Origin of the sequence: Streptomyces endocoffeicus (assembly GCF_016741935.1) — a bacterium.
GTDB lineage: Bacteria > Actinomycetota > Actinomycetes > Streptomycetales > Streptomycetaceae > Streptomyces > Streptomyces endocoffeicus.
In genome coordinates, this window is record NZ_JAERRG010000011.1 from 1 (window position 1) to 57,512 (window position 57,512).

Annotated in this window: 50 protein-coding genes, 1 rRNA gene and 1 pseudogene; 34 read left to right on the forward strand and 18 right to left on the reverse strand. The window is 72.6% G+C overall.

All coding sequences use genetic code 11. The features are described 5' to 3' along the window. The first annotated feature begins 89 nt into the window (after window positions 1-89). The 3 genes and pseudogenes from rrf (at window position 90) to JK364_RS25930 (ending at window position 2,479) form a co-directional block, all read left to right on the forward strand. Window positions 90-206: ribosomal RNA gene (gene rrf / locus JK364_RS25920) — 5S ribosomal RNA — on the forward strand. A gap of 107 nt (window positions 207-313) precedes the next feature. Beyond that, window positions 314-1,459, forward strand: a pseudogene (locus JK364_RS58120) (hypothetical protein); the annotation flags it as partial. Between the two features lie 54 nt (window positions 1,460-1,513). Further along, entirely contained in the window at window positions 1,514-2,479 is a 966-nt protein-coding gene (locus tag JK364_RS25930) for a tetratricopeptide repeat protein (protein ID WP_307841391.1), read from the forward strand. A gap of 70 nt (window positions 2,480-2,549) precedes the next feature. Here JK364_RS25930 and JK364_RS25935 read toward each other — a convergent pair whose 3' ends face one another. Further along, window positions 2,550-3,929, reverse strand: coding sequence for a DUF1015 family protein (locus JK364_RS25935; RefSeq protein ID WP_201853703.1), 1,380 nt, complete (start codon window positions 3,927-3,929; stop codon window positions 2,550-2,552). A 76-nt stretch (window positions 3,930-4,005) separates the two neighbouring features. Between JK364_RS25935 and JK364_RS25940 the strand changes: the two genes are divergently transcribed. The 4 genes from JK364_RS25940 (at window position 4,006) to JK364_RS25955 (ending at window position 8,372) form a co-directional block, all read left to right on the forward strand. Beyond that, a complete protein-coding gene (locus tag JK364_RS25940) occupies window positions 4,006-5,043 on the forward strand; it encodes an HAD hydrolase-like protein (protein ID WP_201853704.1) in 1,038 nt (345 codons plus the stop codon). Window positions 5,044-5,305: 262 nt separating this feature from the next. Continuing rightward, entirely contained in the window at window positions 5,306-6,355 is a 1,050-nt protein-coding gene (locus JK364_RS25945; protein ID WP_201853705.1) for a FecCD family ABC transporter permease, read from the forward strand. Next, window positions 6,352-7,416, forward strand: coding sequence for a FecCD family ABC transporter permease (locus JK364_RS25950; protein WP_201853706.1), 1,065 nt, complete (start codon window positions 6,352-6,354; stop codon window positions 7,414-7,416). The genes JK364_RS25945 and JK364_RS25950 overlap by 4 nt, the downstream gene beginning before the upstream one ends. A gap of 131 nt (window positions 7,417-7,547) precedes the next feature. Next, entirely contained in the window at window positions 7,548-8,372 is an 825-nt protein-coding gene (locus JK364_RS25955; protein ID WP_230992546.1) for an ABC transporter ATP-binding protein, read from the forward strand. A gap of 110 nt (window positions 8,373-8,482) precedes the next feature. On the opposite strand, the gene JK364_RS25960 is transcribed toward JK364_RS25955, so the two are convergent. Beyond that, window positions 8,483-8,830 (reverse strand): sterol-binding protein, encoded by a 348-nt coding sequence (locus JK364_RS25960; protein WP_201853708.1) that lies wholly within the window; start codon window positions 8,828-8,830, stop codon window positions 8,483-8,485. Window positions 8,831-9,081: 251 nt separating this feature from the next. On the opposite strand from JK364_RS25960, the gene JK364_RS25965 reads away from it, so the two are divergent. The 6 genes from JK364_RS25965 to JK364_RS25990 all read left to right on the forward strand — a co-directional run bounded on the left by JK364_RS25965 (window position 9,082) and on the right by JK364_RS25990 (window position 16,060). Next, window positions 9,082-9,363 (forward strand): hypothetical protein, encoded by a 282-nt coding sequence (locus JK364_RS25965; RefSeq protein WP_372461996.1) that lies wholly within the window; start codon window positions 9,082-9,084, stop codon window positions 9,361-9,363. 30 nt (window positions 9,364-9,393) lie between these two features. Further along, entirely contained in the window at window positions 9,394-10,272 is an 879-nt protein-coding gene (locus JK364_RS25970; protein ID WP_201853963.1) for a TlyA family RNA methyltransferase, read from the forward strand. Window positions 10,273-10,355: 83 nt separating this feature from the next. Further along, on the forward strand, window positions 10,356-11,270 hold the full coding sequence (locus JK364_RS25975) for an NAD kinase (protein WP_138913505.1): 915 nt from the start codon (window positions 10,356-10,358) through the stop codon (window positions 11,268-11,270). Window positions 11,271-11,617: 347 nt separating this feature from the next. Further along, the gene (recN, locus tag JK364_RS25980) at window positions 11,618-13,369 is read left to right on the forward strand and encodes a DNA repair protein RecN (protein ID WP_201853709.1); all 1,752 of its coding nucleotides are present in this window, start codon (window positions 11,618-11,620) and stop codon (window positions 13,367-13,369) included. 246 nt (window positions 13,370-13,615) lie between these two features. After that, on the forward strand, window positions 13,616-14,776 hold the full coding sequence (locus JK364_RS25985; protein ID WP_372461988.1) for a glycosyltransferase family 4 protein: 1,161 nt from the start codon (window positions 13,616-13,618) through the stop codon (window positions 14,774-14,776). Between the two features lie 111 nt (window positions 14,777-14,887). After that, window positions 14,888-16,060, forward strand: a complete 1,173-nt coding sequence (locus JK364_RS25990; RefSeq protein ID WP_201853710.1) for a glycoside hydrolase family 64 protein — start codon at window positions 14,888-14,890, stop codon at window positions 16,058-16,060. A gap of 767 nt (window positions 16,061-16,827) precedes the next feature. Here the strand turns inward: JK364_RS25990 and JK364_RS25995 are convergent. Then, window positions 16,828-18,480, reverse strand: coding sequence for a PucR family transcriptional regulator (locus JK364_RS25995; protein WP_201853711.1), 1,653 nt, complete (start codon window positions 18,478-18,480; stop codon window positions 16,828-16,830). A 180-nt stretch (window positions 18,481-18,660) separates the two neighbouring features. Next, window positions 18,661-20,469: a glycoside hydrolase family 15 protein gene (locus JK364_RS26000; protein ID WP_201853712.1), complete on the reverse strand. Its 1,809-nt coding sequence runs from the start codon at window positions 20,467-20,469 to the stop codon at window positions 18,661-18,663. A gap of 420 nt (window positions 20,470-20,889) precedes the next feature. On the opposite strand from JK364_RS26000, the gene pyrG reads away from it, so the two are divergent. The 14 genes from pyrG to der all read left to right on the forward strand — a co-directional run bounded on the left by pyrG (window position 20,890) and on the right by der (window position 37,413). Next, entirely contained in the window at window positions 20,890-22,545 is a 1,656-nt protein-coding gene (gene pyrG / locus JK364_RS26005; protein ID WP_201853713.1) for a CTP synthase, read from the forward strand. Between the two features lie 80 nt (window positions 22,546-22,625). Then, complete coding sequence (locus JK364_RS26010) at window positions 22,626-23,252, forward strand: NUDIX domain-containing protein (RefSeq protein ID WP_201853714.1); 627 nt, start codon at window positions 22,626-22,628, stop codon at window positions 23,250-23,252. Between the two features lie 176 nt (window positions 23,253-23,428). After that, the gene (locus tag JK364_RS26015; RefSeq protein ID WP_201853715.1) at window positions 23,429-25,717 is read left to right on the forward strand and encodes a tetratricopeptide repeat protein; all 2,289 of its coding nucleotides are present in this window, start codon (window positions 23,429-23,431) and stop codon (window positions 25,715-25,717) included. A gap of 226 nt (window positions 25,718-25,943) precedes the next feature. After that, a complete protein-coding gene (gene ald / locus JK364_RS26020; RefSeq protein ID WP_201853966.1) occupies window positions 25,944-27,059 on the forward strand; it encodes an alanine dehydrogenase in 1,116 nt (371 codons plus the stop codon). Window positions 27,060-27,618: 559 nt separating this feature from the next. Then, on the forward strand, window positions 27,619-28,635 hold the full coding sequence (locus JK364_RS26025; protein WP_020872375.1) for a ParA family protein: 1,017 nt from the start codon (window positions 27,619-27,621) through the stop codon (window positions 28,633-28,635). Continuing rightward, window positions 28,620-29,201 carry a hypothetical protein gene (locus JK364_RS26030; protein ID WP_201853716.1) on the forward strand — a complete coding sequence of 194 codons (582 nt, stop codon included), beginning with the start codon at window positions 28,620-28,622 and terminating at the stop codon, window positions 29,199-29,201. The genes JK364_RS26025 and JK364_RS26030 overlap by 16 nt, the downstream gene beginning before the upstream one ends. Window positions 29,202-29,271: 70 nt before the next feature. Then, the gene (locus tag JK364_RS26035) at window positions 29,272-30,858 is read left to right on the forward strand and encodes a segregation and condensation protein A (RefSeq protein ID WP_201853717.1); all 1,587 of its coding nucleotides are present in this window, start codon (window positions 29,272-29,274) and stop codon (window positions 30,856-30,858) included. Continuing rightward, window positions 30,855-31,511: an SMC-Scp complex subunit ScpB gene (gene scpB, locus JK364_RS26040; RefSeq protein ID WP_201853718.1), complete on the forward strand. Its 657-nt coding sequence runs from the start codon at window positions 30,855-30,857 to the stop codon at window positions 31,509-31,511. Before JK364_RS26035 ends, scpB begins: the two co-directional genes overlap by 4 nt. 41 nt (window positions 31,512-31,552) lie before the next feature. Then, entirely contained in the window at window positions 31,553-32,713 is a 1,161-nt protein-coding gene (locus tag JK364_RS26045; RefSeq protein WP_201853719.1) for a pseudouridine synthase, read from the forward strand. A gap of 200 nt (window positions 32,714-32,913) precedes the next feature. Then, entirely contained in the window at window positions 32,914-33,276 is a 363-nt protein-coding gene (aroH, locus tag JK364_RS26050) for a chorismate mutase (RefSeq protein WP_020872380.1), read from the forward strand. Next, entirely contained in the window at window positions 33,273-34,358 is a 1,086-nt protein-coding gene (locus JK364_RS26055) for a prephenate dehydrogenase (protein WP_201853720.1), read from the forward strand. Before aroH ends, JK364_RS26055 begins: the two co-directional genes overlap by 4 nt. A 160-nt stretch (window positions 34,359-34,518) precedes the next feature. After that, the gene (gene cmk, locus JK364_RS26060; RefSeq protein WP_201853721.1) at window positions 34,519-35,223 is read left to right on the forward strand and encodes a (d)CMP kinase; all 705 of its coding nucleotides are present in this window, start codon (window positions 34,519-34,521) and stop codon (window positions 35,221-35,223) included. Continuing rightward, window positions 35,220-35,894 (forward strand): lysophospholipid acyltransferase family protein, encoded by a 675-nt coding sequence (locus tag JK364_RS26065; RefSeq protein WP_307841384.1) that lies wholly within the window; start codon window positions 35,220-35,222, stop codon window positions 35,892-35,894. The genes cmk and JK364_RS26065 overlap by 4 nt, the downstream gene beginning before the upstream one ends. A gap of 55 nt (window positions 35,895-35,949) precedes the next feature. Then, window positions 35,950-37,413: a ribosome biogenesis GTPase Der gene (gene der, locus JK364_RS26070; protein WP_201853723.1), complete on the forward strand. Its 1,464-nt coding sequence runs from the start codon at window positions 35,950-35,952 to the stop codon at window positions 37,411-37,413. 126 nt (window positions 37,414-37,539) lie between these two features. Here der and JK364_RS26075 read toward each other — a convergent pair whose 3' ends face one another. Together JK364_RS26075 and JK364_RS26080 are read right to left on the reverse strand one after the other, a co-directional pair. Continuing rightward, window positions 37,540-37,836, reverse strand: a complete 297-nt coding sequence (locus JK364_RS26075; RefSeq protein WP_372461989.1) for a hypothetical protein — start codon at window positions 37,834-37,836, stop codon at window positions 37,540-37,542. A 179-nt stretch (window positions 37,837-38,015) separates the two neighbouring features. Further along, on the reverse strand, window positions 38,016-38,975 hold the full coding sequence (locus JK364_RS26080) for a DUF8842 C-terminal domain-containing protein (protein WP_201853967.1): 960 nt from the start codon (window positions 38,973-38,975) through the stop codon (window positions 38,016-38,018). A 269-nt stretch (window positions 38,976-39,244) separates the two neighbouring features. Between JK364_RS26080 and JK364_RS26085 the strand changes: the two genes are divergently transcribed. From JK364_RS26085 to JK364_RS26095, 3 genes are all read left to right on the forward strand, one after another. After that, window positions 39,245-40,483, forward strand: coding sequence for a glycosyltransferase family 4 protein (locus JK364_RS26085; RefSeq protein ID WP_201853724.1), 1,239 nt, complete (start codon window positions 39,245-39,247; stop codon window positions 40,481-40,483). A gap of 41 nt (window positions 40,484-40,524) precedes the next feature. Beyond that, window positions 40,525-41,385: a hypothetical protein gene (locus JK364_RS26090; protein WP_201853969.1), complete on the forward strand. Its 861-nt coding sequence runs from the start codon at window positions 40,525-40,527 to the stop codon at window positions 41,383-41,385. A gap of 146 nt (window positions 41,386-41,531) precedes the next feature. Beyond that, complete coding sequence (locus tag JK364_RS26095) at window positions 41,532-42,491, forward strand: helix-turn-helix transcriptional regulator (RefSeq protein WP_201853725.1); 960 nt, start codon at window positions 41,532-41,534, stop codon at window positions 42,489-42,491. Here JK364_RS26095 and ctaD read toward each other — a convergent pair. From ctaD to gvpO, 9 genes are all read right to left on the reverse strand, one after another. Beyond that, window positions 42,460-44,169 (reverse strand): aa3-type cytochrome oxidase subunit I, encoded by a 1,710-nt coding sequence (ctaD, locus tag JK364_RS26100; RefSeq protein ID WP_201853726.1) that lies wholly within the window; start codon window positions 44,167-44,169, stop codon window positions 42,460-42,462. The two genes, JK364_RS26095 and ctaD, sit on opposite strands and share 32 nt — an antisense overlap. Window positions 44,170-44,247: 78 nt before the next feature. Then, window positions 44,248-44,526, reverse strand: coding sequence for a gas vesicle protein K (locus JK364_RS26105; RefSeq protein WP_201853727.1), 279 nt, complete (start codon window positions 44,524-44,526; stop codon window positions 44,248-44,250). After that, window positions 44,523-44,723 carry a gas vesicle protein gene (locus JK364_RS26110; protein ID WP_014059691.1) on the reverse strand — a complete coding sequence of 67 codons (201 nt, stop codon included), beginning with the start codon at window positions 44,721-44,723 and terminating at the stop codon, window positions 44,523-44,525. The genes JK364_RS26105 and JK364_RS26110 overlap by 4 nt, the downstream gene beginning before the upstream one ends. Further along, a complete protein-coding gene (locus tag JK364_RS26115) occupies window positions 44,720-45,670 on the reverse strand; it encodes a GvpL/GvpF family gas vesicle protein (RefSeq protein ID WP_201853728.1) in 951 nt (316 codons plus the stop codon). The genes JK364_RS26110 and JK364_RS26115 overlap by 4 nt, the downstream gene beginning before the upstream one ends. Then, entirely contained in the window at window positions 45,667-45,981 is a 315-nt protein-coding gene (locus JK364_RS26120; protein ID WP_201853970.1) for a gas vesicle protein, read from the reverse strand. The genes JK364_RS26115 and JK364_RS26120 overlap by 4 nt, the downstream gene beginning before the upstream one ends. A gap of 80 nt (window positions 45,982-46,061) precedes the next feature. Next, on the reverse strand, window positions 46,062-46,250 hold the full coding sequence (locus JK364_RS26125; RefSeq protein WP_372461990.1) for a gas vesicle protein GvpG: 189 nt from the start codon (window positions 46,248-46,250) through the stop codon (window positions 46,062-46,064). Window positions 46,251-46,267: 17 nt separating this feature from the next. Next, window positions 46,268-46,987, reverse strand: coding sequence for a GvpL/GvpF family gas vesicle protein (locus JK364_RS26130; RefSeq protein ID WP_201853730.1), 720 nt, complete (start codon window positions 46,985-46,987; stop codon window positions 46,268-46,270). Further along, window positions 46,984-47,436, reverse strand: coding sequence for a gas vesicle structural protein GvpA (locus JK364_RS26135; protein ID WP_201853731.1), 453 nt, complete (start codon window positions 47,434-47,436; stop codon window positions 46,984-46,986). Before JK364_RS26135 ends, JK364_RS26130 begins: the two co-directional genes overlap by 4 nt. 76 nt (window positions 47,437-47,512) lie before the next feature. Then, a complete protein-coding gene (gvpO, locus tag JK364_RS26140; protein WP_201853732.1) occupies window positions 47,513-47,815 on the reverse strand; it encodes a gas vesicle protein GvpO in 303 nt (100 codons plus the stop codon). A gap of 394 nt (window positions 47,816-48,209) precedes the next feature. On the opposite strand from gvpO, the gene JK364_RS26145 reads away from it, so the two are divergent. Further along, the gene (locus tag JK364_RS26145; protein WP_201853733.1) at window positions 48,210-48,425 is read left to right on the forward strand and encodes an I78 family peptidase inhibitor; all 216 of its coding nucleotides are present in this window, start codon (window positions 48,210-48,212) and stop codon (window positions 48,423-48,425) included. A gap of 247 nt (window positions 48,426-48,672) precedes the next feature. Here the strand turns inward: JK364_RS26145 and JK364_RS26150 are convergent, their stop codons facing one another. Both JK364_RS26150 and JK364_RS26155 read right to left on the reverse strand, forming a co-directional pair. Next, a complete protein-coding gene (locus JK364_RS26150) occupies window positions 48,673-49,707 on the reverse strand; it encodes a phosphatase PAP2 family protein (RefSeq protein ID WP_201853734.1) in 1,035 nt (344 codons plus the stop codon). A gap of 321 nt (window positions 49,708-50,028) precedes the next feature. Next, window positions 50,029-51,216, reverse strand: a complete 1,188-nt coding sequence (locus JK364_RS26155; RefSeq protein ID WP_201853735.1) for a putative hexosyltransferase — start codon at window positions 51,214-51,216, stop codon at window positions 50,029-50,031. 471 nt (window positions 51,217-51,687) lie between these two features. Here JK364_RS26155 and JK364_RS26160 point away from each other — a divergent pair, with 471 nt between their 5' ends. Both JK364_RS26160 and JK364_RS26165 read left to right on the forward strand, forming a co-directional pair. Then, window positions 51,688-53,394, forward strand: a complete 1,707-nt coding sequence (locus JK364_RS26160; RefSeq protein ID WP_201853736.1) for an MFS transporter — start codon at window positions 51,688-51,690, stop codon at window positions 53,392-53,394. Window positions 53,395-53,783: 389 nt separating this feature from the next. Further along, window positions 53,784-54,971 (forward strand): acyl-CoA dehydrogenase family protein, encoded by a 1,188-nt coding sequence (locus JK364_RS26165; RefSeq protein ID WP_201853737.1) that lies wholly within the window; start codon window positions 53,784-53,786, stop codon window positions 54,969-54,971. A 12-nt stretch (window positions 54,972-54,983) separates the two neighbouring features. Here the strand turns inward: JK364_RS26165 and JK364_RS26170 are convergent, their stop codons facing one another. Then, entirely contained in the window at window positions 54,984-55,415 is a 432-nt protein-coding gene (locus JK364_RS26170; protein WP_201853738.1) for a cell division protein SepF, read from the reverse strand. A 233-nt stretch (window positions 55,416-55,648) separates the two neighbouring features. Here JK364_RS26170 and JK364_RS26175 point away from each other — a divergent pair, with 233 nt between their 5' ends. Continuing rightward, a complete protein-coding gene (locus JK364_RS26175; RefSeq protein WP_201853971.1) occupies window positions 55,649-56,917 on the forward strand; it encodes a DUF5685 family protein in 1,269 nt (422 codons plus the stop codon). The last annotated feature ends 595 nt before the right edge of the window (window positions 56,918-57,512 follow it).

Here is a 57,512-nt window from a genome sequence, read left to right on the forward strand (position 1 = left end):
GGTTCCCGGGTTGCGAACAGTCGCACCGGTGAATCAGTTCTACTTTACTTAATTGAAGAGTGTGCTTGTTCGCTAGAACCCGATAGGGTTTCGGTGGTCATTGCGTTAGGGAAACGCCCGGTTACATTCCGAACCCGGAAGCTAAGCCTTTCAGCGCCGATGGTACTGCAGGGGGGACCCTGTGGGAGAGTAGGACGCCGCCGAACAATCTTTGAAGGACCCTTGGTCCCAGCGTTCATGCTGGGACCAAGGGTCCTTTTGTTTTTTCTGGGCCCGCATCGGTTTGACTGGTGCGGGAGAATGGCTGCAGTACATGAAGACAGGAGTCATGCCGATGTCCACCAACTCTCCCGACGACCGGTCGGGCCGCGAGCCGCGGGGCCGGGAAGCCGGCGATCGGCGGGAGGCCCGCGGCTCCGGGCCGCGCCGCGACGGTGGTCGTGGTGGTTTCCGGCGTGACGACCGCCGCGATGAGCGGCCGCGCGGGCCGCGTCGCGATGATGACCGTGGTGGGTTCCGCCGCGATGACGACCGCGGTGGCATCCGCCGCGATGACCGGCGGGACGAGCGCCGGGATGATCGCCGGGACGACCGGTCGCGTGGCCCGCGTCGGGACGATGAGCGCGGAGGCCGCCCCGGCGGTTATGTGCGCCGCGATGACCGGGGTGGCCGCCCCGCCGGGCGATACGAGCGCCGGGACGACCGTCGTGATGACCGCCGGGACGACCGTCGTGACGAGCGGCCGCGCGGGCCTCGCCGTGATGACCGCGACGGTGGCTCCCGCCAGGGCGGCTTCCGCCGGGACCGTGACGATCGGCCGGGCTTCCGCCGGGACGATGACCGTGGCGGTTTCCGGCGCGATGACCGCCGGGACGAGCGGCCGCGTGGGCCGCGTCGAGATGATGACCGTGGTGGGTTCCGCCGCGATGACCGCGATCGTGACCGTGGCGGCCGGGGCGGCGGCTACGAGCGCCGGGATGAGCGGCCTTCGTACCGCCGTGACGATGACCGTGGTGGGTTCCGGCGAGATGACCGCCGGGATGAGCGGCCTTCGCACCGTCGTGATGACGACCGGGGTGGATTCCGTAGGGACGAGCGGCCTTCGCACCGTCGTGACGATGACCGTGGTGGTTTCCGGCGGGACGACCGTCGGGATGAGCGGCCTTCGTACCGTCGTGATGACGACCGTGGTGGGTTCCGGCGAGATGACCGCCGGGACGAGCGGCCCTCGTACCGCCGTGACGACGACCGCAGCGGGTTCCGGCGGGATGAGCGGCGTGACGATCGTCGGGATGACCGTCGTGACGAGCGGCCGCGTGGGCCTCGCCGTGATGACCGGGACGGTGGTTTCCGGGGTGGTCGGGACGACCGCGGGCCGCGTCGTCCGTATGGTCAGGGACAGGGCCGTGACGACCGGCGCTCCGGCGGCGGCGGTGGGTTCAAGCGCCGTGACGACCGCACCGGCGGCTACGGGCGTCGCGAAGAGCGCGGCAGGGACCGCGACCGCGAGCCGATCAAGCGGCTGCCGATCGCCGAGGACGTCACCGGCGAGGAGATCGACAAGGGCGTGCGGCAGGAGCTGATGAGCCTGCCGAAGACCCTTGCCGAGGACGTCGCGAAGAACCTCGTCATGGTGGCCAAGCTGCTGGACGACGAGCCCGAGCGGGCGTACCAGTACTCGCGCGTCGCCCTGCGGCTCGCCTCCCGGGTGGCCGCTGTGCGCGAGGCCGCGGGCTTCGCCTCGTACGCCGTCGGGAAGTACGCCGAGGCGCTCGCGGAGTTCCGCGCCGCGCGCCGGATGACCGGCAACTCCGAGCTGTGGCCGGTGATGGCCGACTGCGAGCGTGGCATGGGCCGTCCCGAGCGGGCGCTGGCCATGGCCGGTGAGCCGGAGGTGCAGAAGCTGGACCGGGCCGGTCAGGTCGAGATGCGGATGGTGGCCGCCGGTGCCCGGCGTGACATGGGCCAGGCCGATGCCGCCGTGGTCACCCTGCAGAGCCCGGAGTTGGCCTCGAACTCCATCCAGCCCTGGACTGCCCGGCTGCGCTACGCCTACGCCGACGCGCTCCTGGCGGTCGACCGCGAGGACGAGGCCCGCGAGTGGTTCGCCAAGGCGCTCGAGGCGGATCAGAGCGGGAGCACGGACGCGTCGGACCGGCTCGCCGAGCTGGACGGGGTCGAGTTCGTGGACGCCCTCGACCCCGAGGAGGCGGTGGACGGCGACGCTCGTCAGCCGGTCGAGGAGTCGAAGGTCGAGGAGTCGGAGGTCGACCAGCCGGTCGAGGAGTCGGAGGCCCAGGAGCCGGAGGTCGACGAGGTCCCGTCCGACGAGGACATGGTCGAGACCGAGGCCGAGACCGAGACCGAGGCCGAGGCCGAGGCCGAGGCCGACGATGTCGACGACGCCGCCGAGCCGGTGGCCGAGGCGACGTCCGAGGTCCAGGCGGCCCGGTCCGACGAGGACGGCGACGACCGCTGACGCCATGACATGAGGGGGCGGGATCCCGGACCGGGATCCCGCCCCCTTCGCATGTCCGCCCCCGAAGGGCTCAGCCCAGCGTCAGGCTCCGCAGTACCAGACCCGTCGCCGGCTTCGGCCCGAAGGACGTCGACTTGTGGGGCATCGCGATGCCCTGCCGCGCCAGCTCGTGCACCACGTCCTCGCGTACCGGATGCATCAGCACCACCGTGCCGCCCAGCCGTTCCGCCTGCTCGACGGCCGCCGTCGGATCGTGGAGGTAGCCGATGTGCTCGGGCGTGTCCGGGACGTGCCACAGATGGTCCAGCAGGGTGTGGTGGAGCACCGTGGCGTCCAGCGTCCGCCATGCCTCGGGTCGTCCGTCGGGGACCGTACGGGCCAGCAGCTCCGGGTCCGGCCGGTCCAGGAGGTGGAAGCGGCCGCCCCCGGCCAGCAGGAAGGCGTTCGGAGCGCCGGGCTCGGCACGCGCCGCCTCGGCGGCCTCGGCGAGGGTTTCCAGGGCGCGCGGAAGCGGGCCGTCGACCGTCCGCACCCGGAAGGCGCGCCGCACCGCCGGAAGCGCCTCCTCCGGGGACAGCCGGCGGAGCAGCCGGTGGATGGCCCGGACCCGGAGCGGATAGCGGGCGGTGTCGACGAGCAGGACGAGCCCGAAGTCCCAGGGGCCGGGCTCCCGTCGCTCCTCGCGCAGCCGCAGATAGGTGGCCCAGCGGTGGTGGCCGTCGGCGATGAGGGCCTGGTGGTGGCGGAGGTCGGTGGAGACCGCCACGAGGTCGGCGGGGTTCGTGACCCGCCACAGATGGTGGTCGACGCCGTCCTCGGTGGTCGTGGAGAGCAACGGCTCGCGCAGGATGGTGCGTTCGATGACCCGCGCCGCCCCGCCGGTGCCGGGCCCGGCGGCTCCGCTCCCTGAGGGCTCGTCGGGCTCGTTTCCCGAAGTCCCGTTCCCGTTCCCGTTCCCGTTGCCGTTTCCGTTGCCGCGGTAGGCGAGCAGCAGCGGCTCCAGATGGGCGGCGGTGGCGCGCATCAGATCGGCTCGGTCTTCGACGACATGCGGCATGACCTCCTCGTGGGGGAGGACGATGCCCTCCTCTCGGGGGCTCAGCCGCAGCGCGCCGATCAGCCCGCGCTGGAGGGCCGGGCCGTCGCGCTGCTCATAGACGTAGAGCGCGGGTTCGGGGTCCGGGGCGAGCACTCCGTCCGCCTGCCAGCGGCGCAGCGTCTCGGCGGCCTGGCGGTGGCGGGCCTCCGGGGTCCCGGCCTGCGGCAGGATCAGCCGGACGATGTTGTACGGGTCCGCCGTCTCGAGCTCGCGCAGGCCCTCGGGCCTGACCACCACGTCGTAGGGCGGTGAGGTGACGGCGGCGAGACTGCCGACCCGCTCCGCGACATAGCGCAACCCCCGGAAGGGGGTGAGCTGCAGACCTTGTCCGCCAGGCCCTGGAATGCTCATCAGTGAATGTTATGCCCCGCGCGGCGATACGCGATGATCGGGGGAGAAGCGCACAGATCTGCGAGGAGTGGCCCCCATGAACCAGCCCGTCCGCACCCGGCCCGAGGCGAGCCGGCAGTCGCTGAACGAGGCGTACGACACGGCCCTGCTGGACCTCGACGGGGTGGTGTACGCGGGCGGCGAGGCCATTGACCATGCCGTGGAGTCGCTGGTCACCGCGCGGGACGGCGGGATGCGGCTGGCGTATGTGACCAACAACGCGCTGCGGACGCCGGAGGCGGTGGCGGAGCATCTCACCCGGCTCGGGATGCCCGCCACCCCCGACGATGTGATCACCTCCGCGCAGGCGGTCGCCCGGCTGATCTCCGAGCAGCTGCCGAAGGGGGCCCGGGTGCTGGTGATCGGCGGGGAGGGGCTGCGGGTGGCGCTGCGCGAGCGCGGGCTGACGCCGGTGGACTCGGCGGACGACGACCCGGCGGCGGTGGCACAGGGGTACGGCGGGCCGGACATGCCTTGGGCGCGGCTGATGGAGGCGGGGTACGCGGTGGCGCGCGGGGTGCCGTGGTTCGCCTCCAACCTGGACCTGACGATCCCCAGCGGACGGGGCATCGCCCCGGGCAACGGCGCGGCGGTGGAGGTCGTGCGCATCGTGGCGGGCACGTCCCCGCAGGCCGCGGGGAAGCCGCTGCCGCCGATGCACCGGGAGACGATCCTGCGGACCGGTGCCCGGCGGCCGCTGGTGGTCGGGGACCGGCTGGACACCGATATCGAGGGCGCGTACGCGGGCGGGGTGGACTCGCTGCTGGTGCTGACCGGGGTGACCACGGCCGCACAGCTGCTGGCCGCCGAGCCCGGGCACCGGCCGTCGTTTGTGGACCGCGACTTGCGGGGGCTGCTCACCCCGCAGCCGGAGGTGGCGCACGACGGGGAGTCGGGCGGCTTCCGGTGCGGGGGCTGGGCGGCGTGGGTCGAGAACGGCGCGCTGGTGCTGGAGGGCGGGGGCGAGGAGCCGCTGGACGGGCTGCGGGCGCTGTGCGCGGCGGCGTGGTCCGGGGCGGGGGACGGTGTGAGCGGCGCGGACGCCGGGAAGGCTCTGGCCCGGCTGGGGTTGTGAGCCGCCGCGGCTGGGACTCCGCGCCGACGGAGGCTGGGGCTCCGCGCTGACGGAGGCTGGGACTTCGAGCCGACGGGGGATGGGGCTCCGCGCCGACGGGGGATGGGACTTCGAGCGCCGCCGCGGCCGAGGTTCTGAGCCGACGAGGGCTGTGCGGCCGAACTCGCGCTCCGGGGAGCCCGCATGGATGCGACCAGCAGGACTTAGGGTAACCTAACTTAACCTGAGTCCTGATCGGCCGTGCTGTGAGGTGGAGTTCCGCGTGACCCTGGTCAGTCCGGCGAAAGCCGGGACCGAGACAGCGAGCGCGCCGCCCCGGTGGCGCACCGCGCGCCGTGTGACCGGATTGGCCGTCTCGCTGGGCGTGCTGCTGGCGATCGCCGCGGCGTCCATCGCGATCGGCGCCAAACCGATTCCGCTGGACCAGGTGTGGCACGGGCTGTTCCACTACAGCGGCAGCGACACCGATGTGGTGATCCGGGACGTACGGCTGCCGCGCACCATCCTCGGGCTGCTCGTCGGCGTCGGCCTCGGCCTCGCGGGCGCGGTCATCCAGGCCCTCACCCGCAACCCGCTGGCCGACCCGGGGCTGCTGGGGCTGAACGCGGGCGCGTCCGCCGCCGTCGTCTCGGCCATCAGCTTCCTCGGCGTCACCTCCCTCACCGGCTATGTGTGGTTCGCGTTCCTCGGCACCGCCGTCGTGTCCGTGCTGGTCTACGCGCTCGGCGGCAGCCGGAGCGCCACCCCGGTGCGGCTCGCGCTCGCCGGGACGGCGGTGTACGCGGCGCTCTACGGATACGTCAACGCCGTGGAGCTGCTGGACACCGCCGCGCTCGACAAGATGCGCTTCTGGACGGTGGGTTCACTCGCCTCCGCCAATATGACGGTGCTCCGGCAGGTGGCCCCGTTCCTCCTGGTCGGCGCCGTGCTGGCGGTTCTGCTGGGCCGTTCGCTGAACGCCGTGGCGCTCGGCGACGACACCGCCCGCGCGCTCGGCAGCAACCTCAACCGCACCCGGGCGCTCTCGATGATCGCGGTCACCCTGCTGTGCGGGGCCGCGACCGCCGCCTGCGGCCCGATCGCGTTCGTCGGGCTGATCGTGCCGCATCTGGTCCGCGCGCTCACCGGGCCCGATATGCGCTGGATCCTGCCGTATGCCGCGGTGCTCTCGCCCGTTCTGCTGCTGGGCGCCGATGTGGTCGGGCGGTTGGTCACCCGGCCCGCGGAGCTCCAGGTCGGCGTCGTCACCACCTTCATCGGCGGGCCCCTCTTCATCTACCTCGTACGCCGCCGAAGGATGGCCCAACTGTGAACGCGAGCAAGCGCACCGCCAAGTCCGGGACGCGCGGGGTCACGCTGCGCACCGCCGGTCTCTCGCTGCGCCTGGACGTCCGCGGCGCGGTCGTGGGGCTGCTGCTGATCGCCGTGGCGCTCGTGATGAGCGTCGTGCTGATCGGCACCGGCGACTTCCCCATCGCTCCCGCCGATGTGGTGCGGACACTGCTCGGCAACGGCACCGTGGCCCAGGACTTCATCGTCAACGAACTGCGGCTGCCGCGGGTGCTGGTGGGGCTGCTCGTCGGGGCGGCCCTGGGGATGGGCGGGGCGATCTTCCAGTCCATCTCCCGCAATCCGCTGGGCAGTCCGGATGTGATCGGCCTCGGCCAGGGGGCGGCGGCCGGGGCGCTCACGGCCATCGTGCTGGTCAAGGGCGATTCGAACGCGGTCGCCACCGGGGCCGTCCTCGGCGGGGTGCTGACCGGACTGGCCGTCTACGCGCTGGCCTGGCGGCAGGGCGTCCACGGCTATCGGCTGGTCCTCGTGGGCATCGGCACCTCCGCGACGTTCACCGCCGTCAACGGCTATCTGCTCACCCAGGCCCGCCATGAGGACGCGGCACGCGCGGTGATGTGGCTGACCGGCTCGCTGAACGGCCGCGACTGGGACCAGGTCTGGCCGCTGCTGGCCGTCTGCGCGGTGCTCATGCCCGTGGTCCTCGGGCAGGCGCCGAATCTGCGGATGCTGGAGATGGGCGACGACAGCGCCTACGCCCTCGGGGTGCGGGTGGAGCGGACCCGGATGGTGCTGATGGGCGCGGCCGTGCTGCTGGTCGCGTCCGCCACGGCCGCCGCCGGGCCCGTCGCCTTCGTGGCGCTCGTCGCCCCGCAGCTGGCCCGCAGGCTCACCCGCTCGCCCGGTCCGAACCTGCTCCCCGCGGCCTGGATGGGCGCCGCGCTGCTCGTCACCGCCGACTGGGCCGCCCAGCGCGCCTTCGGGGCCGATCAGCTGCCGGTGGGGGTGCTCACCGGGATGCTGGGCGGCGCCTATCTGCTGTGGCTGCTGGTGACCGAACGCAGGGCGGGGCGGATATGACGACGGTGGACACGACCCGGACGGAAACTGTGGACACGACCCGGACGGAAGACGACATGGACAAGGACACCCGGCAGACCGTGGCTTCCAGCACGAGTGGCACCCAGGACCAGCGGCAGCGGCAGCGGCTCATGGCGGAGGGGCTGACCCTCGCCTACGACCGGCGCACGGTCGCCGAGAAGCTGTCCGTGACCATCCCCGACCACTCCTTCACGGTCATCGTCGGGCCGAACGCCTGCGGGAAGTCGACCCTGCTGCGCGCCCTGTCCCGGATGCTCAAGCCGGCGGCCGGATCGGTGCTGCTGGACGGGCAGTCGATCGGCTCGCTGCCCGCCAAGAAGGTGGCCCGCACCCTCGGGCTGCTGCCCCAGTCCTCGATCGCCCCGGACGGGATCACCGTCGCCGACCTGGTCGCCCGAGGCCGCTATCCGCACCAGGGGCTGCTGCGGCAGTGGTCGGAGACGGACGAGCGGATCGTCGACGAATCGATGGCGGCGACCGGGGTGGCGGAGCTCGCGGATCGCTATGTCGACGAATTGTCCGGCGGTCAGCGCCAGCGGGTGTGGATCGCGATGGCCATCGCCCAGCAGACCCCGCTGCTGCTCCTCGACGAGCCCACGACCTATCTGGACATCCAGCACCAGATCGATGTGCTGGACCTGTGTGCCCAGCTCCATGAGGAGCAGGGCCGCACCCTCGTCGCCGTGCTGCACGATCTGAACCACGCCGCCCGCTACGCCACCCATCTGATCGCGATGCGGGGCGGGGAGGTCGTCGCGGAGGGGGTGCCGGGGGACGTGGTCACGGCGGGGCTGGTGGAGCGGGTCTTCGGGCTGCGCTGCCAGGTGATCGACGACCCGGAGACGGGGACACCGCTGGTCATCCCGGCCGCCCGCCGGTCCCGTACGGCAGGGGCGGAGGCGCCTCTGGCGACCGCCGCGGTGAGCGAGTCCTGAGGGGCGGCGCGGAGTGGGGGCGCCTGGAGTGGGGCAATGCTCGGGCCGGAGCAGGGCTCGGGGCGGGGCGGGGCCCCGGGGTGGGGCAGGGCCCGGGGTGGGGCGCTTGTCTAGATCAGCTTCCGCAGCCGCAGCAGGTCGCGCAGCCCGGCCTCGAGCTTGATCCGCCCGGTGCCCCACGCGCGTGCGAAGTGCAGCTCGCCGTCGACCAGGGCCACCAGGTCGTCGCCGGTCATCGCCAGCCGGATCTGCGCACGCTCGGCCGGGGGGCCCGACGCGGTCGTCACATCCTCGATCCGGCTGTCCTCGAGACGGCCGACGAAAGTGGTGTCCAGGTCGGTGATCCAGCAGCTGACCGAGCGATCGAGCGCGGCAGCGCTGCGAAGGTCCCCGTTCGCGGTCGCGAGGTTCTCCGCCAGTTTGTCGAGTGCGCTGCGGCACTGTTCCAAGGTCGCCATCGCGGACGACGTTACCCCAGGTCTCGTACGTCGGAGAACGAGGGATTCGCGGTAGCGTCGGGGCCATGAGTGAGCCGATGTCGGCCGGGTGGCCCGGCCCGCAGCCCGGTCCGGCGGCCGAGGAGGCCCGGGAGGCCGCGCCGGAGCCGGTGCCCGAAGGGGCCGAGGGGGCCGTGGACGTCGCGCCGGAGCCGGTGCCCGAAGGGATCGAAGGGGCCGTGGACGTCGCGCCGGAGCTGGTGCCCGAAGGGATCGAGGGAGCCGAGGACGTCCCGCCGGAGCCGGTGCCCGAGGCCGTGCCCGAGCCGTCCGGGCCCGCCGATCCGGCCCCGCTCGGCGTGGACCGTACGCCCACCGGCGTCGCCGAGGTGGACGCCCGGCTGGCCCGGCTGGCCGACGCCGACCACCTCGGGACGAGCGGACATCTGGAGGTGTACGAGGATGTCCACCAGGGCCTGCGCGACACGCTGACTGCACTCGACCGGCGGCCCGGACCCCCGCCGCCTGGCCCGCGGCCCCCGTCCGCTGCGTAAACGACCTCAGGAGCTGAACCACCCGTGGCAGTGACCCGTCCACGACGCGTACGACTCGACGCGGAGCTGGTGCGCCGCAAGCTGGCGCGTTCGCGTGAGCATGCCAGCCAGCTGATCGCCGCGGGCCGGGTCACCGTCGGCGGGACGATGGCGACCAAACCGGCCACCCAGGTGGAGACCAGCGCGGCAGTCGTCGTGATCGAGGACGACAGCGATCCGGACTATGTCTCGCGCGGCGGCCACAAGCTGGCGGGCGCGCTGTACGCCTTCAGCGAGGAGTACCGGAAGGGCGCGGGCGCGGGGCAGGACCCCGGGGTCCGCCCGGCCGCGGGAGCGGGGACGGGGCTGCAGGTCGCCGGGCGGCGGGCGCTGGACGCGGGCGCGTCCACCGGAGGCTTCACGGACGTCCTGCTGCGCGCGGGCGCCGCGGAGGTGCTCGCCGTCGACGTCGGCTACGGGCAGCTCGCCTGGTCGCTGCAGAGCGATGAACGCGTCAGTGTTTACGACCGTACAAACGTACGCGAGCTGACACTTGAGCGGATTGGTGGGAAACCGGTGGACCTGGTGGTCGGTGATCTCTCCTTCATTCCGCTCGGGCTCGTCCTGCCCGCCCTCGTGCGGTGCGCGGCGCCCGACGCCGATCTGGTGCTGATGGTCAAACCACAGTTCGAGGTCGGCAAGGAGCGGCTGGGCAGCGGGGGAGTGGTCCGCAGCGCCGAACTGCGCGCCGAGGCGGTGCGCACGGTGGCCGGGCGGGCGGCGGACCTGGGACTGGGGGTGCTGGGCGTAACGGCCAGCCCGCTCCCGGGGCCATCGGGTAACGTCGAGTACTTTTTGTGGATGCGCGCCGGGGCGCCGGCACTGGACCCGGCGGATGTTGACCGTGCAGTGGCGGAGGGGCCCAGTTGACCACTTCAGAAGCAGCGCAGCAGAAGGACGCAGTGTCCGAGCCCGGAGCCGGGGACGTGGCGGTGGCACCGGCGGTCGAGCCGATGACGCCGGCGGCCGAGGCGACGGCGGACCGCACTGTCTTCCTCCTCGCGCACACCGGCCGCCCTGCGGCCATCCGCAGCGCCGAACTGGTCGTTCAGGGGCTGCTGCGCAGCGGAATCGGGGTGCGGGTGCTCGCCGCCGAGGCGGCGGACCTGCCGCTGCCCCCCGCTGTCGAGCGCGTCGACGCGGAGCGTGACGTGCTGAACGGCTGTGAGCTGCTGGTCGTCCTCGGCGGGGACGGGACGCTGCTGCGCGGCGCGGAGTTCGCCCGGGTCTCAGGCGTGCCGATGCTCGGGGTGAACCTCGGCCGGGTGGGCTTCCTGGCCGAGGCCGAGCGGGACGACCTCGACAAGGTCGTGGACCGGGTGGTGACCCGGCAGTACGAGGTCGAGGAGCGGATGACGATCGATGTGCTGGTCCGCAACGACGGGCACATCGTGCACACGGACTGGGCGCTGAACGAGGCGTCGGTGGAGAAGGCCGCGCGTGAGCGGCTGCTCGAGGTGGTCACGGAGGTCGACAACCGTCCGGTCTCCCGGTTCGGTGGCGACGGCGTGGTCTGTGCGACCCCGACCGGCTCGACGGCGTACGCCTTCTCGGCGGGCGGGCCGGTGGTGTGGCCCGAGGTGGAGGCGCTGCTGATGGTGCCGATCAGCGCCCACGCGCTGTTCGCCAAGCCGCTGGTGACGTCGCCGAAGTCGGTGCTCGCGGTCGAGGTGCAGCCGCAGACCCCGCACGGGGTGCTGTGGTGCGACGGGCGCCGCACGGTGGAGCTTCCGGCGGGGGCGCGGGTCGAGGTGCGGCGGGGGGCGGTGCCGGTGCGGCTGGCCCGACTCCACCATGCGTCGTTCACGGACCGCTTGGTCGCCAAGTTCGCCCTGCCGGTGGCGGGGTGGCGGGGCGCTCCGCACTAGGGGGTGTCCGACGGCTCGTGCCGCCTGCGGCGAGCTGTTCCCCTACCCGCCCCTTCCCGAACGATGGGGCCGCGCCCCCTCGCACCCCCACCGGGGCCCCGCCCCGGACCCCGGGATCCAGGGGCGAGACCCCTGCCCCGCGGCGGAGTTCCGCTACCTCAGCGTCTCTGGCGAACCCCAGCCCCTCCGGCGCTTGAGGAGCGGGGTCCGGGGCGGAGCCCCGGTTTCGGGAAGGGGCGGGGTGGGGGCTCTCCGCCGGAGGCGTCCGCCCACCCCGTACCGGGCAGATGTGCGGGTGGACCCCATAAGTGGCGCCCCTTCGTCGCATCGCACCGACCAAACCTCGTATGGTCGTGCACGTGCTGGAGGAGATGCGGATACGTGCCCTGGGCGTCATCGACGACGCGGTCGTCGAGTTGTCGCCCGGCTTCACCGCGGTGACCGGTGAGACCGGTGCGGGCAAGACCATGGTCGTCACCAGCCTCGGGCTGCTGCTGGGCGGCCGCGCCGACGCCGCCCTGGTGCGGATCGGGGCCAAGGCGGCGGTCGTCGAGGGCCGCCTTACGGTCGACGCCCGCTCGGCGGCGGCCGTAAGGGCCGAGGAAGCGGGGGCCGAGCTCGACGACGGTGTGCTGTTGATCAGCCGTACGCTCTCCGCCGAGGGGCGGTCACGCGCGCATCTGGGCGGCCGCTCGGTCCCCGTGGGGCTGCTGGGCGAGCTGGCCGACGATCTCGTGGCCGTGCACGGCCAGACCGATCAGCAGGGCCTGCTGCGGCCCGCCCGGCAGCGGCAGGCGCTGGACCGGTACGCGGGCGCCGCGGTGGCCGGGCCCCTGGAGAAGTATGCGGGGGCCTATCGCCGGCTGCGCGCCGTCTCGGCCGAGCTGGAGGAGCTGACCACGCGGGCCCGCGAGCGGGCGCAGGAGGCGGATCTGCTGCGCTTCGGCCTCGAGGAGGTCGCGGCGACCGAGCCCCGCCCCGGCGAGGACGAGGAGCTGGCGGCCGAGGCCGAACGGCTGGGGCACGCCGAGGCCCTGGCGTCCGCCGCCGCCGTCGCGCACGCCGCCCTCGCAGGGAACCCGGAGGACCCGGAGGGCGTGGACGCGGCCACCCTGGTCGCGGGCGCCCATCGCGCCGTGGAGGCCGTGCGCTCCCATGATCAGGCACTCGCCGGGCTCGCCGACCGGATCGGCGAGGTCGGCATCCTGCTGTCCGATGTGGCGGGGGATCTGGCGGGGTACGCCGACAACCTGGACGCCGACCCGATCCGTCTGGCGGCCGTCGAGGAGCGCCGCGCCGCGCTGACTCAGCTGACCCGTAAGTACGGGGAGACCATCGCGGACGTGCTGGCCTGGGGCGAGCAGGGCGCCGCGCGGCTGGCCGAACTCGACGGCGACGACGACCGCATCGGCGAGCTGACCGCCGAGCACGACGCGCTCCGCGCCGAGCTGGGTGAGTTGGCGCAGTCGCTCACCGACGCCCGTACGGAGGCGGCGGGGCGCTTCGCGGAGGCGGTCACCGCCGAACTGGCCTCCCTGGCGATGCCGCACGCCCGGGTCACGTTCGCGATCCGTCAGACCGAGACGGAGACGGAGGCGGACGGCATCGAGGTGGGCGGCCGCCCGGTGGTCTTCGGGCCGCATGGCGCCGATGAGGTCGAGCTGCTGCTCGCGCCCCATCCGGGCGCCCCGCCCCGGCCGATCGCCAAGGGCGCCTCCGGGGGTGAGCTGTCCCGGGTGATGCTCGCGGTCGAGGTCGTCTTCGCGGGCTCCGACCCCGTACCGACGTATCTCTTCGACGAGGTGGACGCGGGTGTCGGCGGTAAGGCTGCGGTCGAGGTGGGCCGCCGGCTGGCCAAGCTCGCCCGCTCCGCGCAGGTCGTGGTGGTCACCCATCTGCCGCAGGTCGCGGCCTTCGCCGACCGGCATCTGGTGGTCGAGAAGACCAACGACGGGTCGGTGACCCGAAGTGGCGTGAAGGCCATGGAGGGCGAGGACCGCGTACGGGAGCTGTCGCGGATGCTCGCGGGCCAGGAGGACTCCGAACTCGCGCGGGCGCACGCGGAAGAGCTCCTGGAGGCGGCCCGCGCGGGACGCTGACCCTTCACACGACGCTTCACGCGACGCTTCACGCGATCCCTTGCGCGACGCTCCTCCCGAACCTTCACGCGACGCTTCCCCAATCCTTCACCCGAACGGGTGGTACCGCGGACGAGCGGGCGAGTTCGGGGCAGGCGTCACCTGGGAGCGTTGCGACGAGGGTTCGGCGAGTGCTGGCATTCTTGGGCGGAGCGCGTCCGCACCGTCCCCCCATCGCCCCGACACCGTCTCAGGAGCTCCGCCCGCGTGAGCAGTACCGTGAGCAACACCCCGGTCCAGCCGCACGGGCGGTCGTCGCTGCACGCGGTCCAGGTGCTGGGCGCCGGGAGTTCGGGCAGCGGGGTGCATGTGAGGTCGCTGTCGGCCGGGCTGGTGGCGCGCGGACTGCGGGTGACCGTGTGCGGGCCCTGGAGCGCCGAGCGCGGCTACGGCTTCACTCAGACGGGAGCGCGATTCACCGGGCTCGACGCGCTGACGGACGCCGGAAGCATGGCGTCGCTGCGCAGGGCCACCCAGGGCGCGGCCCTGGTGCACGCCCACGGGCTGCGGTCGGGGCTGCTGGCGGCGGTGGCGCTGCGTGGCCGGAACGTACCCCTGATCGTCACCTGGCACACCCGCGTGGACGCCGAGGGCGCGCGGGCCCGACTGATCCGGCTGATGGAGCGTCGGGTGGCGCGGGCCGCCGCGATCGTGCTCGGGGCCTCCTCGGATCTGGTGGCCCGGGCCCGGGTCCGCGGTGCGCGCGACGCCCGGCTGGCCCCGGTCGCGGTGCCCGCCCCGCGCCGGCCGCCGGAGACCGCCGACGGGCGCCGCCAGAAGGCGCGGGCCGAACTGGGCGTGGTGGAGCGGCCGTTGCTGGTCACGGCCGGGCGGCTGGAGGCGATGGCCGGACACGGCCCGCTGCTGGACGCGGCGCGGCGCTGGCGGGTGCTGGATCCGCGGCCGCTGCTGGTGGTGGCGGGGGAGGGGCCGGACCGTGCGGTGCTCCAGCGCCGGATCGACACCGAGGGGCTGCCGGTGCGGCTGCTCGGCCGCCGCGAGGATGTGCCGCAGCTGCTCTCCGCGGCCGATGTCGCGGTGCTCTCCAGCCGCTGGGAGGCCCGGTCGCTGCTGGCCCAGGAGGCGCTGCACGCGGGGGTGCCCCTGGTGGCCACGGCGGTCGGCGGGGTGCCGGAGCTGGTGGGGGAGGCGGCCGAACTCGTCCCGTACGGCGACCCCGAGGCCCTGGCCGAGGCAGTGACCGGGCTGCTCGCCGATCCGGTGCGCAGGGTGGAGCTCGCGGCGGCGGGGCGGGCGCGGACGGCGGGTTGGCCGACGGAGGACGACACCGTCGCCCATGTCCTGAGCGTCTACGATGAGTTGGTGCAGACCTTTCTGCGTGAAGGGGTTGACGGGCCCGGTCGTTGATCGGCAGGGTGCTGGGCAGAGGAACGAGAGAGCGCTCTCAACTTTGTGCCTCCCGTCACCCCCCACGCCATTTTCCCGGCAACCCCCACTACGCCGAGGAGCACCATCATCATGATCAGTCGCAGGAAGCTGCTGGGTGGAATCGCCGCCTCCGCCGCCGCCGCGGGAACCGGCCTCGCGTTCGCCGGCGGCCGCGCCAGCGGAGCACCGGGCGCTAAGGCCGCCGCCTCCCTGCCCCTGACCGTCGTGAACAAGACGGGGCAGTACGACAACGCGTCGGTATGGCTCTACATCGTCGGCAACGAGGGCGACCGGCAGGTCCACGTCACCCCGGACGGCAACGTCGCCCCCGTCGCGCTCTCCGACAACGGCTCGGACGGCTTCACCGACTACGCGATCCCGCTGGCCGGAAGCGGCGAGACCAAGCTGAACCTGCCTCAGATGTCCGGCCGGATCTATGTGGCGCTGGGCTCCAAGCTCAAGCTCAAGGTGGTCGAGGACGGGGCGGGCAAGGCCGCGCTGCAGTACCCGGCGGGCTGGGTGTCCGGCGACCCGAACTACGACATCATGCACGACTGCGCGGAGTTCACGTACAACTCCTCGGGGATGTTCTGCAACACCACCATGGTGGACATGTTCAGCGTCCCGCTGTCGATCCACCTCACCGGCGCCCAGGACCAGACGACCGGCACCCTCAAGGACGGCGCCCGCGCCAAGGTCTTCTCCGACCTCGCCGGTGTCGACGCCTTCAAGAAGCTGATCGTCGGTGACAATCTGCGGGTGATCGCTCCGGGCCACGGCATGGGCGCGGGGGTGTTCGCGGAGGACTACTTCGCGTCGTACATCGACCAGGTCTGGGACGCCTACGGCTCGAAGGACCTCAAGGTCACCACGAACGCGGGCACCTTCACCGGCCGGGTGAGCGGCGGGAAGTTCGCCTTCACCGGCCCGGCCTCGGTCTCCTTCGACAAGCCCTCCACCAAGGACGTGCTGTTCTGCGACGGCGCCCTGGCCGCGCCCAACGACGGGACCACGGGCCCGGTCGCGGCGATCCTCGGCGCGGGCTTCAACCGCTCCACGCTGCACAACGCCGATGCCCAGCCGACCACCGACCCGGCCGCCTTCTACGGCGAGGACGTCACCAACCACTACGCCAAGGCCATGCACGCGGCGACCGTGGACGGCAAGGCGTACGGCTTCGCCTTCGACGACGTGGCCGAGTTCGCGTCCTACATCCAGGACACCGCGCCGAAGGGGATCACGCTGACCCTGACCCCGTTCTAGGGGGTGTGGGGGGGCTTGGCGCCCGCGGCGGGCTGTTTCCCCTCCCCGCCCCTTCCCGACACCTGACGATATGCGGCTCCGCCGCGTGGGGGCTCCGCCCCAGACCCCGGGGTACAGGGGCGGAGCCCCGCCACGCGGCGGACACCCGGTAGGCCCGTCCGGTGGAGCGGTCTTCGCGCCCGCGATATCAGCGGCCGCCGCCACGAGGCCCGCGGCGTCTGGTACGGGGGGTGCCTCCCGGCGGTGGCCGGGGGCGCCGTACCAGGCGTCGCGGGCCGCGAAGATCCGCCGGGCTGGGCCGGGCCAGAGGCGGGGGCACCGGGCGGCCGGGCGGGGAGGTGTTCGCGGCACACGGCGAGGGCGGCGCCGCGGACAGCGAGGGAGCCACTCCCCGCCCGGCGACACGGGGGGACGCCGGGCGGGGTCCCGGGCATACGGGACGGGCCGCATCCGCGTCGGGGTGGGTCGTGCCTGTGTCGGGGTGGGCTGTTCCCGTGTCGGGGTGGGCCGCATGCGTGTCAGGTGGGTCGCGCCTGTGTCGGGGTGGGTCGTGCCTGTGTCGGGGTGGGCCGCATCCGTGTCAGGCGGGCCGCACCTGTGTCGGGTGGGCCGCACGCGTGTCAGGCGGGCCACACGTGCGTTGGGGTGGGCTGTTCCCGTGTCGGGTGGGTCGTGCCCGTGTCGGGGTGGGCCGCATCCGCGTCAGGCGGGCCGTGCCTGCGTCGGGGCGGGCCCAACCGCGTCAGGCGGGGTGGCCCGTTGCCGTGTCACCGGACATGGCGGCGGGCCTGGAGGGCCACCCCCAGGGCGAGCACCGTCCGGGGGTCCTCCAGATCGCTGCCCAGCAGCGACGCGATCCGGGCCAGCCGGTCGTACAGCGTCTGGCGGTTGAGGTGCAGTGCGCGGGCCGTCTCCGCCTTGCGCCCCGCATGCCGCAGATACGTCTCCAGCGTCGGCACCAGCGGCGGGCGGGCGGTGCGGTCATGGGCCAGTAGTGGACCGATCACCCGGTCCACGAAGGCGGCCAGATCGCCGTGCTCGCGCAGTCGCCACAGCAATAGGTCGACATCCAGGCTGCGTACGTCGTACCAGCCCCGGTCGGGCGGCGATCCGCACGCCGCGTTCGCCGCCTCCGCCGCATGCCGCAGCTCGGCTCCGGCCGCGTCCCAGCCGACCGCGAGCCCGGCGACCACCACCGGCGGCCGGGCGCCGGCCCGGTCCGGCCAGGCCCGCTCCACCCCGGCCCGCAGCGCCGCCGCGATCCGCTCGGCCACCGCGCTCCGCTCGGTCGCGTCGCGCAGCCCCGCCAGCAGCGGAACCCGACCCTCCGGAAGCCGTACGCCGAGCAGCACCGGCACCCCGACCCCAGCCAGCTCCTCCTGCACGGCGTGGACCAGCGCGGCCCAGCTCTCCCCGCCCCCGGCCAGCGGCCGCGGATCCTCCACCAGCCGCATCACCACCGGCAGCAGCGGCCCGCCCGAGCCCGGCCGGAAGCCCAGCACCCGGGCCTGCGCGGGGGCGTCCAACGCCTCGATCCGGCCCTCGGCGAGATCGGTGAGGAAGTCCCCGCGCCCGCGCGCCGCCAGCTCCTCCTCCTGACGCGCCCGCAGCAGCACCACCGCCAGCAGATCCGCCGTCCGCTCGGCGGCGATCCGGTGCACCGGGCCCAGCGGCCCGGCCACCGGAAGGACGGTCAGCCGCGCCCGTACGGCACCGGGGCCGGGCCCGCCGCCCGGGATGTCCGCGATCACGCTGCCCGCCGGCGGCTCGGGCCGCTCGGCCGCGCGCGGCGCCCGCAGCCCCTCCCACACCTGCAGCGGATCGGCCGCGCCCGCCGGGGGCGTACCGCCCGGCCCGGCCGCGTACAGCAGCTGTCCTTCGGGGGTCTCCAGGAAGACCGGATTGGCCGCGAAGGCGGCGAAGTGGCGCAGGATCTCCGGCACCCCGCCGCCGCGCAGCAGCACCTCGGTGGCCTGCCGGTGCACCACATCGGCCTGGCGCAGCAGGGCGTAGTGCTCATTGACGATCTCGGTGTGGATCTCCTCGGTGACCGTCACGAACGGCACCTCGCGATGGAGCTGCACCAGCGGCAGCCCGCACGAGCGCGCGGTGTCCACGACCGGCCCCGGCAGGGTGCGGAACCGGGCGCCCAGCTCCACCACCAGCGCCGCGATGCCCCGCTCGGCGAGCCGGCGGACGAAGGCGCGCTGCTCGGCGGGGCGCGGACCGACCCCGAGACCGGTGGTCAGCAGCAGCTCACCGCCCTTGAGCAGCGCGGCGATGTTCGGCGCCTCGCCCGCGTGCACCCAGCGCACCGGGCGGTCCAGCAGCTCCTGCCCGGACACCACCTCGGGGAGCCCGCGGCGCAGGGCGGGCAGGCCGAGGGCCCGTGCCACGGTGATCGTTCCCTGTGGTTCCATGCCGCCACGCTAAGCGCTCCGCGGGAAGTGCCGCGAGGTGCGGTCGTTCGTCCGCGGCGCCGTCGTGGCTGGTCGCCCACGCGGCGGAGCCGCATATCGACACCGCCGCGGCGGAGCCGCATATCGACACCGCCCCGCGCCCCTTGGGGGTGCCCGGGCCCCCAGGGCCCGGGCCGGGGGTCAGCCTCCGTACGCGCCGGACGCGGTCAGCCGCAGCGCGGTGTCGATCAGCGGCACATGGCTGAACGCCTGCGGGAAGTTGCCCACCAGACGCTGGTTGTGCGAGTCCCACTCCTCGGACAGCAGCCCGAGGTCGTTGCGGAGCGCCAGCAGCTTCTCGAAGAGCTTCCGGGCCTCGTCCACCCGGCCGATCATCGCCAGGTCGTCGGCGAGCCAGAACGAGCAGGCCAGGAAGGCCCCTTCGTCACCCTCGAGACCGTCCACCCCGGCGTCCTCGCCCGCGGTGGGGTAGCGCATCACGAAGCCGTCCTCGGTCGACAGCTCCCGCTGGATCGCCTCGATGGTGCCGATGACGCGCTTGTCGTCCGGCGGCAGGAAGCCCATCTGCGGGATGAGCAGCAGCGAGGCGTCCAGCTCCTTGGAGCCGTAGGACTGGGTGAAGGTGTTCCGCTCGGCGTCGTAGCCCCGCTCGCAGACGTCCCGGTGGATCTCGTCGCGCAGCTCCCGCCAGCGGTCCAACGGCCCGTCCACATCGCCGGATTCGATCAGCTTGACGGTGCGGTCGACCGCGACCCAGGCCATCACCTTGGAGTGCACGAAGTGGCGGCGCGGCCCGCGCACCTCCCAGATGCCCTCGTCCGGCTCGTCCCAGTGCTCCTCGAGGTAGCGGATCAGCTTCAGCTGGAGCACGCTCGCGTAGTCGTTGCGCGCCAGGCCCGTCATATGGGCCAGGTGCAGCGCCTCGGTGACCTCGCCGTAGACGTCGAGCTGGACCTGGCCCGCCGCGCCGTTGCCGATCCGGACCGGCTGGGAGTTCTCGAAGCCGGGCAGCCAGGTCAGCTCGGCCTCGGACAACTCCCGCTCGCCCGCGATGCCGTACATGATCTGGAGGTTCTCCGGGTCGCCCGCGACCGCGCGGAGCAGCCATTCGCGCCAGGCGCGGGCCTCCTCGCGGTAGCCGGTGCGCAGCAGCGAGGAGAGGGTGATCGCCGCGTCCCGCAGCCAGGTGAAGCGGTAGTCCCAGTTCCGGACGCCGCCGATCTCCTCGGGCAGCGAGGTGGTGGGCGCCGCGACGATACCGCCGGTGGGGGCGTAGGTCAGCGCCTTGAGCGTGATCAGCGAGCGGACCACCGCGTCCCGGTAGGGGCCGTGGTACGTGCAGTGCTCGACCCACTCCTTCCAGAACGCCTCGGTGGCCTCCAGCGCGCCCTCCGGCTCGGGCAGGGCGGGCGGCTCGCGGTGCGAGGGCTGCCAGCTGATGGTGAAGGCGATCCGGTCGCCGGGGCCCACCGTGAAGTCCGAGTAGGTGGTGAGGTCCTTGCCGTAGGTGTCGGCCTCGGTGTCCAGCCACACCGAGTCCGGACCCGCGACGGCGACGGTACGGCCGTCCACCCGGTGCACCCAGGGCACGACCCAGCCGTAGGAGAACCGCATCCGCAGCGCGGAGCGCATCGGCACCCGGCCGCTGACCCCCTCGACGATCCGCACCAGTTGCGGGGCGCCGTCACGGGGCGGCATGAAGTCGATCACACGGACGGTGCCGCGCGGGGTGTCCCACTCCGACTCCAGGACCAGGGAGTCGCCGCGGTAGCGGCGGCGGTCCGCGGCGGGCGGCGGGCTCCCCGCGGGGGCGGCGGGCCCCAACCGCCAGAAACCGTGTTCCTCGGTGCCCAGCAGACCGGCGAAGACGGCATGGGAGTCGAACCTCGGCAGGCACAGCCAGTCGACGGTCCCGTCTCTGCAGACGAGGGCGGCCGTCTGCATATCACCAATCAGTGCGTAATCCTCGATACGCCCGGCCACGTGCATTCCCCATTCGAACGGCCGTATCACCCCGGAGGGCGTTTTCTACGGTCTCGGAAAATTTTGACGAGCTCTTGTTCCGGGGGCGTGCTGGTGGTGCCGTGCCGGGGTGGCTCGCATGCGTGCGTCCGATGAGGATACGACGGACAACGGTGATCCGCTTGAGCCCGTCCACATCGTGGCTCGCATCTCACGGCCGATCGGGTGGCCAGGTCACGCATGGTGTTCGGGCGATTGCGCAGACCGAACGCGGGAACCAGGTCAGCAACGACCGCTCCGGGGCGCTGATACCCTGGTAGCCCGTGGAGCGGCGGGCACAAAACCCCCGAACCTCAGCGGCGGCGCCCCCGGACCTCGGAGCGGCTGCCGTACGCACCCTCACGACGCGACCACGGGAGCCCCCTCTTGGCCATTGCCGCTAAGCCCATGACGACCAAGCACCTCTTCGTCACCGGGGGTGTCGCCTCCTCACTCGGCAAGGGTCTTACCGCCTCCAGTCTGGGGGCGCTGCTGAAGGCGCGCGGTCTGCGCGTCACCATGCAGAAGCTCGATCCGTATCTGAATGTCGACCCGGGCACGATGAACCCCTTCCAGCACGGCGAGGTGTTCGTCACCAACGACGGCGCCGAGACCGATCTGGACATCGGCCACTACGAGCGTTTCCTCGACGTCGACCTCGACGGCTCGGCCAATGTGACCACCGGACAGGTCTACTCCACCGTAATCGCCAAGGAGCGGCGCGGTGAGTACCTCGGGGACACGGTGCAGGTCATCCCGCACATCACCAACGAGATCAAGCATCGCATCCGGCGCATGGCCACCGATGACGTGGACGTCGTCATCACCGAGGTCGGCGGCACCGTCGGCGACATCGAGTCGCTGCCCTTCCTGGAGGCCGTCCGGCAGGTCCGGCACGAGGTCGGCCGGGACAACGTGTTCGTGGTGCACATCTCCCTGCTGCCCTACATCGGCCCGTCCGGCGAGCTGAAGACCAAGCCCACCCAGCACTCGGTGGCCGCGCTGCGCAATATCGGTATCCAGCCGGACGCGATCGTGCTGCGAGCCGACCGCGAGGTCCCCACCTCCATCAAGCGCAAGGTCTCGCTGATGTGTGACGTGGACGACGCCGCCGTGGTCGCCGCCATCGACGCCAAGTCGATCTACGACATCCCCAAGGTGCTGCACTCCGAGGGCCTGGACGCCTATGTCGTCCGCAAGCTGGACCTGCCCTTCCGCGACGTGGACTGGACCCAGTGGGACGACCTGCTGAAGCGGGTCCACGAGCCCGACCACGAGGTCACCGTGGCGCTCGTCGGCAAGTACATCGACCTGCCCGACGCCTATCTCTCCGTCACCGAGGCGCTGCGGGCCGGCGGCTTCGCCAACAACGCCCGCGTGAAGATCAAGTGGGTCACCTCCGACGACTGCAAGACGGCGGCCGGCGCCCGGGAGCAGCTCGACGGCGTGGACGCGGTCTGCATCCCCGGCGGCTTCGGCGACCGCGGTGTCATCGGTAAGGTCGGCGCGATCACCTACGCCCGGGAGAACAAGATCCCGGTACTGGGCCTCTGCCTGGGACTCCAGTGCATCGTCATCGAGGCCGCGCGCAACCTCGCGGGCATCGAGGGCGCCAACTCCACCGAGTTCGAGCCCGCCACCACCGACCCGGTGATCTCCACCATGGCCGAGCAGCTCGACATCGTCGCGGGCGAGGGCGACATGGGCGGCACCATGCGGCTGGGCATGTACCCGGCCAAGCTGGCCGAGGGCTCGATCGTCCGCGAGGTCTACGACAACCAGCCGTATGTCGAGGAGCGCCACCGCCACCGCTACGAGGTCAACAACTCCTACCGCGGTGAGCTGGAGAAGAAGGCCGGGATCGTCTTCTCCGGCACCTCCCCGGACAACAAGCTCGTGGAGTACGTGGAGTACCCGCGCGAGGTCCACCCCTATCTGGTCGGCACCCAGGCCCACCCCGAGCTGCGCTCCCGCCCGACCCGTCCGCATCCGCTCTTCGCGGGCCTGGTGAAGGCGGCGGTCGGGCGACAGGTGGCAGCTCAGACGCGGGGTGCGAGCGTCTGACCGTTACGGTTGGCAGGGGCGGGCGGCCGGCGCGGCCCACCGCCCCGGCAACCGCACGCGGAAAGGACGCTGAGGCAAGCATGCGCATCCAGGACACCCCCGAGGAATGGCCGGTCACCGCCACCGCCACGCCGTTCACCGGCAACAAGACGAGCGTGCGCACGGACGAGGTGGAGATGCCCGACGGGAGCCGGGTGAAGCGCGACTACCAGGTCCACCCCGGCTCCGTCGCCGTCCTCGCCCTGGACGGGGACGACCGCGTGATCGTGCTGCGGCAGTACCGGCACCCGGTCCGGCAGCGGCTGTGGGAGATCCCGGCCGGTCTCCTGGACATCCCCGGTGAGAACCCGCTGCACGCCGCCCAGCGGGAGCTGTACGAGGAGGCGCACGTCAAGGCCGAGGACTGGCGGGTCCTCATCGACCTCTACACCTCGCCCGGCGGCTGTGACGAGGCCGTGCGGATCTTCCTGGCCAGGGAGGTCTCCGTGGCCGAGGGCGAGCGGTTCGAGGTCTCCGAGGAGGAGGCCGACATGGAGCTCGCCCGGGTGTCCCTGGAGGAGCTGGTGCGCGGCGCGCTCGCGGGCGAGCTGCACAACAACTGCCTCGCGACGGGCGTGCTGGCGCTGCGGGCCGCGCTCTCCGGCGACGGCATCGACGCCCTCCGGCCCGCCGACGCCTCCTGGCCGGCCCGGCCCTTCGACGCCTGAGCCACTGCCTGAGCCACTGATGGGGCGCATGGGCCCCGCTCGGCCTCGGTGAAGATCCGATGGAGTGATTTTCGGTCCGTGCTGTGGGCGGCGAGTACCGGGTACCTGACGCGGAGTGAACTACGCTCATAGTGAGCCGAAGGGGCTCGTACGCGCAGGTGGACGGGAGTGGGCCCGTGGCGGAGCAGGCGGTCGACACCGATGGGGAGCCGGGCGCCCCAGGGAAGCGGCAGCCGCCGCCCGCCGCGTCCGCTTCATCCGCTTCGTCCGTCCCCGGCCGCCCGCCGGAATCCGCTACCGGCCGTCCGCCGGAGTCCGTCCCCGGCCGTCCGCCCGAATCCGCCCCCGGTAGTCCGCCGGAAGATGAGACCTCCTCCTCCGACACCCCGCCGCGGCAACGGCGCTCCACCGCGGGCGCCCAGGACGGCGGGGTGTGGAGCGGGGCGACCCGGGCCGTGCTGTTCGCGGCGGCCGCCTCCGTGGGGCGGGGGTTCGCCGGGCGGCGGCGCGAGCTGCTCTCGCTGCGGGCCGATATCGAGCGCGCGGGCCTGGACACCATCGCCGGCCGCAAGGCCGCCCGCAGCCGGGTGCTGCTGATCGCGGGCCGTCCCGGCTGGGGCCGTACGGCGCTGGCCGAGGAACTCGCCCGGCGGCTCGCCGACGACTACCCCGACGGAGTGCTGAGCGCCCGGCTGACGACCTCCGCCGGCGATCCCGTGCCCACCGAGCGCACCGCCCGTGAGCTGCTGGGACGGCTCGGGGTCAGCGCCCCGCCGGGGGCGGACGAGGACGATCTGGGCGAGGCGCTGCGCGCGGCCCTCGATGGCAAGCGGGTGCTGCTGCTGCTCGACGACGTGGCCGGGGCCGAGCAGGTGGACGCGCTGCTGCCCGACGAGCCCGACTGCCTGGTGGTCGCCGTCTCGCGGGGCCCGCTGACCGGGGTGCCGGATGTGCGGCCGTGCACGGTGGGCGGGCTGGATGTGAGCGCGGCGGTCGGGCTGCTGGCGCAGTACACCGGCCCCACCCGGATCACCTGCGATCCGGTGGCCGCGCAGTCCCTGGTCGAGGAGTGCGCGGGCCAGCCCGCGGCGCTCGTCCTGGTCGGCGGCTGGCTCGCCGCCCGCCCCCAGGCTTCGGTGGACGACGCCCTGGCCCGGCTGCGCGAACTGCCGCCGGACGAGGGTGACCTCGACCACGGCGCCCGCCCGCTGACCCGCGCCTTCCGGCTGGCCTACGCCGCGCTGCCGTCGGCCGCCGCCCGGATGCTGCGGCTGCTGGTGCTGGCGCCCGGCGGATCGGCCGACGCCCAGATCGCCTCCGCGCTGGCCGGCTGCTCGGTGGCGGACGGCGAGGCGGCGCTGGAGGGCTTCGCCGCGTACGGGATGCTGCGCCCGCGCGGCACCGGCCGCTACCTGGTGCCCGGCTGCCTCGATCCGCTGCTGCGGGAGCGGCTGGCGGCCGAGGAGCGCCCGGCGGAGGTGGAGCTGGCGCGGGCGCGGATGCTGGAGCGCGCCGTACGGCAGCTGCACACCTGCCGGCTGGCGGCCGAGCCCCCTGGTTCGCCGGGCCGGAAGAAGCTGGCCGGAATGCCGAAGCCGCTGCGGTTTTCGTCGTCGGCGGAGGCGGCCGGCTGGCTGGAGGAGCGGCTGCCCACCCTGATCGAGGCCGCCCGGATGGCCGTCGAGACCGGTCAACTCGACACCCTGGCACGGCGGTTGGTCGCCGCGCTGACCCACGCGCTGACCGCCCACCGGGGCTTCGAGGGCGCGGCGGTGGAGCTGTACGGGCTGCATCAGCTGGTGCTGGACGTGGCCCGGCGCCGCGATCTCCCGGTGGAGCGGGCGGCCGCGCTGCTGAACCTCGGCGATCTGGACGGCGGGGCGGGCCGGGTGGACAAGGCCCTCGCCCGCTACAAGAGCGCCCTGGAGGCCGCCCGCGCCTCGGGCGATCCGTATACGACCGGGCGTGCGCTGGAGTCGATCGGCGGCACGTACCAGGCGCTGGAGGACTGGCACCGGGCGGCCGACTGGTACGGACGCGCCCTGGAGCTGCGGCTGAGCCGCCGCGACACGCCCGCCGCGGCCCGGCTGTACGCACGGCTCGGCACCGTCCACGGCTACGCCGGGCGGTGGGGCGAGGCGCTGCGCGACTGGCGTGCCGCCGCGGCCGCCTGCCGCCGGGCGGGCGACCAGCCGGGGTACGCCCGGGCGCTCGGCGGCACCGCGGACGCCCAGGAGCGCTCGGGGCGGCCGAGGGAGGCGCTGCGCACCTGGGCGGAGACCGCCGCGGCCGCCCGGACCTGCGGTGACACCGGGCTGCACGCCGAGCTGGCGCGCCATGCGGCGGACGCGATGGACCGGCTCGGCGGGGATCCCGCGGTGGCGCGGTCGCTGCGGCGCACCGCCCGGAGGATCGAGGCGGGCGAGGCGGAAGACACCGGTCCGTCACCTCAGAGTGGGGCCTGAAACGCTGCCGACCTACGAAATCAGTAGTGGTCTTCCAAAAGATTGATGCATTGCAAGGCTAGACAGCGCGACGTCCTTCATTAGACTGGCTGTACCGCGATTGTTGCGGTCGTCTCCGGCATGCGGACGCGCGTGCCGGTTTGCCTGTCTATGGTCGATGGTGTATCGGCCCGTGGCTGGCTATGGCGATATGTTCCATTTCCCCCATTCAAGGACCGTGATCGACGTGAAGGTCGGCATCCCCCGCGAGGTCAAGAACAACGAGTTCCGTGTGGCCATCACCCCTGCCGGTGTGCACGAGCTGGTCCGAGGCGGCCATGAGGTCGTCATCGAGCGGAGTGCGGGCCTCGGCTCGTCCATCACGGACGAGGAGTACACCGCCGCCGGTGCCCACGTCCTCGGCACCGCCGACGAGGTCTGGGCCACGGCCGACCTGCTGCTGAAGGTCAAGGAGCCCATCGCGGAGGAATACCACCGGCTGCGCAAGGGCCAGACGCTCTTCACCTATCTGCACCTGGCCGCCTCCCGGGCCTGCACCGACGCGCTGCTGGAGTCCGGCACCACCGCCATCGCCTACGAGACCGTCGAGACCGCGAACCGCGCCCTGCCGCTGCTCGCGCCGATGTCCGAGGTCGCGGGCCGGATCGCGCCGCAGGTCGGCGCGTACCACCTGATGCGCTCGGCCGGCGGCCGCGGTGTGCTGCCCGGCGGGGTGCCGGGTGTGGCCGCCGGGCGGGCCGTCGTCATCGGCGGTGGCGTCTCCGGGTGGAACGCCGCCCAGATCGCCATCGGCATGGGCTTCCACGTCACCCTGCTCGACAAGGACATCAACAAGCTGCGCGAGGCCGACCGGATCTTCGGCAACCGGGTGCAGACCATCGCCTCCAACGCCTATGAGCTGGAGAAGGCCGTCCTCGAGGCCGACCTGGTCATCGGCGCGGTGCTCATCCCGGGCGCCAAGGCGCCCAAGCTGGTCACCAACGAGCTGGTGTCCCGGATGAAGCCGGGAAGTGTCCTTGTCGACATCGCGATCGACCAGGGCGGCTGCTTCGAGGACTCCCGTCCCACCACCCACGCCGAGCCGACCTTCGAGGTCCACAACTCGGTCTTCTACTGCGTGGCGAACATGCCCGGCGCGGTGCCGAACACCTCCACCCACGCGCTCACCAACGCCACGCTCCCGTACATCGTGGAGCTGGCCAACCGCGGCTGGCGGGACGCGCTGCGCCGGGACGCCGCGCTGGCCAAGGGGCTCAACACCCATGAGGGTCAGGTCGTCTACGGCCCGGTCGCCGAGGCCCATGACCTGCCCGTCGTCGAACTGGGCTCGCTGATCGGCTGAATGGCGCCCGGAGTTCACCGGACCCGGCCGCCGGGCCCGTTAACCCCGGTTGCCGGACGGTCAACCCGGACCGTCAACCACATGTCAACATCGGGCATCCGGCCGGGTCTTGTCGAAGGACGAGGCCCGGCCGAAGGTGTGTCCGCTGTGCCCCGTATCGCGCGCCGACCACCGCTCGGCCAACTCGCCCTAAATGCAACTATTAAGACGCTTTATGCGGTGGTGAAATCTCCGTGGCACCGTTCACACGCCCTTGACATCGGGGTGTTCGATTGCCGACACATCGTGCCGTGTCCGGTGGATTGTGTTGCTGCGGACCGGTGACACGCCATAGAGTCGCCAACCGTCGGCATGGTGTCACGCTGACCTATAGAGAAATTTCCTGGTCACCAAGGAGGTAGGACGACTTGTGAATGAGTCGACATTTTCTCCCGGGGGTGGTCAACCAGGACCGGCTGCGCGGGGCCAGGGCCCCTCGGGGCTCGAGGCTGTCGGCTCCGTCGCTGTCCGTACCTTCGCAACCCGCCAGAGCCCGACGACAGCCCACCAGAGCCACAGCATGGACGGCCATCACGTGAACGCCATGGCCGGCGACCAGGGGGGCACGGATCCCGCCCGCTTCGCCGACTACGACGACCTCCCCGACGGGCACTTCTACGACCCGGACGCGGAGTACGAGCCAGACCCCGAATACGCGGCCACGCTCGCGCCCGACGCTGCCCGCCAGCGCCGCGAGCGGATCGGCCCCACCGGGCGCCCGTTGCCGTACTTCCCGATCCCCGGGCCGCTGACCGACCACGGTCCCGCGAAGATCATCGCGATGTGCAACCAGAAGGGCGGGGTCGGCAAGACCACCTCCACCATCAACCTGGGCGCGGCCCTGGCCGAGTACGGCCGCCGGGTCCTGCTCGTCGACTTCGACCCGCAGGGCGCCCTGTCGGTCGGCCTCGGGGTCAACCCGATGGAGCTCGACCTCACGGTCTACAACCTGCTCATGGAGCGGGGCATGTCCGCCGACGAGGTGCTGCTGAAGACGGCCGTGCCCAACATGGACCTGCTGCCCAGCAATATCGACTTGTCGGCCGCCGAGGTGCAGCTGGTGAGCGAGGTCGCCCGGGAGTCGACCCTCCAGCGCGCGCTCAAGCCGCTGATGGCCGACTACGACTACATCGTCATCGACTGCCAGCCCTCGCTCGGTCTGCTCACCGTCAACGCGCTGACCGCCGCGCACAAGGTGATCGTGCCGCTGGAGTGCGAGTTCTTCGCGCTGCGCGGTGTGGCGTTGCTCACGGAGACGATCGAGAAGGTCCAGGAGCGGCTCAACCCCGACCTGGAGCTGGACGGCATCCTCGCCACGATGTACGACTCGCGCACCGTGCACAGCCGTGAGGTCCTCGCCCGCGTGGTCGAGGCGTTCGACGATCACGTCTACCACACGGTCATCGGCCGTACGGTCCGCTTCCCCGAGACCACGGTCGCGGGTGAGCCGATCACCACGTACGCGTCCAACTCCGTCGGTGCCGCCGCCTATCGCCAGCTCGCCAGGGAGGTGCTCGCCCGGTGTCACGCCGAGTGAGTCTGCCGGGAGCCGACGAACTGTTCCGCACCACGGGAGGGATGGGCCTCCAGTCCTCCGCTCCCGCCGCCGGGCGCCGCCAGGCGAACGGCGAGGGCCCCCGGGTGCCCCCGCCCGCCGCCGAACCCGACACGGGCGCCGAGCCGCGCGAAGGGCAGGAGCAGCGCGCGGACGGTGAGCAGTCCGGCTCGGGCGAACACACGGGACGGGAGACGGCCTCCCCGGACGCGGTCGGTGAGCGGCGCCCCGCCGCCGGGGACCGGCCCAAGGGCCGCCAGGCCCAGGGCGGTTCGGCCGCGGCCGAGCAGAACGGCCCGGCCCGCCGCCGCGCCCGTACGCCGAACCGCAGGCCCAGCGGGCGCGAGCGCCACGACGAGAAGATCACGGTCTATGTCTCCGCCGAGGAGCTGATGGACCTCGAGCACGCGCGTCTGGTGCTCCGTGGCGAGCACGGGCTCGCCGTCGACCGCGGCCGGATCGTCCGCGAGGCGGTCGCGGTCGTCCTCGCCGACCTCGAGTCGCGCGGCGACGCGAGCATCCTGGTGCGCCGCCTCCGCGGCCGTTGACCGGGCCGGGCGAGATAGCCTGCCCGGTCGTACGGGCTGCCCCGCCCGGCCCTGAGCACCCTGGACCGCGATGCCGACGAACGACACCCCCGCCCCGCCGCCCCGCCCCTCCCGCCGCTCCCTCGGCCGGGGGCCCGGCACGGCGCCGGCCACGACGGGTCCGGACCGGTCCACCGAGCCCACGCCTCCGCAGGAGGCCGCTCAGCGCCCTGCTCCGCCCCTGGCGGCGGAAGCGGTGGAAGCAGCGGCGGAAGAGCCGCAGAACGGCGCACAGGCGGCCCCCGAGGCCCCTGCTGAGCCATCCGAGGCGCCCGCCGCGTCCGGGGCGCCCGCCGCGTCCGGGGCGCCCGCCGCGCCCGAGGTGCCCGCCGCGTCCGAGGCGTCCGTCGCGTCCGCTGCGTCCGCTGCGTCCGCTGCGTCCGAGGCGTCCGCCGCGCCCGAGGCGCGTGAGGCCGTCGTGGAGCCAGAGGCGCCCGAAGCCGCCGCGGAGGAACGCACCGCGCCGGATGCCGAGCCCGAGCCGTCCCCGGCGGCGGCCGAGGCCGTCGCCACGGCCGAGCGGCGGGGCGCGGGCGGTGGGCGCGGCCGTAAGGGGGCCTCGGCGGACGAGCCGGAGCCGGTGCACGCACGGGCCGACCTCGATGCGGCGCCCCCGGCGGGCGGGCACGGCGGTGAGGCGGCCGGGGCGGCGAGCAGCGGGGCTGACGTCAGCGGCGGGACCGAGGCGAGCGGTGGGGGCGAGGGGAGCGGTGGGGGCGGTCAGGGCGAGGCGCGAGCCGAGGACGGCGGCAATCGGTTCACCGTGCGGCTGGCCAACTTCGAGGGGCCCTTCGACCTCCTCCTCCAGCTGATCTCCAAGCACAAGCTGGATGTCACCGAGGTCGCCCTCTCCAAGGTCACCGACGAGTTCATGGCCCATATCCGCGCCATGGGGCCGGACTGGGACCTCGACCAGACCACCGAGTTCCTCGTCGTCGCGGCGACCCTGCTGGACCTCAAGGCGGCCCGGCTGCTGCCCGCCGCCGAGGTCGAGGACGAGGCGGACCTGGCGCTGCTGGAGGCGCGCGATCTGCTCTTCGCCCGGCTGCTCCAGTACCGCGCGTACAAACAGATCGCGGACATCTTCAACGACCGGCTGACCGCCGAGGCCGCCCGTCACCCCCGTACCGTCGGTCTGGAGCCGCACCACGCCGAGCTGCTCCCCGACGTCGTCATCAGCATCGGCCCCGAGGGCTTCGCCAAGCTGGCCGTCAAGGCGATGCAGCCCAAGCCCAAGCCGCAGGTGTACGTCGACCACATCCACGCCCCGCTGGTCAGCGTCCGGGAGCAGGCCGAGGTGGTGGTCGCGCGGCTGCGGGAGCTGGGGGAGGCGAGCTTCGCCGCGCTCGCCGAGGACGCTCCCGACGTCCTTACGGTCGTCGCGCGCTTCCTGGCGCTCCTGGAGCTCTACCGCGAGCGCGCGGTCCTCCTGGACCAGCCGGAGGCGCTCGGGTCGCTCATGGTCCGCTGGACGGGCGAGGCGGGTGAGCGGCCACTGGTCACCGACGAGTTCGACCAGGAGGCCAAGCCCCGTAAGGAGTCCGAGAAGGAGCCCGAGAAGGAGCCCGAGAAGGGGACGGCCACGCCCGAGAAGGAGAAGGAAGAGGTAGCGAGTTGAGCGAGCAGCGGACACCCGCCGGGCTCTCCGAGGTCGCCGAGCTGGATCTCAAGCCCGCCCTGGAGGCCGTCCTCATGGTCGTCGACGAGCCCGCCACCGAGGAGAACCTCGCCAAGGTCCTCCAGCGGCCGCGCCGCGCCGTCGCGGACGCGCTGCGCGAGCTGGCCGACGAGTACGCGACCCAGGGCCGGGGCTTCGAGCTGCGGCTGGTCGCGGGCGGCTGGCGCTACTACACGCGCCCGGCCTACGCCGCCGCCGTCGAGGGGTTCGTCCTGGACGGCCAGCAGGCCCGGCTCACCCAGGCCGCTTTGGAAACCCTCGCGGTGGTCGCGTACCGTCAGCCGGTCAGCCGTTCCCGAGTCTCGGCCGTCCGCGGCGTCAACTGCGATGGCGTGATGCGGACCCTCCTCCAGCGGGGCTTGGTCGAGGAGGCGGGCACGGAACCCGAAACAGGTGCGATCCTGTACAGGACGACGAACTACTTCCTGGAGCGGATGGGCCTGCGGGGGCTGGACGAGCTCCCGGAGCTCGCGCCGTTCCTCCCCGAGGCGGACGCGGTCGAGGGCGAGTCCCAGGAGGGCGTGCCGTCGTTCGATCCGGACGCCATTGACAGCGATGACGCGCAGGTCGACGCAGAACGCACGACGACGTAGAACACCGAGCCGACAGCGGCCCACTCTCAGACGGAAACTTGATGCGAAGCAGCGGCAGGAACAGCAGGGGCAGCGGTAGCGGTAGCGGCGGCAAGAACTACCGGGGCGCGGGGAACAACAGGCGCGACGAGCAGCAGCAGCGCGCCGGCCGCCCCCGCCCCGAAGAGCGCCGCTACGACGTGGGCGGCGGCCCCAAGGCGGGCCCCAAGGGCTCCCAGGGCGGCCCCAAGGGCTCCCAAGGGTCCCAGGGCGGCCCCAGGACGGGCTCCCAGGGTTCCCAGGGTTCCCAGGGCGGCCCCAGGACGGGCTCCCAGGGCGGCGGCCCCAAGGGCGCCCAGGGCGGTCCCAAGGGCGGTGGCGGCGGCCGTGGCCGCAAGCCGGGCCCGGCCCGTCCGCGCGAGTACGAGGCGCAGATAGAGGAGCGCAACCGTGCCCGCCACGACAAGCCGCGGGTCAAGCTGCCCAAGACCTTCGGCGAGCAGGAGGGCGAGCGGCTCCAGAAGGTCCTCGCCCGCGCCGGCATGGGCTCGCGCCGCGCCTGTGAGGAGCTGATCGACCAGGCCCGGGTCGAGGTCAACGGCAAGATCGTGACCGAGCAGGGGCTGCGCGTCGACCCCGAGAAGGACGAGATCAAGGTCGACGGGCTGACCGTGGCCACCCAGTCGTACCTCTTCTTCGCGCTGAACAAGCCCGCCGGTGTCGTCTCCACCATGGAGGACCCCGACGGCCGCCAGTGCCTGGGCGACTATGTGACCAACCGCGAGACCCGGCTCTTCCACGTCGGCCGCCTCGACACCGAGACCGAGGGCATCATCCTGCTCACCAACCACGGCGAGCTGGCCCACCGCCTCACCCACCCCCGCTACGGCGTGCGGAAGACCTATCTCGCCGCCATCCAGGGTCCGCTCCCGCGCGACCTGGGCAAGCGGCTCAAGAGCGGCATCGAGCTCGAGGACGGCTACGCCCGCGCCGACCACTTCCGGGTGGTGCAGAACACCGGCAAGAACTATCTGGTCGAGGTGAGCCTGCACGAGGGCCGCAAGCACATCGTGCGGCGGATGCTCGCCGAGGCCGGTTTCCCGGTCGACAAGCTGGTGCGGACGGCCTTCGGCCCGATCGCGCTCGGCGACCAGAAGTCCGGCTGGCTGCGTCGGCTGACCAACACCGAGGTCGGCATGCTCATGCGCGAGGTCGAACTCTGATACGGACCCGGCGCCCACGGACCCGGCGCCTACGGACCCGGCGCCGCTGACGGCCCCGGCCGTCCGCGGGGCGCCGCGTCTCGCCCAGCGGTCGCCCCGGGAGCCTGTCCGACCCGCTCGTTACGCTGATCGGGAGTGCGGCCGAAACACCGCGGCCGCGCCCGACGCACGACAGGCACAGCGCGCACAGGGAGCGAGACGTGGCGGTACGAGCGGTCCGCGGGGCCGTCCAGCTGGACAGGGACGAGCCGGAGCACATGCATGAGCAGGTCTCCGCGCTGCTGACCGCCATCCTGGAGCGGAACACCCTCGACCCCGATGACCTGATCAGCGTGTGGTTCACGGCCACCCCCGATCTGCACAGCGACTTCCCGGCGGTCGCCGCCCGCAAGCTGGGCATCACCGACGTACCGCTGATCTGCGCCCAGGAGCTGGACATACAAGGGGCGATGCCCCGCGTCGTCCGCATCCTGGCGCATGTCGAGACCTCCCTGTCCAAGTCCGACGTCGCCCACGTCTACCTGGGTGCCGCCGGCTCCCTCCGCAAGGACATCGCCCAATGAGAACCGCCCTCGTCATCGGCACCGGCCTGATCGGCACCTCCGCCGCGCTGACCCTGGTCGGCCGTGGCGTCCAGGTGCACCTCGCCGACCACGACGCGGCCCAGGCGCGCACCGCCGAGGCGCGCGGCGCCGGGACGCAGGCAGAGCCCGAGGGGCCCGTGGACCTGGCGATCGTCGCCGTGCCCCCGGCGTATGTGGCGGCGACCGTGGCCGATGTGCTGCGCCGCGGGCTGGCCCGCGGCGTCCTGGACGTCGCGAGCGTCAAGGGCGGCCCGCGCCGTGAGCTGGAGGCCCTCGGCTGCGATCTGACCCGCTACATCGGCACGCATCCGATGGCGGGCCGGGAGCGCTCCGGGCCGCTGGCCGCCACCGCCGACCTCTTCGAGGGGCGGCCCTGGGTGCTCACGCCCACCGGCGGCACCGACACCGAGGTGCTCAACCTCGCGCTCGAGCTGGTCGCGCTGTGCCGGGCGGTGCCCGTGGTGATGGAGGACGAGGCCCACGACCGGGCGGTGGCGCTCGTCTCGCACACCCCCCATCTGCTGTCGAGCATGGTCGCCGCGCGGCTCCAGGACGCCGATGAGACGGCGGTGCGGCTGTGCGGGCAGGGCATCCGCGACGTCACCCGGATCGCGGCCTCCGACCCCGCCATGTGGATCGACATCCTCTCCGCCAACCCCGGCCCGGTGGCCGATGTGCTCGCCGCCGTCGCCGCCGACCTGGACGAGACGGTGCGGGCGCTGCGCGCGCTCCAGTCCGCCGACGAGGCCAAGCGCGGCGGCGGCGCGGCCGGGATCGAGGACGTGCTGCGCCGGGGCAACGCCGGGCGCGAGCGGGTGCCCGGCAAGCACGGCGCCGCCTCGGCCGTCTATGAGACCGTGACGGTGCTCATCGGCGACCAGCCGGGCGAGCTGGCCCGGATCTTCGCCGACGCGGGCCGGGCGGGTGTCAACATCGAGGACGTCCGGATCGAGCACGCCACCGGGCAGCAGGCCGGTCTGATCCAGCTGGTGGTCGAGCCCTCGGCGGCCCCGGGGCTCACCCAGGCCCTGCGGGAGCGGGGATGGTCCATCCGGCAGTAATGGTCCATCCGGCAGTAGCGGTGGGGCGGACCGCCCACGGCCCCGGCCCCGGGGCCGTCCCCCAGCGGTGCGAAGCCGCCCGGAGGAAGCCAGTAACCTTGTCCGAGGCTCACATGGCCCGTTCAACTCAGCCCCGTGCACACGAAAGGTGTCTGTCACCGTGGAAACCGCCGCCCGGACCGCCCCGGCCGCAGTGATTGTCGCGATCGACGGCCCCGCAGGCACGGGCAAGTCCAGTACCTCGAAGGCCGTCGCCGCCAAGCTGGGCCTGGGCTACCTGGACACCGGCGCCCAGTACCGGGCGATCACCTGGTGGATGGTGGCCAACGGCATCGACGTCGAGGACGCCGTGGCCGTGGCGGACGCCGCCGGCAAGCCCGCCATCGTCTCCGGCACCGACCCGGCCAACCCGACGATCACCGTCGACGGCACCGATGTCTCCGGGCCGATCCGCACCCAGGAGGTCACCTCGCGGGTCAGCGCGGTCAGCGCGGTACCCGAGGTGCGGACCGTGATCACCGAGCTGCAGCGGACCATCGCCGCCGAGGCGCCGCGCGGCATCGTGGTCGAGGGCCGGGACATCGGCACCACGGTCCTCCCGGACGCCGACCTCAAGGTCTTCCTGACCGCCTCCCCGGAGGTCCGGGCGGCCCGCCGCAGCGGTGAGCTGAAGGGCAAGGAGGCCGGCGACCTGGCCAGCACCCAGGCCGCGCTGGCCAAGCGGGACGCCCTGGACTCCGGCCGCAAGACCTCGCCGCTGGCCAAGGCGGACGACGCGGTCGAGGTGGACACCTCCGAGCTCACCCTCGACCAGGTCATCGAGTGCGTGGTCACCCTCGTCGAGGAGAAGCGGACGGTCGCGTGAGCGCCACCGACGAGACCCTGCCCAGCCCCTCCGGGGCCGTCGTGGCGCGCCGGATCGGCATCGGCCTGATGTACGGGCTGTGGCGGCCGCGGGTGCTGGGCGCGTGGCGGATCCCGTCCGCCGGGCCCGTCATCCTCGCGGGGAACCACTCCCACAACGTCGACGGCCCGATGCTGATCGGCACCTCGCCGCGGCCGGTGCACTTCCTGGTCAAGAAGGAGGCGTTCATCGGCCCGCTGGACCCGTTCCTGCGCGGTATGGGGCAGCTGAAGGTGGACCGTACGAGCGCCGACCGCACCGCGATCGGCCAGGCCCTGGGGGTGCTGGAGCGCGGCGGGGTGCTGGGGATCTTCCCCGAGGGCACCCGGGGCGAGGGCGACTTCGCCTCGCTGCGCTCGGGGCTCGCGTACTTCGCGGTGCGCTCCGGCGCGCCGATCGTGCCCGTGGCGGTGTTGGGCACCGCCACCCCGCGCGACGACGGCCGGTCCAGGCCGCTGCCCCGGCTGCGCAGCAGGATCGACGTAGTGTTCGGCGACCCGTTCGAGGCGGGGGACGGCAGCGGCAGGCGGACGCGGGCGGCCCTGGACCAGGCCACCGAGCGCATCCAGAAGCGGCTGGGCGCGCATCTGGGCACTGCCAGGCGGCTGACCGGCCGACCGGATCAGACATAGACCCGCGCACCGCCAGGGGCGGTGCGCGGTATTGAGGGACGACGAGGAAATCTTCATGAACGACCAGATCCACAGCGGCGGCGACGAGCACGGGGAGCTTGGCGACGCCGAGTACGCGGAGTTCATGGAGCTCGCCGTGCAAGAGGGCTTCGACCTGACGGACGTCGAGGGCGACCTCGCCGCGGCGGGGCACGGCCCGCTGCCGGTGCTGGCCGTCGTCGGCCGCCCCAATGTCGGCAAGTCCACCCTGGTGAACCGGATCCTCGGCCGCCGGGAGGCGGTCGTGGAGGACCGCCCCGGCGTCACCCGCGACCGGGTGTCCTACGAGGCCGAGTGGTCCGGCCGCCGCTTCAAGGTGGTCGACACCGGCGGCTGGGAGCAGGACGTGCTCGGCATCGACGCGTCCGTGGCCGCCCAGGCCGAGTTCGCGATCGAGGCCGCCGACGCGGTGGTCTTCGTCGTGGATGCCACGGTGGGCGCCACCGACACCGACGAGGCCGTGGTCAAGCTGCTGCGCCGGGCCGGAAAGCCCGTGGTGCTGTGCGCCAACAAGGTCGACGGGCCCAGCGCCGAGGCAGATGCCGCGATGCTGTGGTCGCTGGGCCTCGGCGAGCCGTACGCGGTGTCCGCGCTGCACGGCCGCGGCACCGGCGACATGCTCGACGCGGTCCTGGAGGCGCTGCCCGAGGCCCCGGCCCAGACCTTCGGGGCGACGATCGGCGGACCGCGCCGGATCGCCCTGATCGGCCGCCCGAACGTGGGCAAGTCCTCGCTGCTCAACAAGGTCGCGGGCGAGGAGCGGGTGGTCGTCAACGAGGTGGCGGGCACCACCCGCGACCCGGTCGACGAGATGATCGAACTCGGCGGCATCACCTGGAAGTTCGTCGACACCGCCGGTATCCGCCGCCGGGTCCACCTCCAGGAGGGCGCCGACTACTACGCCTCGCTGCGCACCGCGGCCGCCGTGGAGAAGGCGGAGGTCGCGGTCGTGCTGATCGACGCCAGCGAGTCCATCAGCGTCCAGGACCAGCGGATCATCACGATGGCCGTCGAGGCCGGGCGCGCGCTCGTCATCGCCTACAACAAGTGGGACACCCTGGACGAGGAGCGCCGCTACTACCTCGAGCGCGAGATCGAGACGGAGCTGGTGCAGATCCAGTGGGCGCCGCGGGTCAATGTCTCGGCCCGCACCGGCCGCCATATGGAGAAGCTGGTCCCGGCGATCGAGACGGCGCTGGCCGGCTGGGAGACCCGCGTCCCGACCGGGCGGCTCAACTCCTTCCTCGGCGAGATCGTCGCCTCCCATCCGCATCCGATCCGGGGCGGCAAACAGCCGCGGATCCTCTTCGGGACGCAGGCCGGGACCCGGCCGCCGCGGTTCGTGCTCTTCGCCTCGGGCTTCCTGGAGGCGGGCTACCGCCGCTTCATCGAGCGGCGGCTGCGCGAGGAGTTCGGCTTCGAGGGGACGCCGCTGCAGATCTCGGTGCGGGTGCGCGAGAAGCGCGGCCGCAAGAAGTAGCGGCGGCGCGGCCGCAAGACATGGCGGCGGCGCGGCCGTAAGAAGCAGCGGTAGCGGTGGCGCGGTCGCGGGACGGAGCGGCGGCCGCGCCGGGGGGCTCACGCCGCCCCGGCCCCCGGCACCGCGTCAGTACGTGTGCCCCGGCTCCTCGCCCCGGCCGGGCGGGAGCGCGGGGACATAGCCGCGGTAGTACAGCTCGTCGGTGTGCCAGGACCCCCCATGGTCGTCCGGGCGGCCGTAGCCGCTGACGAGGCCCCGGGGCTGGCCGATGGCGGCGAACGCCACGAACTCCATGTTCTCCTCGTCCGAGCGGTCACCGGGCAGCGCCCGGAACAGCCTGCGGTACTCCGCGTACAACGCGTCGTAGATCGGCGTGGCGGAGTGGCGCCAAGGATCGTGCGCTGCCTCCAGCGCGGGGCGCATGGCCGGAATGCAGCCGTATGAGGGGGGACGGTAGGAGAGGTCGTATGCGTGCACGTATGTGCCAACGACCCGGCCGCCCGTCGGATGCGGCATCGGTGGCGAATGGGCTGCCCACCAAGGGCCGGTGAGGTCCGGGGGGAAGTCCGGGGGCAGGTCCGGGACGGCGGCGGCCATGGCGGTCATGTGCCCGCGAGCGGCATCGAAGCGCCGACCAGGGCGCCGCGCGCGGCGGCCCGGTCCAGCGCCGCGCGCAGCTGGTCCTCGCGCGGCTGGGTGCCGATCGTGCCCGCGGCCGCGGCGTAGACCAGCACCTTCTGGGAGCGGCCGACGGCGCTCCGCCAGCCCTCGCTGAGCGGCATCGGGCTGTGCGCCTGCCACCAGGCCACCGGGTGGCCGCCGCCCGGCGCCGGCATCAGCACCGCGTGCAGCCGCCCCATGGCCAGCAGCACCGACCAGCCGGGGTTGGGCGCGGGCGGCCGGCCCAGATCGACCACCGGGGCGAACCCCTGCTCGCTGAGGAGCTGCAGGAATTCATCGCCGTGGCCGATCGAACCGGGGCGGATGATCGGGGCGGTCGGCTCCACCACCAGCGCCGCGCACGCCTCCTGACCCACCAGCACCACCCCGCTGGTCACACCGAGCACCGCCTGCTGCGGCACCGGCGCGTGGCCGGACGGGGCCGGGGCGTGGCCGGACGGCGCCGGGGCGTGCGACACGGCGACGGGCGACACCGGCGACGGGACCGGGGCGGGCGACGGGGCCGCGGCAGGGGCCGCCGGGCCGGGGAAGTAGGACGTGGCGGCATGCGACGCGGCGGGCACGGGCGGCGCGTGGGACGCCTCGGCGGTCGGCGGCGCGCTGTCCTCACCCGTGATGGACCGCACCGCACCGCGCAACTGGTCCTCCGAGACCGGGACGACCTGGGAGGGCACGCAGGTGGCGTGCGCGAAGGCCAGCACCGCCGTCTCCTGCCCCACGAAGAGCACGGTGCTGGTGCGCTCCTGCTCGGTGTTGCCGGGAGTGCGGCAGGACGTGCAGTCGTAAGCGCCCGGGGCGTTGTCCCCGGCGAGCAGCCGGTCGGCTTCTTCGTCGCCGATCTCGGCGCGTACGTCATCGCTGACGTCGAGCATGCGCGGCACGGGTGGCTCCTCGGTCTCGGTGGGTGAGCCGAGTGGTTCCCGGCTCATACGTAGACAACGGGCCATGCGGGGCGTGGGTCACGCGTCCGGCCACCCCGCGGTCTGATGCGCCGTCGGGCCGAAAAGTTCCCCCGACTCCCTACCGATTTCACATCTGTTGGGGCACAAGAAGGTGATGAAACCCAACCCTGTGCCACTTTTCACCGTCTTACATCGTGGTAGGCGGACGACACACCCGTCCGCGGGGAAGCAGTGGGATACGGGGCCGGATGCACATCTCTTTCCTTATTCACAACGCGTACGGGATCGGCGGGACGATCCGGACCACGTACAACCTGGCCCGCACCCTGGGGGAGCAGCACGATGTGGAGATCGTGTCGGTCTTCCGCCACCGCGACCAGCCGATCTTCGACCCGGGTCCGCAGGTGCGGCTCAGCCATCTCGTGGACCTCAGGAAGAGCAGCCCGTCCTACGACGGCGCCGATCCGGACCACGGCCGCCCGGCGCAGGTCTTCCCCGCGATGGAGGGCCGCTCCAGGCAGTACAGCGCCCTCACCGACCGCCGTATCGCGGATCATCTGCGCTCGCTCGAGGCCGATATCGTTGTCGGAACCCGGCCCGGGCTCAATGTCCACATCGCCCGGGAGGCCCGTCGCGGTCCGGTACGGGTCGGCCAGGAGCATCTGACGCTCAGCACCCACTCCAAGGGACTGAAGCGGGCCCTGCGCGCCGTCTACCCCCGACTGGACGCGGTGACCACCGTGACCGAGGCCGACGCCCAGACCTACCGCGGCCAGATGCGGCTGCCCGGTGTGCGGGTCGAGGCGGTCCCCAACAGCGTGCCCGCGCCCGGTCTCGACCCCGCCGACGGCACCGGCAAGTGGGTGGTCGCGGCCGGCCGACTGGCCCCGGTGAAACGCTACGACCTGCTGATCCGCGCGTTCGCGAAGGTCAGCGAGGCCCGCCCCGACTGGCGGCTGCGGATCTACGGCGGCGGTGCCCAGCACGCCAAGCTGCGCGCCCTCATCGACCAGCTCGGCCTCTACAACAACGTCTTCCTGATGGGCCCGGCCAATCCGCTCGACCCCGAGTGGGCCAAGGGCTCCATAGCCGCCGTCACCTCCAGCCTGGAGTCGTTCGGCATGACCATCGTGGAGGCCATGCGCTGCGGCCTCCCCGTGGTGTCCACCGACTGCCCGCACGGGCCCGCCGAGATCATCGACAACGGTGTGGACGGCCGTCTCGTGCCCACCGGAGACACCGACGCCATCGCCGCCGCGCTGCTCGACCTCATCAACAACGACGAGCTGCGCCAGCAGATGGGGCAGGCCGCGTTGAAGGACTCGGCCCGCTTCGACCCCTCGCGGGTGGCCGGGCGCTACGAGACGCTGTTCTCCGAGTTGATCGGCCGCAGCGGCCTGCGGGGCTCCCTGCACCGCGCCCGCGGCTCCCTGATCGGTGGCGCGTTCGCCGCCAAGGACTCCCTGCGGAAGGTGCGTGTCGCATGAGTGCGTCGGCACAGGCAACGCAGCACGTCGAGGAGGACGGAATGAGTGAGGCCGCCGAGGCCGCCCCCGCCCGCGCCGACTGCGTGGCGGACTCCGCCGGTGGACTCACCTTCCATATCGCCGACTGGGGCCGCCCCGCCCCGGGCGGCCACGACGACTGGAGCGGGGCGCTGGTGCTGATCCGGCGGGGCGGGAAGGACACCCCCGACGGGGAGGTGCGGCTGCCGCTGGGCCCCACCGCGGACGGCCGGCTCCAGGCCGCCCTGCCCAGCATCGTCGCGCTGCCCGAGGGCCGCTGGGACGTCCATGTGGCCTACCGGGACGCCGAGCCGCGGCGGCTCGCCCCGGGCCTGAACGATCTGCGCTCGCTCGTGGACCGCCGTCCCGGGCCGAGCACCTCCCCGCTGTCCGTCCGCATCCCGTACGCCACCAAGCACGGCAACCTCTCGCTGCGCAGCTGGCGGCGGGCGCCCCACGCCGAGGCCGGGGAGATCCGGCTGGAGGACGACACGATGGCGGTGCGGGGGCGGCTCTACCGCGTCGCGTACCCGTCCGAGTGGCTGGCCGACGCGGTGGTCGAGGCCCGCTGCCGCGGGGGCGAGGCCCCGGTGCGCACGGCACCGCTGGAGGTGGAGGGCCCGGACTTCTCCTTCACTCTCTCCTACGCCGACCTCGCGCGGACCTGGGGCGGCGGCGCGGACGTCTGGGACCTGTGGCTGCGCCCGGCGGACCGGACCGTGGCCCCGGCGCGGCTCGCCCGGATCCTGGACGATGTCGCGGACAAGAAGGAGATCTTCACCTATCCGCCGCGCACGGTGGCCGGTCGGCACGGGGAGGCACTGGCCCGGCCGTACTACACCCGGGACAACGATCTCGCGGTGCGGATCGAGGCGCTCGCCTGAGCCCGGGATCCTGAGAGCCGACCGAGGGCGGCCTTGAGGACGAAGGCTTGAAGACGAAGCCTTGAGGACGAAGCCTTGAGGACGAAGCCTTGAGGACGAAGCCTTGAGGACGAAAGCTGTCCTCGATCGGTGACAGACTCGGCCGCATGCTGGAGACCTCGGCCCGCCTGCTCCGCCTGCTCTCCTTGCTGCAGGCCCACCGCGAATGGTCCGGCACGGACCTCGCCGACCGGCTCGGGGTCACCCCGCGCACCGTGCGCCGCGATGTCGACCGGCTGCGCGAGCTCGGCTACCCGGTGCACTCCGCGCCGGGCACCGGCGGTGGCTATCAGCTGGGCGCGGGCGCCCAGCTGCCGCCGCTGCTGCTGGACGACGAGGAGGCGGTCGCGGTCGCGGTGCGGCTGCGCCAGGCGGCGGGCGGCGGGGTCGAGGGCATCGAGGAGACCTCGGTGCGGGCCCTGGCCAAGCTGGAGCAGGTGCTGCCGGACCGGCTGCGCCGCCGGGTGGGCGCGCTGACCGCCTTCACCGTGCCGCTGTCCGGCTGGAGCGGCGGCCCCGGGGTGGACCCCGCGGTGCTGACCGAGCTGGCCGCCGCCTGCCGGGACTGCCATCAGCTGCGCTTCGAGTACCGCGACCACGGCGGTGCGGTCACCCGCCGCACCGCCGAACCGCACCGGCTGGTCGCCGCGCAGCGCCGCTGGTATCTGGTCGCCTGGGATGTGGACCGCGCCGACTGGCGTACGTACCGGGTCGACCGGATCACCCCGACCCCGCCGCACGGCCCCCGCTTCACCCCGCGCCGCCCGCCCGCCGACGACCTCGCCGCCTATGTGGCCAGGGGCATCACCACCTCCGTCTACGCCCAGCGGGCCACCGTGCTGCTGCGCGTGCCCGCCGAGCGGGCGGCCGAGCGGTTCACGCCCATGGTGGGGGTGCTGGAGGCCGTGGACGAGCACAGCTGTCTGCTGCACACCGGTGCCCACAGCCTCGACGCGCTGGTGATTCACATCGGCTTGAGCGGCTTCGACTTCGAGGTGCGCGAGCCGGTGGAGCTGAACGACACCATCCGGGAGCTCAGGAATCGGCTGGACCGGGCCCTGGGCTGACCGGGCCCCCCGACGTCAGCCGCTGGTCCTTGTCCCGTGTCAGGCCCGCCACCTCGGGATGGTTCAGATCGAAGGCCGGCGACTCGGAGCGGATCCGGGGGAGGGTGAGGAAATTGTGCCGGGGCGGGGGACAGGAGGTCGCCCACTCCAGGGAGCGCCCGAACCCCCAGGGGTCGTCCACCTCCACCTTCTTCCCGTACTTGGCCGTCTTCCAGACGTTGTGGAGGAACGGCAGGGTCGACATGCCCAGCAGGAAGGAGCCGATCGTGGAGACGGTGTTGAGCGCGGTGAAGCCGTCCGCCGCCAGATAGTCGGCGTAGCGGCGCGGCATCCCCTCCACGCCCAGCCAGTGCTGCACCAGGAAGGTGGTGTGGAAGCCGGTGAACAGCGTCCAGAAGTGGATCTTGGCCAGCCGCTCGTCCAGCAGCTTCCCGGTGAACTTGGGCCACCAGAAGTAGAACCCGGCGAACATCGCGAAGACGACCGTCCCGAAGACCACGTAGTGGAAGTGGCCCACGACGAAGTAGCTGTCCGTGACGTGGAAGTCCATCGGCGGTGAGGCCAGGATGACGCCGGTGAGCCCCCCGAAGAGGAAGCTCACCAGGAAACCGACCGCCCACAGCATCGGCGCCTCCAGGGACACCGAGCCGCCCAGCATGGTGCCGATCCAGTTGAAGAACTTCACCCCGGTCGGCACCGCGATCAGAAACGACATCAGGGAGAAGAAGGGCAGCAGAACCGATCCGGTGGCGAACATATGGTGGGCCCAGACGACCATCGACAGCCCGGTGATGGCCATGGTCGCGCCGATCAGCGTCACATAGCCGAAGATCGGCTTGCGTGAGAAGACCGGGATGATCTCGCTGATGATGCCGAAGAACGGCAGCGCGATGATGTAGACCTCGGGATGGCCGAAGAACCAGAAGAGGTGCTGCCACAGCAGCGCCCCGCCGTACCGGGGATCGAAGACCACCGCCCCGAACCGCCGGTCCGCCTCCAGCGCCAGCAGCGCCGCCGCCAGCACCGGGAACGCCATCAGGATCATGATCGAGGTGAAGAGGGTGTTCCAGGTGAAGATCGGCATCCGGAACATCGTCATGCCCGGCGCGCGCATCGCCATGATGGTGGTCAGGAAGTTCACCGCGCCCAGGATCGTCCCGAACCCCGCCAGTGCCAGCCCCATGATCCACATATCGGCGCCGACACCGGGGGAGCGGACCGGGCTGTTGAGCGGGGCATAGGCGGTCCAGCCGAAGTCCGCGGCGCCCCCCGGCACCAGCAGACCGGTCACCACGATCACCCCGCCGAACACATACAGCCAGTACGACAGCATGTTGAGACGCGGGAAGGCCACATCGGGCGCCCCGATCTGCAGCGGCATGATCTCGTTGGCGAACCCCGCGAACGCCGGGGTCGCGAACAGCAGCAGCATGATCGTGCCATGCAGGGTGAACGCCTGGTTGAACTCCTCCCGCGAGACGATCTGGAGGCCCGGACGGGCCAGCTCGGCGCGCATCACCAGCGCCAGTACGCCGCCGACCAGGAAGAAGCCGAACGACGAGATCAGATACAGATGCCCGATCTTCTTGTGGTCGGTGGTGGTGAGCCAGTCCACCAGCACACTGCCCTGCCGCGTCTCCCGTACCGGACCGGCGGCCCGCGCGGTCTCTGTCGCCATCGGGCCTCCTCCGTGTCCTGGGCGGGTATCGCCATGATCACCCGGTGGACGGCGTGAACCGGGGAGCTGTCCCGAGCGTCACTCCCTCGGGGGCAGGAGCGGACCGAGTGGCCCAAGGTCCAGATTGAGATCGGAGGGCGCGATGCCGTAGCGGTCGCAGAGCGTGCCCATCCGGTCCTCCAGGAGCATCAGCGTCAGCCCGATCCGCTCCTCCTGGTCCTCCGTCAGATTTCCCTGGTCCACCCGGCGCAGCGCCTGCCGCTCCATGAGCTGGCGCAGCAGCTCCACGACGGTGAGCACCAGCTTCATCAGATCGCGTTCGACGGTGTCCTGGTCCAGCTCCAGCTTGCGGCTCACGGTTCCTCCCAGGGGGACGGCACATTGGCGTTGACCGAGCTGATGAGCGCGCGCAGATCGATACGGACCAGATCGACGTCGGCGATCCGCAGGGTCAGATCACCGGTGATCACCACGCCGCCCGCCAGCAGCCGGTCCAACACGTCCACCAGGGCGATCTGCTGATGGGCCAGGGGGCCCTCGGGGGCCATCGTCATCCGTCCGTCCCCGCGCTCTCCCCTTCTGTGCCGGAGGTCTCGTCCATGGCGGTGAAGGAGTACGGCGCCCAGGGGCCGGTCAGCTCGACCCGCAGTGCGGGCGTCCGCCCGGCCAGCTCACCGACCCGCTCGGCGAAGTCGGCGCTGTCCTGGCGCCGCACCAGATACGCGGCGTTCAGCACATTGCGGTCGGAGATCCCCGACAGCCGGGGGTCCTGCGGCGGATGCAGCCGGGACTGCTCGGCCAGCCCGCTGAGGGTGTCGTGCACCAGCCGCGCGCCCTCCTCCGTATCGCCCCAGCGTCGCTCGGCGGCCTGTCGCTGCGCCTTGCGGCGGCGCAGATAGTCGCGGCCGGACATGGCGCCCGGGGTGCCCGGGGTGCTCGGGGTGCTCGGGGCGCCCGGGGCGCCCGGGGTGCCCGGGGTGCTCGGGGAGTTCGGGGTGCTCGGGGAGTTCGGGGTGCTCGGGGCGTCCGCCGCATCCGCGGTGTCCGCGGTCCCGGCGGGCGGCTCCTCGGCGGCGGGCCGTGTGGCGTACGCCTTGACGCCCCATTCGACCCGGCCCTCCAGCCGGTCCAGCGCCGAGGCGAACCGCTCCCGCCCGGTGGCGAGCATCCGCCGCAGCCCCTCGTCGCCGTGGCACACGGTGGCCAGCCGGACCGGTATGACACAGGACTCGGCGCCGGCGGTGTCGACCACCCGCTGATGAGCTCGGGCCATCTTCTCCAGCCAGGCCATGTCCTCCAGCCGCTTCCGCAGCGAGCCCTCGTCGTAATCCTCGGCCGGTACGGCGCCCGCCAGCACGGCGAGCCCCAGATGGCGTACGGCGTACACCGGTTCGTCCGCGACGCCGGTCACCCCCTCCAGGGCGGTGAGGGCGTCCAGGGCGGCCTCCGGCGCACCGGTGTCGCGCACGACCGCGTAGGCGTACCGCAGTCCGTCGGTCATTCGGTGGTCTCCCGGTTCTCCCCGCCGGTCACCTCGGCCTTCTCACGGCTGTCCCGGCCGGTCACCTCGGCCTTCCCGCCGCCGTCCACCCCGGTCCGGGCGCGTGACGAGAGCGACGGGTCGTGCTCCCACCAGTCGATGCCCATCTCCTTCGCCTTGTCGACCGAGGCCACGATCAGTCGCAGCTTGATCGTGAGAAGTTCGATGTCGAGCAGATTGATGCGGATATCGCCCGCGATCACCACACCCTTGTCGAGCACCCGCTCCAGGATGTCGGCGAGGTTCGCCCCGCCCTCGCCCCGTCCGGCCAGGCCGTACGACCCCGAGGAGCCGAGCGACGACGCCGGTGAGCCATAGGCACCGGCCGTCGGGGCCGCACCGCCCCGGGTGGTCACAGAGTCCCGTTCGCCCACTGGCGCGCCTCCTCCAACCGGTCGAGCAGCGCGTCCTCCTGCCGCTCGAACTCCTTCTCATCGATCACGCCCTGGTCGAGCCGGGTCTCCAGCTCGGCCAGGGCGCGCTGGATGTTGGCCGGGTCGTAGTACTCCCGCTCCGCCGCGGCGACGACCTGCCTCAGCACCCAGCCGATCATCAGCATCAGGACTCGACGAAGCTGTACGGCGGCAGCGGACCGTTGATCCGCAGCTTCAGCCAGGGGTGGGCCCGCTCCAGTTCGGCGGCCGCCGACAGCAGCGGATCGGCGGCGTCCTTGCCGAGCAGCAGCGACAGGCTCACAAACCAGCCGCCGCTCTCCGGGCCGGGCCGCACATCCTCGGCGGTCGGCGCCAGCGCCTCCTCCACCAGCTTCGCGTCCCGCACCTCACGGGCCCGTACCGCGCCCGCCATCAGCTCGCCGAAGCGCACCCGGTCCTCGTAGGTGCCGCCGCCCGCCGCCCGGTTGGCCTCCGCCATCATCCGCAGCTCCGGCTCCTCGGCGAGCACCTGGTGGAGCACCGAGTCCTCGTCGTGCACGGCCTTGACGTTGTACTCCACCCGGTCGGTCAGCCGGTTCAGCTGGTCCTGGTAGCGGTCGGCGTGCTCGGCCAGCACGCTGCGGACGTCGTCGTCGCTGGAGGAGACGCTGCCGAAGCGCATCGGCAGCACCGCGCGGGAGTCGCTGACCTCGGTGAGCACATGCTGGTGGGCCAGCAGATCGCGGCGCCGGGGCTTGAGCTCGGGCGGGCAGTCGCTGACGATCGCGGCCAGCTCGCCCTCGTTCAGCGCCCGGACCGGCAGCGGGGGGTCGCCGATGCCCAGCAGCCGATCGCCCAGGTCAGGGACCTCGCCCCGCGCGATGCCGTAGACATACGTGGTCATGAGGACTCCTCGGACTTCCGCGGTGCCGCCTTACGGGCCGGACGGCGCCGACGCGGCTCCTCCTCCTCATCCTCCTCCGACGGCCGGATCGCGTCGGCCACGGACTGGGCGGCCTTGGAGACGGTGTCCCCGGCGCCGGAGAGGGCGCCCTTGGTCTTGGCCCGCGCGCCGTTCTCGGTGATGCCCTCGACGACCTCGGGCAGTCCGGGGGACTTGTTCGGGCCCGACTCCAGGTCGAGGCGATTGCACGCCTCGGCGAATCGCAGATAGGTGTCGACGCTCGCGACCACGATCCGAATATCGATCTTGAGTATTTCGATGCCGACCAGGGAGACTCGGATGAACGCGTCGATCACCAGCCCTCGGTCGAGTATGAGTTCCAGGACGTCGTACAGGCCGCTGGAGCCGCCCCCGCCCCTGGATTGCTGTGCCGGGACAACAGTGGTCATGTCGAGTGGGTTCCTCTCGTTTCCGGTGGCGTCCGGTCGTTTCCGGTGGCGTCCGGGCCCCCGCCGACCGCCGACGTCAGCGGCGGTCGCTCCGGCCGCGCTCATAGCGGCGGAGGCGTCGGTAGCCGGTCAGCAGGCCGTCCGGGTCGAGGGTCACCTCGTACAGGGCCATCAGGCTCATCGTCTCCGGCACCCGGGCCAGCTCCGTCACCTCGGCCTCCAGCAGCCACCCGTCGTCGGTCCGCTCCAGCCGGGGGAGGGACTCGGGGTACAGGCCCGTCAGCTCGACGAGCTGCTCACGGGCGGCACGCAGGAGTGCCAGCGGACTCGTACCGCCGGCCGCCGTCTTCTCGGGGGTCTCATCGGATCTGTCAGTCATGTTGGCTCCGGGGCGGCGGGTACCGCGTCCGGGTGGGGGTAAACCTCGGGCTTCGGCCCCCGGCGATTTGTGGTGGAAATGTGCGCTCCGGAGGGGTCCGGGCCATGCCTTTCCGGCCGCCTCGGGAATTGTTCGACAGATCTCGCCCGCGCACCGCTGCCCATACCGGAGCCGACCGTTTGGCGCGGGATATCGACGGAAACTCGCAATCATCTTCGAGGCGTCAACACAAGCCCCGTAAGAGTGATGAAGTCGTTCACAAACCCGGGCGTGTTTTCTGTGACACAAGTGTGACGAATGGCGGCCATGAGAGGCATGGGGCGGTGGTAGTCCCGCGGCGGTCCAAGACAACTCTGGGTTTGCCACCCGTAGGGAGCCACCTACGGTGGCTCTCATGGGACCTGTACCGAACCTTCCGGCCGAACCCGACGACGACCTCGACAGCTATGTGGGCCTCGATGCCGGCACCGCCGAGGAGAGGGCGCGCGCACGCGGCTGGAGCACCGTACGGACGCTTCCGCCGGGCGCGATCATCACCATGGAGTATCTGAAGGGGCGGATCGACTTCGAGGTGGACGAGGGCACGGTGAAGCGGTGCTGGCGCGGCTGACCGGGCGCGGCTGACGGGCCGACCGCCGACCGCCGACCGGCCCGAGTCCGCGCCGATGCGCCGGTGCGCGCCTGTGCGCGCCGATGCGCCGGTGCGCGCAGATGGGCCGGTGGGGCCGGTGCGTCCGGCACGGATACGACGACGGCCCCGGAGCGCTCTCGGCGGAGCGTTCCGGGGCCGTGGTGCGGGTGCGACCGGTCGGCGCGGGGGAGGGAGTGCGTACCGCCCCGCGGGCCGGTGAGGTGGCTCAGCCTCCGGTGGCCGTCCGGCCCCGGGAGGCGCCGGACGGGCCGAAGGGCGCCGTGGCGCGTGGCACCCGGTCGGCGTGCGGCGGCCGTCGGCTGCCGACCGGGGTGACCGGGGTGCGCTCGGAGCGCACCGTGTGCTGGCGGACCGGGTGCAGGGGCCGCCCGTCGGGGCTCCGGCCGGTGGCGGAGCCGGGCCGGACCACGGCCACGGTCTCGCGGGTGGGCAGCTCGTCGTCGCGGGCGGTGCGCGGGGTGGCCAGCGGGGTCCCGGCGACCGGCCGACCGGACGGCACCGGCACGGGCACCCGGCGCTCGCTCAACCGGCGCCACAGGGTCAGCAGCAGCACCTCGGCGCGGGCCATGGCGGGCTCCAGCCAGGGCAGTGCCAGCAGCACCAGCACTCCGGCGGCCCAGCCCAGCACCACATCGCTCAGCCAGTGGGTGCCGAGGTAGACGGTGGTCATGCCGACCCCGAAGGCGAAACCCGCGGCGATCAGCGAGGCGACCCTGCGGGCCACCGGGGTGGTCGCCAGATAGGCCAGAATGCCCCAGGTGACCACGGCGTTCGCGGTGTGACCCGAAGGAAATATATCGCCGGTGCCCCACATCTCATTGGACCCGACGGTGGTCGCGTAGTGCGGACCGAGCCGGCCGAAGCCGATCTTCACCGCGCCCACGGTGGCGTTCAGCAGCAGCAGGGAGGTGCCCAGCGCCAGCAGCGGGCGCAGGGTGCGCTGCCGGTAGCAGCACCACCCCAGCCAGGCGGCGACGGCCACGGCGGTGGGCCCGCGCTGGCCCATGACCACGAAGTAGTCCAGGAAGGTGTGGAACTCGGGCCACTGCTTGTAAGGCCGGAAGAGCATGACCTGCCAGTCGAGCTTCACCAGCCATGAGGTGGTGAGCACGCCGATCACGGTCGCCGCGTAGACCGCCAGCGTGGTCCCGAGCAGCCAGAAGCGTGTTCGGGTCATCCGCGGTCGCGCGAGATCGGGCCTTCGCTCCTCGGTCGTGGGGAGCTTGTCTTCGGTACGCACCTAATCGACGTTACATTGCGTGACAGGTGGGTTCAGTCGATCAGGTCGCTTTGTGATGACGATGTGATGTGGAGTGCGTCTCGTCCACGGCTTTTGGCCGCGCCCTTTCCAAGGAATGCACGAGGCCCCGGGACTTTTCTGCTCGCGGCCTTCCAATGGGCGTGTCTCAGGGACTTTATGGAATTCTTACAGGGCCTGTTTATCGCCTATTAGCCATAGCGTTCCCCGAAGTTTCCCTAGGTGTCGCCGGGTGGCCGGGAGTGATCGTCGGCGAGGCTCCGTCCGGCCGCTCGGGGTGGCCGGATCGCGGCGGTGGCCGGATCAGGGCGGCCCGGAGCCATGCAGCCAGAAGGCCCCGTACACGGCCGAGGCGAGCCCCACCGACCCCAGGATCAGCGCGCTGCGCACCGGGCGCAGCCGGGCCAGGGCGACCGCGATCGGCAGCAGCAGCGGGAAGGCCGGTATCAGCAGCCGGGGCTTGGAGCCGAAGTACCCCTTCGCAGCCAGCGCCAGGACGAGCACCGCCCCGCCGTAGGCCAGCAGCGGCAGCGGCTGGCGCTGCCGCACACAGCGGACCGCGAGCCAGATCAGCGCCCCGACGCCGAGCAGCAGCCCCAGCCCGCCCACGAAGGGCGGCTCGATCAGCAGCCCCCCGATGAAGCCCGCGAAGGCCAGACCGCCGTCGAAGCCGTTGCCCCAGCCGTTCTGCACGTCGAAGTAGCCGGTGACGCTTCCGGTGCGGAGGGCGACCCACACCACGTAGCCCAGCCAGCCCAGCGGCGCGAGCACGACGCCCGCGAGCAGACTTCGATCGTTCCGCCACGCCTGGCGCCAGCGCCCGTCCGGCAGCAGCTCCACGGCGGCCGCCACCCAGACCGCCGCGACCACCGCCGCCCCCACCGGCCGGGTGAGCCCCGCGAGCGCCGCGCACAGCCCCGCCCACAGCCATCGGCGGGTGAGCGCCGCGTAGACCCCCCAGGCGGCCAGCGCCGTGAACAGGGACTCCGAGTACGCCATCGACTGCACGATGCCGACCGGCAGCACACCCCACAGCACGGCCAGCGTGACGCCCACCCGCCGTCCGTACAGCAGATCCCCGATCGCGAAGATCCCCCAGGCGGCGAACAGGGACGTAACCGAGCTCACCAGCAGACCGGCGTCGGCCGCGCCCAGCGGGGCTATGGCCGATATCACTCGCTCCAGCGCCGGGAGCAGGGGGAAGAACGCCAGGTTGGAGTGGACCGCGCCGTCGGGCAGATGGAGCGTGTAGCCGTACCCCTCCTCGGCGATGCGGGTGTACCACAGCGAGTCCCAGCGCGCGGAGAGCAGCTGGTGCGGGCTCTTGTCCGCGAAGGCTCCCCAGATCGCGAGAACCACCAGCCCGAGCAGGCGCGTCCCCGCATATGCGAGCAGTGCTGGAGCGGCCCGGCGCAGCGCTCGACCAGCGGCGCGGCCCGGTCGGCCGTCGTCGCTGAGCGGCGCGGTGCCGGCCTGGGCGAGATCAGTCACGGCGACGATTATCAAGGATGTTCCGGGCTACTCGCGGGGCCTGTGGACAACCCTCCGCGGAGAGGCCGCGGAGGCTGTGGACAACTACGTCGGGGGAACCGCGGACGACAACGGAGGACGGACGGCGGACGGCAACGGAGGACGAACGGAAGACGGCCACCGGTGGACCACGGGTGGACCACCGGTGGGACGCGGGTGGGACGCCGGGAGGACACAGGAGGGACGGCGGACGGACGACAGACGGACGGGGGACAGGGCGAGGGACAAAAGGGGAAGTCTGGAACGTACGCTTCCGTAACCATCCGCAGGAAGGTCCCAACATGACCTGCGGCACACGGCTCGCGCGGGGACTCGCGTACCCTGACCTCTCACTCGCGCCTTCGCCACCGGGGTCACCCGGACGTCCCTGCGACGTGACGTATCGCCGTCACGACGGCGGACCGCGAGCGCAAGACCCAGGGAGGTGCGTACATGTCCGGGACGACCACGGCCGGCAATCGGCGGACGGCGGGCGTTCCCCGGCAATGGCGCGGCACCGAGGCGAACGGCGGGGCGAACCGCTGGGTCGTGCTCCTCGTGCTCTGCGTCAGTCTGCTGCTCGTCGCCGTGGACGCGACCGTGCTCCATGTCGCGGTCCCGGCGGTGACCGAGGATCTGCGCCCCGGCGGGATCGAACTGCTGTGGATCGTGGACGTCTACCCACTGGTCTGCGCCTCGCTGCTGATCCTCTTCGGCACCCTCGGCGACCGCGTCGGCAGACGACGCGTCCTGCTGCTCGGCTACGCGCTCTTCGGCGCCGCCTCCGCGATCGCCGCCTTCGCCCCCAACCCCCAGATCCTCATCATGGCCCGCGCCCTGCTGGGCGTCGGCGGCGCGATGATCATGCCTGCCACCCTGTCGATACTGCGCCAGGTCTTCCCGGACCGCCGGGAGCGGGCCCTGGCGATAGGCATCTGGAGCGCGGTCGCCGCCGTCGGCGCGGCCGTCGGCCCGCTGCTCGGCGGCTTCCTGGTGGAGAACTTCTGGTGGGGCTCGGTCTTCCTGGTCAACCTCCCCCTGATGATCGTGGCGCTGCCCGTCGGCCGCTGGCTGCTGCCGGAGTCCACCGGCGACAAGAACGGCCCCTGGGACGTGCTGGGCGCGCTCATGGCCGCCTGCGGGCTGTTCTGCGTCGTCCTCGGCGTCAAGCGGGTGGGCAGCGGCGCGGGGCCGCTGGACGCCGTGACCGCCGCCCCGGTGCTGGTCGGGGTGGTGCTGCTGGTGCTCTTCGTCCGCCGCCAGCGCCGCCGTACGCATCCGCTGGTGGACCTCAAGCTGTTCGCGCGGCCCGCCTTCTCGATCTCCGTCGGCTGTATCGTGCTCGCCCTGCTGGCGCTCGTCGGCCTGGAGCTCATAGCCGCCCAGTACCTCCAGCTCGTGCTCGGGCTCACCCCGCTCGAGACGGGTCTGCGGCTGCTGCCGCTCACCTTCGCCGCCATGGCCGCCGGGCTCGTGGGGTCCCGGATGCTCCAGTGGCTCGGCCCGCGGGCCATGGTCGTGGTCGGCTTCGCGCTCACCGCCCTCGCCGTGCTCTCGCTGACCGCCATGGGCCTGTCCGACCGGCCCGCCGTGCTCGTCGGCGGCTTCATCGTCCTGGGCTTCGGCCTGGAGACCACGCTCTTCAGCGCGTACGAGTCCATGCTCAACGAGGCGTCGTCCGGTTCCGCGGGCGGCGCGGCCGCCATCGGCGAGACCTCCTACCAGCTCGGCGCCGGTATCGGCATCGCCCTCCTCGGCAGCGTCATGAACGCCGCCTACAAGCCCGGTGTCTCCTCGGTGCCCGGCGTCCCCGCCTCCGCCAGCTCCGATGCGAGCCAGTCGCTGGGCGCCGCGTACAAGGTCTCCGACCGGCTCGGCGGCCACGCCGGGGAGGCCCTGCGCTCGGCCTCCCGCACCGCCTTCGTCCACGGTCTGCACGTCACGCTCGCGGTCAGCGCCGGGCTGCTGACGCTCGGCGCGCTGGCCGCGCTGCGGCTGCCCAAGGCCATGGAGTGCGCCGCCGACGATGAGGAGCCCGCCCAGGGCTCGGCGGATCAGCAGGGGGCGGCGGACCAGCAGCAGGGGACGGACGGCACGGACGCCCCGGACGCCCCGGCCCGTCTCGACCGCGCCACCGCCACCGTCGCCGTCGAGTCCTGACCGACCCGGTCCGGGGCCTACGGGGTGTCCGGCGGTGCTTTCCCCTCCCCGCCCCTTCCCGAAACTGGGGCGCTGCCCCAGACCCCGGGTCCAGGGGCGGAGGCCCTGCCACGAGGCGGAGGCCGCGTATGGACGCGGCGGGAAGGGGCGGGGAGGGGAGCGGCCCGCCGCGGGTACGGGACAGTCCGCCCGAGTGCCGCCCCCGCCCTGCCCGAGTGCTGCCCGGCCCCTGATGACCCGGCGTGAGCAGGTCTGGACGCCAGGGGTTACCCGGCCGTAGCGTCGGATCGGCCGGGTTGATCACCCCGGCCGCCGGGCGGGAGGACGCGCCCCGGTGGCCGGTACGCGCCCGGCGTACCCGGAACCGCATCCACCGGAGGCCGCCACCCATGTCCGCTGGCACCCTGCCGTCGTTCGATCCGCGCGACCCGCTGGGGCTCGACGATCTCCTCGACCCCGAGGACCTCGCGGTCCGCGACACCATGCGGCAGTGGGCCGCCGACCGCGTACTGCCGCACATCGCCGACTGGTACGAGCGCGGCGAGGTCCCCGGCATCCGCGAACTGGCCCGGGAGCTCGGCTCCCTCGGCGCACTCGGGATGTCCCTCACCGGCTACGGCTGCGCGGGCGCCGGCCCGATCCAGTACGGTCTGGCCTGCCTGGAGCTGGAGGCCGCCGACTCCGGGATCCGCTCCCTGATGTCGGTGCAGGGCTCCCTGTCCATGTACGCCATCCACCGCTTCGGCTCCGAGGAGCAGAAGGAGCGATGGCTGCCCCGGATGGCCGCCGGCGAGGTCATCGGCTGCTTCGGGCTGACCGAGCCCGACCACGGCTCCGACCCGGCGGGGATGCGTACCTACGCCAAGCGGGACGGCTCGGACTGGGTGCTCACCGGCCGCAAGATGTGGATCACCAATGGCTCGGTGGCGGGGGTCGCCGTGGTGTGGGCCCGCACCGACGAGGGCATCCGCGGCTTCGTCGTCCCCACCGACGCGCCCGGCTTCTCGGCCCCGGACATCAAGCACAAGTGGTCGCTGCGCGCGTCGGTCACCAGCGAGCTGGTCCTGGACGAGGTGCGGCTGCCCGCCGACGCGGTGCTGCCCGAGGTCACCGGCCTGCGCGGGCCGCTGAGCTGTCTGAGCCACGCCCGCTACGGCATCATCTGGGGATCGATGGGCGCGGCCCGCTCCGCGTTCGAGTCGGCGCTGGACTACGCGCGGGAGCGGGAGCAGTTCGGCCGGCCGATCGGCGGCTTCCAGCTCACCCAGGCCAAGCTGGCCGATATGGCGCTGGAGCTCCACAAGGGGGTGCTGCTCGCCCACCATCTGGGGCGGCGCTTGGAGGCGGGGCGGCTCCGCCCCGAGCAGATCAGCTTCGGCAAGCTGAACAATGTGCGGGAGGCGATCGAGATCTGCCGTACGGCCCGGACGATTCTGGGCGCCAACGGGATCTCGCTGGAGTATCCGGTGATGCGGCACGCCACGAATCTGGAGTCCGTGCTCACCTATGAGGGCACCGTCGAAATGCACCAACTGGTGCTGGGCAAGGCGCTCACCGGAATCGACGCCTTCCGGTGAGCGGCCCCGGGGCTAGCTCTGGTTGAAAAAGCCCGTGGCGTGGCCGGACTGTCCGTTGACGATCTGGAAGTCGGCCGGGGTGAGGAGGAAGACGCGGTTGGCCACCCGGTCGATCGAGCCCCGCAGCCCGAAGATCAGCCCGGCCATGAAATCCACCACGCGCTTGGCGTCGGCGGACTCCATCGTCGTGAGGTTCACGATGACCGGTACGCCCTCCCGGAAAAGCTCGCCGATGCCGCGGGCGTCCCGGAATCCGTCCGGGGTGACCGTGGCGATCCGGGTGCCCTGGTCCCGCGCGGTCTCGTCGGCCACCCGCGCTCGCGGGTCGGTCATCCAGGAGCCGCCGGGCTCGGACCCCTCGGCGTAGTCGTCGTCGTAGTAGCGCTCGTCATCGCTGTCGTCGACGAGGCCAAGCCAGGCACTTGCCTTGCGTACCGATCCCATGGACGCCTCCTCTCCCTGATGGTGTGTACCGTCCGCCCCTCTATGGTCGTCCATGATGCGGATGGTCTGCCACGTGGATTGCGGCCGCACAGGGGATTCGTGACGTTACTGGTGCACAACGGCTGGCGCCATATCAGAGTTCCACCTGCTTACGAAGGCTGACGGAGTGGTGGGTAGACTCCGCCGCTGCCGGACGGGTGACGTCGGGGACGTACGGGTGAACGGGGATCGTGGTGTTTGGCATTATCCGGCCTTGTCGGCATCGGCTGTCGGAAAACTTGCGCACTGAGTGGATGGCGCATTTGTGCGGGCTGTGCCTCGCGTTGAGGGGTGACCACGGGCAGTTCGCCCGCGTCGCCACCAATTATGACGGCCTGGTGATATCGGTGCTGGTGGAGGCCCAGGCCGGGCGGTCGGAGGGCTGGCGGCGGACCGCCGGGCCCTGTCCGCTGCGCGGGATGCGGACGGCGTCGGTCGCCCAGGGCGAGGGGGCGCGTCTCGCGGCCACCGTCTCGCTGGTGCTGGCCTCGGCGAAGGTACGCGACCATGTGGCGGACGGCGACGGGGCGTTGGCCCGGCGGCCGGTCGCCGCGGCCGCCCGCCGGGTGGCCGGGCGGTGGGACCGGGCGGGGGAGCGCAGCGGCGCCGCGCTCGGCTTCGACACCGCGCTGCTGCTCGACGCGGTCGGCCGGCAGGAGGAACTGGAGGCCCTGGCGGGCCCCGGCACCTCCCTGCTGACCGTCACCGAGCCCACCGAGACCGCGACCGCCGCGGCCTTCGGGCACACCGCCGTCCTGGCCGGGCGGCCCGGCAACCGGGCCCCGCTGGAGGAGGCGGGCCGGCTCTTCGGGCGGCTGGCGCATCTGCTGGACGCGGTGGAGGACCTGGCCGAGGACGCCGAGACGGGCGCCTGGAACCCGATCGCGGCCACCGGGGCCGACCTCGCCGAGGTCCGCAGGCTGTGTGACGACGCGGTGCACGGGGTGCGGCTGGCGCTCAAGGACACCGAATTCGCGGACAAGGGCTCCGGGCGGCTCGCCCACGTACTGCTGGCCCATGAGCTGGGGCGCGCGGTCGACCGCGCCTTCGGCACCACGGGCTGTGCGCACACCGGCGGCCGGGAGGCGGGCACTCCGGGCACTCCGGGCACCTCGGGCACTCCGAGCGCCTCGGGCGCCCCGGGCACCCCGGAGTCCTCCTACGGGCCGCCGCAGTCGCCGTGGATCAACCCGGGCGGCCCCGGCGGCGCGCCCCCGCCCCCGGAGCCGCCGCACGGCCGCCGGCGGGGGCTGATCGCGGGCTGTCTGGTGTGGACCGGGCTCTGCTGCACCTGCCAGGTGTGCTGCCGCGACCCGTACCACGACCCGTGGACCGGGCAGCCGCGCGAGGGCCTGTGCCATAAGTGCGATGACTGCTGCGACTGTTGTGACTGCTGCGGCAACTGCGGCGACTGCTGCAGCTGCGACTGCTGTGATGGGTGTGACTGCGGCTGCGATTGCTAGCCGCGAGGGCGAGGGGTGCCCAACGGGTCTCGCCGCGTGGCGGCAGGCTGCTCCCCTCGGGTCTCGCCGCCTGCGGCGAGCTGTTCCCCTCCCCGCCCCTTCCCGAAACCGGGGCTCCGCCCCGGCCCCCGCTCCTCAAACGCCGGAGAGGCTGGAAGGCGGGGCTCCGCCCCAGACTCCGGGGTCCAGGGTCGAAGCCCCTGGTAACGGGAAGGGGCGGGGAGGGGCGGGGAGAGATCGCCGGACGGCTGAGGGGAGAGGGGAGCAATTACGTGTGTGGGAAGGCCGAACGCGCGTGACGACGCGGATCTGCTGCGGCCACACCGGGGGAGGGAATCCGGCGGGCGCGGGCGAAGCCTCGAAGCGCTGGGGGCAGGGAATCCCTTGCATCCCGCACGGCAGCGGAGGCGGGCGGTCAGCCCGAACAGGACGACGACCACACTCGACCGAAGTCGATGTGGTCGCGCGTGACCAGCCGCTGCCTTGAGTCCATGCGCCAAGTGGAGCAGCCATCCGCTTCCGCGTCAACCGCGGTGAGACGCGCCGCTCACAGTTCGGACAGTCTTGACAGCGCACCGTGGGGACGCCTTAACCT

Excerpts from the sequence above, each read along its gene's own strand:
- JK364_RS25935 (WP_201853703.1), bottom strand. The coding sequence starts at position 3,929 with ATGAGCATTCCAGGGCCTGGCGGACAAGGTCTGCAGCTCACCCCCTTC.
- JK364_RS25940 (WP_201853704.1), top strand. The coding sequence starts at position 4,006 with ATGAACCAGCCCGTCCGCACCCGGCCCGAGGCGAGCCGGCAGTCGCTG.
- JK364_RS25955 (WP_230992546.1), top strand. The coding sequence starts at position 7,548 with ATGGCGGAGGGGCTGACCCTCGCCTACGACCGGCGCACGGTCGCCGAG.
- JK364_RS25960 (WP_201853708.1), bottom strand. The coding sequence starts at position 8,830 with ATGGCGACCTTGGAACAGTGCCGCAGCGCACTCGACAAACTGGCGGAG.
- JK364_RS25975 (WP_138913505.1), top strand. The coding sequence starts at position 10,356 with ATGACGCCGGCGGCCGAGGCGACGGCGGACCGCACTGTCTTCCTCCTC.
- recN (WP_201853709.1), top strand. The coding sequence starts at position 11,618 with ATGGTCGTGCACGTGCTGGAGGAGATGCGGATACGTGCCCTGGGCGTC.
- JK364_RS25990 (WP_201853710.1), top strand. The coding sequence starts at position 14,888 with ATGATCAGTCGCAGGAAGCTGCTGGGTGGAATCGCCGCCTCCGCCGCC.
- JK364_RS25995 (WP_201853711.1), bottom strand. The coding sequence starts at position 18,480 with ATGGAACCACAGGGAACGATCACCGTGGCACGGGCCCTCGGCCTGCCC.
- JK364_RS26000 (WP_201853712.1), bottom strand. The coding sequence starts at position 20,469 with ATGCACGTGGCCGGGCGTATCGAGGATTACGCACTGATTGGTGATATG.
- pyrG (WP_201853713.1), top strand. The coding sequence starts at position 20,890 with ATGACGACCAAGCACCTCTTCGTCACCGGGGGTGTCGCCTCCTCACTC.
- JK364_RS26010 (WP_201853714.1), top strand. The coding sequence starts at position 22,626 with ATGCGCATCCAGGACACCCCCGAGGAATGGCCGGTCACCGCCACCGCC.
- JK364_RS26025 (WP_020872375.1), top strand. The coding sequence starts at position 27,619 with ATGGACGGCCATCACGTGAACGCCATGGCCGGCGACCAGGGGGGCACG.
- JK364_RS26035 (WP_201853717.1), top strand. The coding sequence starts at position 29,272 with ATGCCGACGAACGACACCCCCGCCCCGCCGCCCCGCCCCTCCCGCCGC.
- JK364_RS26045 (WP_201853719.1), top strand. The coding sequence starts at position 31,553 with ATGCGAAGCAGCGGCAGGAACAGCAGGGGCAGCGGTAGCGGTAGCGGC.
- JK364_RS26055 (WP_201853720.1), top strand. The coding sequence starts at position 33,273 with ATGAGAACCGCCCTCGTCATCGGCACCGGCCTGATCGGCACCTCCGCC.
- der (WP_201853723.1), top strand. The coding sequence starts at position 35,950 with ATGAACGACCAGATCCACAGCGGCGGCGACGAGCACGGGGAGCTTGGC.
- JK364_RS26075 (WP_372461989.1), bottom strand. The coding sequence starts at position 37,836 with ATGCGCCCCGCGCTGGAGGCAGCGCACGATCCTTGGCGCCACTCCGCC.
- JK364_RS26085 (WP_201853724.1), top strand. The coding sequence starts at position 39,245 with ATGCACATCTCTTTCCTTATTCACAACGCGTACGGGATCGGCGGGACG.
- JK364_RS26090 (WP_201853969.1), top strand. The coding sequence starts at position 40,525 with ATGAGTGAGGCCGCCGAGGCCGCCCCCGCCCGCGCCGACTGCGTGGCG.
- JK364_RS26095 (WP_201853725.1), top strand. The coding sequence starts at position 41,532 with ATGCTGGAGACCTCGGCCCGCCTGCTCCGCCTGCTCTCCTTGCTGCAG.
- ctaD (WP_201853726.1), bottom strand. The coding sequence starts at position 44,169 with ATGGCGACAGAGACCGCGCGGGCCGCCGGTCCGGTACGGGAGACGCGG.
- JK364_RS26110 (WP_014059691.1), bottom strand. The coding sequence starts at position 44,723 with ATGACGATGGCCCCCGAGGGCCCCCTGGCCCATCAGCAGATCGCCCTG.
- JK364_RS26115 (WP_201853728.1), bottom strand. The coding sequence starts at position 45,670 with ATGACCGACGGACTGCGGTACGCCTACGCGGTCGTGCGCGACACCGGT.
- JK364_RS26130 (WP_201853730.1), bottom strand. The coding sequence starts at position 46,987 with ATGACCACGTATGTCTACGGCATCGCGCGGGGCGAGGTCCCTGACCTG.
- JK364_RS26135 (WP_201853731.1), bottom strand. The coding sequence starts at position 47,436 with ATGACCACTGTTGTCCCGGCACAGCAATCCAGGGGCGGGGGCGGCTCC.
- gvpO (WP_201853732.1), bottom strand. The coding sequence starts at position 47,815 with ATGACTGACAGATCCGATGAGACCCCCGAGAAGACGGCGGCCGGCGGT.
- JK364_RS26145 (WP_201853733.1), top strand. The coding sequence starts at position 48,210 with ATGGGACCTGTACCGAACCTTCCGGCCGAACCCGACGACGACCTCGAC.
- JK364_RS26160 (WP_201853736.1), top strand. The coding sequence starts at position 51,688 with ATGTCCGGGACGACCACGGCCGGCAATCGGCGGACGGCGGGCGTTCCC.
- JK364_RS26165 (WP_201853737.1), top strand. The coding sequence starts at position 53,784 with ATGTCCGCTGGCACCCTGCCGTCGTTCGATCCGCGCGACCCGCTGGGG.
- JK364_RS26170 (WP_201853738.1), bottom strand. The coding sequence starts at position 55,415 with ATGGGATCGGTACGCAAGGCAAGTGCCTGGCTTGGCCTCGTCGACGAC.